The sequence below is a fragment of the Rubrivivax gelatinosus genome (assembly GCF_004340905.1).
Classification (GTDB): domain Bacteria; phylum Pseudomonadota; class Gammaproteobacteria; order Burkholderiales; family Burkholderiaceae_C; genus Rubrivivax; species Rubrivivax gelatinosus.
In genome coordinates, this window is the sequence record NZ_SLXD01000013.1 from 112,388 (window position 1) to 167,486 (window position 55,099).

At 71.1% G+C, this 55,099-nt stretch carries 50 protein-coding genes (1 of these 50 only partly in view); 22 read left to right on the plus strand and 28 right to left on the minus strand.

The window, feature by feature from the left end; genetic code table 11:
- The first annotated feature begins 199 nt into the window (after positions 1–199).
- The 4 genes from EV684_RS19175 to EV684_RS24440 all read left to right on the plus strand — a co-directional run bounded on the left by EV684_RS19175 (position 200) and on the right by EV684_RS24440 (position 6,009).
- Positions 200–2,122, plus strand: a complete 1,923-nt coding sequence (locus EV684_RS19175; protein ID WP_132648895.1) for a PrkA family serine protein kinase — start codon at positions 200–202, stop codon at positions 2,120–2,122.
- Positions 2,123–2,250: 128 nt separating this feature from the next.
- A complete protein-coding gene (locus EV684_RS19180; RefSeq protein ID WP_132648896.1) occupies positions 2,251–3,537 on the plus strand; it encodes a YeaH/YhbH family protein in 1,287 nt (428 codons plus the stop codon).
- On the plus strand, positions 3,534–5,090 hold the full coding sequence (locus EV684_RS19185; protein WP_132648897.1) for a SpoVR family protein: 1,557 nt from the start codon (positions 3,534–3,536) through the stop codon (positions 5,088–5,090). Before EV684_RS19180 ends, EV684_RS19185 begins: the two co-directional genes overlap by 4 nt.
- A gap of 172 nt (positions 5,091–5,262) precedes the next feature.
- Positions 5,263–6,009, plus strand: coding sequence for a PEP-CTERM sorting domain-containing protein (locus tag EV684_RS24440; protein ID WP_165908538.1), 747 nt, complete (start codon positions 5,263–5,265; stop codon positions 6,007–6,009).
- Between the two features lie 60 nt (positions 6,010–6,069).
- On the opposite strand, the gene EV684_RS19195 is transcribed toward EV684_RS24440, so the two are convergent.
- The 6 genes from EV684_RS19195 to rsmI form a co-directional block, all read right to left on the minus strand.
- Complete coding sequence (locus EV684_RS19195; protein ID WP_132648901.1) at positions 6,070–7,488, minus strand: FAD-binding oxidoreductase; 1,419 nt, start codon at positions 7,486–7,488, stop codon at positions 6,070–6,072.
- Positions 7,489–7,568: 80 nt separating this feature from the next.
- Positions 7,569–7,853 carry an EF-hand domain-containing protein gene (locus EV684_RS19200; protein WP_243651223.1) on the minus strand — a complete coding sequence of 95 codons (285 nt, stop codon included), beginning with the start codon at positions 7,851–7,853 and terminating at the stop codon, positions 7,569–7,571.
- Positions 7,854–7,901: 48 nt separating this feature from the next.
- Positions 7,902–9,038: a 3-deoxy-7-phosphoheptulonate synthase gene (locus EV684_RS19205; RefSeq protein ID WP_132648905.1), complete on the minus strand. Its 1,137-nt coding sequence runs from the start codon at positions 9,036–9,038 to the stop codon at positions 7,902–7,904.
- 202 nt (positions 9,039–9,240) lie between these two features.
- A complete protein-coding gene (locus EV684_RS19210) occupies positions 9,241–10,443 on the minus strand; it encodes a threonine ammonia-lyase (protein ID WP_132648907.1) in 1,203 nt (400 codons plus the stop codon).
- Positions 10,443–11,906, minus strand: coding sequence for a metalloprotease TldD (gene tldD / locus EV684_RS19215; protein ID WP_132648909.1), 1,464 nt, complete (start codon positions 11,904–11,906; stop codon positions 10,443–10,445). The genes EV684_RS19210 and tldD overlap by 1 nt, the downstream gene beginning before the upstream one ends.
- 83 nt (positions 11,907–11,989) lie before the next feature.
- The gene (gene rsmI / locus EV684_RS19220; protein ID WP_132648911.1) at positions 11,990–12,889 is read right to left on the minus strand and encodes a 16S rRNA (cytidine(1402)-2'-O)-methyltransferase; all 900 of its coding nucleotides are present in this window, start codon (positions 12,887–12,889) and stop codon (positions 11,990–11,992) included.
- Between rsmI and EV684_RS19225 the strand changes: the two genes are divergently transcribed.
- Genes EV684_RS19225 through EV684_RS19235 form a run of 3 tightly spaced genes read left to right on the plus strand, consistent with a single transcriptional unit; the run spans position 12,882 to position 14,524 of the window.
- On the plus strand, positions 12,882–13,268 hold the full coding sequence (locus EV684_RS19225) for a YraN family protein (protein ID WP_132648913.1): 387 nt from the start codon (positions 12,882–12,884) through the stop codon (positions 13,266–13,268). The genes rsmI and EV684_RS19225 overlap by 8 nt on opposite strands.
- Before the next feature lie 51 nt (positions 13,269–13,319).
- Entirely contained in the window at positions 13,320–13,877 is a 558-nt protein-coding gene (locus EV684_RS19230) for an SIS domain-containing protein (protein WP_132648915.1), read from the plus strand.
- A 14-nt stretch (positions 13,878–13,891) separates the two neighbouring features.
- A complete protein-coding gene (locus tag EV684_RS19235) occupies positions 13,892–14,524 on the plus strand; it encodes a BON domain-containing protein (RefSeq protein ID WP_132649009.1) in 633 nt (210 codons plus the stop codon).
- A 27-nt stretch (positions 14,525–14,551) separates the two neighbouring features.
- Here the strand turns inward: EV684_RS19235 and EV684_RS19240 are convergent, their stop codons facing one another.
- The 4 genes from EV684_RS19240 to EV684_RS19255 all read right to left on the minus strand — a co-directional run bounded on the left by EV684_RS19240 (position 14,552) and on the right by EV684_RS19255 (position 18,363).
- Positions 14,552–15,442, minus strand: coding sequence for an NAD(P)-dependent oxidoreductase (locus EV684_RS19240; RefSeq protein ID WP_132648917.1), 891 nt, complete (start codon positions 15,440–15,442; stop codon positions 14,552–14,554).
- 56 nt (positions 15,443–15,498) lie between these two features.
- The gene (locus tag EV684_RS19245) at positions 15,499–16,635 is read right to left on the minus strand and encodes a PilT/PilU family type 4a pilus ATPase (RefSeq protein ID WP_132648919.1); all 1,137 of its coding nucleotides are present in this window, start codon (positions 16,633–16,635) and stop codon (positions 15,499–15,501) included.
- A gap of 20 nt (positions 16,636–16,655) precedes the next feature.
- Entirely contained in the window at positions 16,656–17,177 is a 522-nt protein-coding gene (locus tag EV684_RS19250) for a cyclic nucleotide-binding domain-containing protein (protein WP_132648921.1), read from the minus strand.
- A 142-nt stretch (positions 17,178–17,319) separates the two neighbouring features.
- Positions 17,320–18,363 carry a type IV pilus twitching motility protein PilT gene (locus EV684_RS19255; protein ID WP_132648923.1) on the minus strand — a complete coding sequence of 348 codons (1,044 nt, stop codon included), beginning with the start codon at positions 18,361–18,363 and terminating at the stop codon, positions 17,320–17,322.
- A 42-nt stretch (positions 18,364–18,405) separates the two neighbouring features.
- Between EV684_RS19255 and EV684_RS19260 the strand changes: the two genes are divergently transcribed.
- Positions 18,406–19,098 carry a YggS family pyridoxal phosphate-dependent enzyme gene (locus EV684_RS19260; protein WP_132648925.1) on the plus strand — a complete coding sequence of 231 codons (693 nt, stop codon included), beginning with the start codon at positions 18,406–18,408 and terminating at the stop codon, positions 19,096–19,098.
- An 11-nt stretch (positions 19,099–19,109) separates the two neighbouring features.
- On the opposite strand, the gene EV684_RS19265 is transcribed toward EV684_RS19260, so the two are convergent.
- Both EV684_RS19265 and EV684_RS19270 read right to left on the minus strand, forming a co-directional pair.
- Positions 19,110–19,319, minus strand: a complete 210-nt coding sequence (locus EV684_RS19265) for a hypothetical protein (RefSeq protein ID WP_132648927.1) — start codon at positions 19,317–19,319, stop codon at positions 19,110–19,112.
- Positions 19,320–19,486: 167 nt separating this feature from the next.
- Complete coding sequence (locus EV684_RS19270) at positions 19,487–19,987, minus strand: Lrp/AsnC ligand binding domain-containing protein (RefSeq protein ID WP_132648929.1); 501 nt, start codon at positions 19,985–19,987, stop codon at positions 19,487–19,489.
- Between the two features lie 93 nt (positions 19,988–20,080).
- Here EV684_RS19270 and EV684_RS19275 point away from each other — a divergent pair, with 93 nt between their 5' ends.
- Positions 20,081–23,110: an L-glutamate gamma-semialdehyde dehydrogenase gene (locus EV684_RS19275; RefSeq protein WP_132648930.1), complete on the plus strand. Its 3,030-nt coding sequence runs from the start codon at positions 20,081–20,083 to the stop codon at positions 23,108–23,110.
- Between the two features lie 31 nt (positions 23,111–23,141).
- Here the strand turns inward: EV684_RS19275 and EV684_RS19280 are convergent, their stop codons facing one another.
- Positions 23,142–23,918, minus strand: coding sequence for a tetratricopeptide repeat protein (locus EV684_RS19280; RefSeq protein WP_132648932.1), 777 nt, complete (start codon positions 23,916–23,918; stop codon positions 23,142–23,144).
- Positions 23,919–23,939: 21 nt separating this feature from the next.
- Positions 23,940–24,908: a tripartite tricarboxylate transporter substrate binding protein gene (locus tag EV684_RS19285; RefSeq protein ID WP_132648934.1), complete on the minus strand. Its 969-nt coding sequence runs from the start codon at positions 24,906–24,908 to the stop codon at positions 23,940–23,942.
- A 121-nt stretch (positions 24,909–25,029) separates the two neighbouring features.
- Here EV684_RS19285 and EV684_RS19290 point away from each other — a divergent pair, with 121 nt between their 5' ends.
- On the plus strand, positions 25,030–25,686 hold the full coding sequence (locus EV684_RS19290; RefSeq protein ID WP_132648936.1) for an OmpA family protein: 657 nt from the start codon (positions 25,030–25,032) through the stop codon (positions 25,684–25,686).
- A 106-nt stretch (positions 25,687–25,792) separates the two neighbouring features.
- Here EV684_RS19290 and EV684_RS19295 read toward each other — a convergent pair whose 3' ends face one another.
- Positions 25,793–27,067, minus strand: coding sequence for a Glu/Leu/Phe/Val family dehydrogenase (locus EV684_RS19295; RefSeq protein ID WP_132648937.1), 1,275 nt, complete (start codon positions 27,065–27,067; stop codon positions 25,793–25,795).
- A 170-nt stretch (positions 27,068–27,237) separates the two neighbouring features.
- On the opposite strand from EV684_RS19295, the gene EV684_RS19300 reads away from it, so the two are divergent.
- The 4 genes from EV684_RS19300 (at position 27,238) to EV684_RS19315 (ending at position 32,652) form a co-directional block, all read left to right on the plus strand.
- Positions 27,238–28,161: a LysR substrate-binding domain-containing protein gene (locus EV684_RS19300; protein WP_132648939.1), complete on the plus strand. Its 924-nt coding sequence runs from the start codon at positions 27,238–27,240 to the stop codon at positions 28,159–28,161.
- A 182-nt stretch (positions 28,162–28,343) separates the two neighbouring features.
- Positions 28,344–29,885, plus strand: a complete 1,542-nt coding sequence (locus EV684_RS19305; protein WP_132648940.1) for a methyl-accepting chemotaxis protein — start codon at positions 28,344–28,346, stop codon at positions 29,883–29,885.
- 294 nt (positions 29,886–30,179) lie between these two features.
- Positions 30,180–30,683 (plus strand): Dps family protein, encoded by a 504-nt coding sequence (locus tag EV684_RS19310; RefSeq protein WP_132648942.1) that lies wholly within the window; start codon positions 30,180–30,182, stop codon positions 30,681–30,683.
- 328 nt (positions 30,684–31,011) lie between these two features.
- The gene (locus EV684_RS19315; RefSeq protein ID WP_043817343.1) at positions 31,012–32,652 is read left to right on the plus strand and encodes a peptide chain release factor 3; all 1,641 of its coding nucleotides are present in this window, start codon (positions 31,012–31,014) and stop codon (positions 32,650–32,652) included.
- 10 nt (positions 32,653–32,662) lie between these two features.
- Here EV684_RS19315 and EV684_RS19320 read toward each other — a convergent pair whose 3' ends face one another.
- Together EV684_RS19320 and EV684_RS19325 are read right to left on the minus strand one after the other, a co-directional pair.
- Positions 32,663–33,499 (minus strand): TIGR03915 family putative DNA repair protein, encoded by an 837-nt coding sequence (locus tag EV684_RS19320; RefSeq protein ID WP_242478489.1) that lies wholly within the window; start codon positions 33,497–33,499, stop codon positions 32,663–32,665.
- On the minus strand, positions 33,496–34,758 hold the full coding sequence (locus EV684_RS19325) for a putative DNA modification/repair radical SAM protein (protein WP_132648943.1): 1,263 nt from the start codon (positions 34,756–34,758) through the stop codon (positions 33,496–33,498). The genes EV684_RS19320 and EV684_RS19325 overlap by 4 nt, the downstream gene beginning before the upstream one ends.
- Before the next feature lie 209 nt (positions 34,759–34,967).
- Between EV684_RS19325 and ubiA the strand changes: the two genes are divergently transcribed.
- Entirely contained in the window at positions 34,968–35,852 is an 885-nt protein-coding gene (gene ubiA / locus EV684_RS19330) for a 4-hydroxybenzoate octaprenyltransferase (RefSeq protein ID WP_132648945.1), read from the plus strand.
- Between the two features lie 12 nt (positions 35,853–35,864).
- On the opposite strand, the gene EV684_RS19335 is transcribed toward ubiA, so the two are convergent.
- The 6 genes from EV684_RS19335 to recG form a co-directional block, all read right to left on the minus strand.
- Positions 35,865–36,461 (minus strand): hypothetical protein, encoded by a 597-nt coding sequence (locus EV684_RS19335; protein WP_132648946.1) that lies wholly within the window; start codon positions 36,459–36,461, stop codon positions 35,865–35,867.
- Positions 36,458–37,603: a M48 family metalloprotease gene (locus tag EV684_RS19340; protein ID WP_132648947.1), complete on the minus strand. Its 1,146-nt coding sequence runs from the start codon at positions 37,601–37,603 to the stop codon at positions 36,458–36,460. The genes EV684_RS19335 and EV684_RS19340 overlap by 4 nt, the downstream gene beginning before the upstream one ends.
- Positions 37,600–38,367 (minus strand): hypothetical protein, encoded by a 768-nt coding sequence (locus EV684_RS19345; protein WP_132648949.1) that lies wholly within the window; start codon positions 38,365–38,367, stop codon positions 37,600–37,602. The genes EV684_RS19340 and EV684_RS19345 overlap by 4 nt, the downstream gene beginning before the upstream one ends.
- Before the next feature lie 153 nt (positions 38,368–38,520).
- Positions 38,521–39,336, minus strand: a complete 816-nt coding sequence (gene proC, locus EV684_RS19350; RefSeq protein WP_132648950.1) for a pyrroline-5-carboxylate reductase — start codon at positions 39,334–39,336, stop codon at positions 38,521–38,523.
- A gap of 49 nt (positions 39,337–39,385) precedes the next feature.
- Positions 39,386–41,314: a hypothetical protein gene (locus EV684_RS19355; protein ID WP_132648952.1), complete on the minus strand. Its 1,929-nt coding sequence runs from the start codon at positions 41,312–41,314 to the stop codon at positions 39,386–39,388.
- Between the two features lie 77 nt (positions 41,315–41,391).
- Positions 41,392–43,431 (minus strand): ATP-dependent DNA helicase RecG, encoded by a 2,040-nt coding sequence (gene recG, locus EV684_RS19360; protein ID WP_132648954.1) that lies wholly within the window; start codon positions 43,429–43,431, stop codon positions 41,392–41,394.
- Positions 43,432–43,505: 74 nt separating this feature from the next.
- Here recG and queA point away from each other — a divergent pair, with 74 nt between their 5' ends.
- Positions 43,506–44,540 carry a tRNA preQ1(34) S-adenosylmethionine ribosyltransferase-isomerase QueA gene (gene queA, locus EV684_RS19365; RefSeq protein ID WP_132648955.1) on the plus strand — a complete coding sequence of 345 codons (1,035 nt, stop codon included), beginning with the start codon at positions 43,506–43,508 and terminating at the stop codon, positions 44,538–44,540.
- 15 nt (positions 44,541–44,555) lie between these two features.
- Positions 44,556–45,686 (plus strand): tRNA guanosine(34) transglycosylase Tgt, encoded by a 1,131-nt coding sequence (tgt, locus tag EV684_RS19370; RefSeq protein ID WP_132648957.1) that lies wholly within the window; start codon positions 44,556–44,558, stop codon positions 45,684–45,686.
- A gap of 80 nt (positions 45,687–45,766) precedes the next feature.
- On the opposite strand, the gene EV684_RS19375 is transcribed toward tgt, so the two are convergent.
- On the minus strand, positions 45,767–47,197 hold the full coding sequence (locus EV684_RS19375; RefSeq protein WP_132648958.1) for a hypothetical protein: 1,431 nt from the start codon (positions 47,195–47,197) through the stop codon (positions 45,767–45,769).
- A gap of 7 nt (positions 47,198–47,204) precedes the next feature.
- Positions 47,205–48,059, minus strand: coding sequence for a 23S rRNA (adenine(2030)-N(6))-methyltransferase RlmJ (locus tag EV684_RS19380; RefSeq protein WP_132648960.1), 855 nt, complete (start codon positions 48,057–48,059; stop codon positions 47,205–47,207).
- 61 nt (positions 48,060–48,120) lie between these two features.
- Here EV684_RS19380 and EV684_RS19385 point away from each other — a divergent pair, with 61 nt between their 5' ends.
- Both EV684_RS19385 and EV684_RS19390 read left to right on the plus strand, forming a co-directional pair.
- The gene (locus EV684_RS19385) at positions 48,121–49,221 is read left to right on the plus strand and encodes an alkene reductase (protein ID WP_132648961.1); all 1,101 of its coding nucleotides are present in this window, start codon (positions 48,121–48,123) and stop codon (positions 49,219–49,221) included.
- Entirely contained in the window at positions 49,205–50,275 is a 1,071-nt protein-coding gene (locus EV684_RS19390; RefSeq protein WP_132648962.1) for an AbrB family transcriptional regulator, read from the plus strand. Before EV684_RS19385 ends, EV684_RS19390 begins: the two co-directional genes overlap by 17 nt.
- Here the strand turns inward: EV684_RS19390 and EV684_RS19395 are convergent.
- Positions 50,265–50,831 (minus strand): MOSC domain-containing protein, encoded by a 567-nt coding sequence (locus tag EV684_RS19395; protein WP_132648964.1) that lies wholly within the window; start codon positions 50,829–50,831, stop codon positions 50,265–50,267. The genes EV684_RS19390 and EV684_RS19395 overlap by 11 nt on opposite strands.
- A gap of 217 nt (positions 50,832–51,048) precedes the next feature.
- Between EV684_RS19395 and EV684_RS19400 the strand changes: the two genes are divergently transcribed.
- From EV684_RS19400 to EV684_RS19410, 3 genes are all read left to right on the plus strand, one after another.
- The gene (locus EV684_RS19400) at positions 51,049–52,914 is read left to right on the plus strand and encodes a phosphoenolpyruvate carboxykinase (GTP) (protein WP_132648965.1); all 1,866 of its coding nucleotides are present in this window, start codon (positions 51,049–51,051) and stop codon (positions 52,912–52,914) included.
- An 89-nt stretch (positions 52,915–53,003) separates the two neighbouring features.
- On the plus strand, positions 53,004–53,780 hold the full coding sequence (locus tag EV684_RS19405; RefSeq protein ID WP_132648966.1) for a metallophosphoesterase: 777 nt from the start codon (positions 53,004–53,006) through the stop codon (positions 53,778–53,780).
- A 78-nt stretch (positions 53,781–53,858) separates the two neighbouring features.
- Positions 53,859–54,281 carry a universal stress protein gene (locus EV684_RS19410; protein ID WP_132648967.1) on the plus strand — a complete coding sequence of 141 codons (423 nt, stop codon included), beginning with the start codon at positions 53,859–53,861 and terminating at the stop codon, positions 54,279–54,281.
- 1 nt (position 54,282) lies between these two features.
- Here EV684_RS19410 and EV684_RS19415 read toward each other — a convergent pair whose 3' ends face one another.
- Both EV684_RS19415 and EV684_RS19420 read right to left on the minus strand, forming a co-directional pair.
- A complete protein-coding gene (locus EV684_RS19415; protein WP_132648969.1) occupies positions 54,283–54,891 on the minus strand; it encodes a TetR/AcrR family transcriptional regulator in 609 nt (202 codons plus the stop codon).
- Between the two features lie 39 nt (positions 54,892–54,930).
- On the minus strand, positions 54,931–55,099 hold the 3' portion of the coding sequence (locus EV684_RS19420) for a hypothetical protein (RefSeq protein ID WP_132648971.1). The gene runs 35 nt beyond the window's last position; only the last 169 of its 204 coding nucleotides appear in the window; its start codon lies beyond the right edge, outside the window; the stop codon is at positions 54,931–54,933.

Sequence of the window (55,099 nt, forward strand, 5' to 3'; positions counted from 1 at the left end):
GCCAAACCCGGTGGAAAACGCGGCCCGCCACGGGCAGGATTGACTGCCTGCCGAGGCAAGCGGCCATGCCGCTGGCGTGACGGAAAGCTCTGATGGAGCCTGGGCCCGTACAGCCGGGACTCCATCAGAACTTCCCCAGGCGAGGGAGTCGGGGCCGTGCGGCCCCGGCGGTCCTCGCCGTCATCGACCAGGAGCTCGCATGGACGTGATCGGCAACCTGAAGGCGCGCTATGAACGCCTCAGTGCAGAGGAGATCTCGCTCGAGGACTATCTCGCCGAGTGCAAGCGCAACCCGCTGGCCTACGCCACCGCGGCCGAGCGCATGCTGAGGGCCATCGGTGAGCCGACGAGCATCGACACGCGCAACGACCCGCGGCTGTCGCGGATCTTCGCCAACAAGATCATCAAGGTCTACCCGGCCTTCGCCGAGTTCTACGGCATGGAAGACGCGATCGAGCAGGTCGTGTCCTACTTCCGGCACGCGGCGCAGGGGCTGGAGGAGAAGAAGCAGATCCTGTATCTGCTCGGCCCCGTCGGCGGCGGCAAGAGCTCGATCGCCGAGCGCCTGAAGCAGCTGATGCAGGAGGTGCCGTTCTACGCGATCAAGGGTTCGCCGGTGAACGAGTCGCCGCTGGGCCTGTTCGACCCCGACGAGGACGGCCCGATCCTGGAGAGCGAGTACGGCATCCCGCGGCGCTACCTCAACCGCATCATGAGCCCCTGGGCGGTGAAGCGGCTGGAGGAGTACGGCGGCGACATCCGGCGCTTCAAGGTCGTCAAGCGCTACCCGTCGATCCTGCGCCAGGTCGGCATCAGCAAGACCGAGCCGGGCGACGAGAACAACCAGGACATCAGCTCGCTGGTCGGCAAGGTCGACATCCGCCGCCTGGAGAGCTACGCCCAGGACGACCCCGACGCCTACAGCTATTCCGGCGGCCTGTGCCTGGCCAACCAGGGCCTGCTCGAGTTCGTCGAGATGTTCAAGGCGCCGATCAAGGTGCTGCACCCGCTGCTGACGGCCACCCAGGAAGGCAACTTCAAGGGAACCGAAGGTTTCGGCGCGATCCCCTTCGACGGCGTCGTGCTCGCGCACAGCAACGAGAGCGAGTGGAAGGCCTTCCGCAACAACAAGAACAACGAGGCCTTCCTCGACCGCATCTACATCGTCAAGGTGCCGTACTGCCTGCGTGTCAGCGAGGAGGTGAAGATCTACGAGAAGCTGCTGCGCAACTCCTCGCTGGCCCAGGCCACCTGCGCGCCGGGCACGCTGAAGATGATGAGCCAGTTCGCCGTCCTCACGCGCTTGAAGGAGCCGGAGAACAGCTCGCTGTTCAGCAAGATGCTGGTCTACGACGGCGAGAACCTGAAGGACACCGACCCGCGCGCCAAGAGCTACCAGGAGTACCGCGACTACGCCGGCGTCGACGAAGGCATGACCGGCATCTCGACGCGCTTCGCGTACAAGATCCTGTCCAAGGTGTTCAACTTCGACAGCACCGAAGTCGCCGCCAACCCGGTGCATTTGATGTACGTGCTGGAGCAGCAGATCGAGCGCGAGCAGTTCCCCGCCGAGCTGGAGCAGAAGTACATCGGCTTCATCAAGGAGATGCTGGCGCCGCGTTATGCCGAGTTCATCGGCAAGGAGATCCAGACCGCGTACCTGGAGAGTTATTCCGAGTACGGCCAGAACATCTTCGACCGCTACGTCACCTACGCCGACTACTGGATCCAGGACCACGAGTACCGCGACACCGACACCGGCGAGGTCTTCGACCGCGCGGCGCTCAATGGCGAACTCGAGAAGATCGAGAAGCCGGCCGGCATCGCCAACCCGAAGGACTTCCGCAACGAGATCGTCAACTTCGTGCTGCGCGCGCGTGCCAACAACCAGGGCAAGAACCCGGTGTGGACGAGCTACGAGAAGCTGCGCACGGTGATCGAGAAGAAGATGTTCTCCAACACCGAGGAACTGCTGCCGGTCATCAGCTTCAACGCCAAGGCCAGCGCCGACGAGGCCAAGAAGCACGAGGACTTCGTCACCCGCATGGTCGACAAGGGCTACACGCCCAAGCAGGTGCGGCTGCTGTGCGAGTGGTACCTGCGCGTACGCAAGAGCTCCTGAGATGACGCCGAGCGCCGCACGCAGCTTCCCCCTCTCCCGCGCGCGGGAGAGGGCAGGGGTGAGGGTGCAGGCGCATCACCAGCCCTCACCCCAACCCTCTCCCGCCCCGCGGGAGAGGGAGTAATGCCATGCAGCAGATCATCGACAGGCGGCTCGCCGGCAAAAACAAGTCGATCGGCAACCGCGAGCGGTTCCTTCGCCGCCACAAGGACCAGATCCGCGAGGCGGTCAAACGTGCGATCGACGGCCGCGGCATCCGCGACATCGAGCGCGGCGAAGAGATCCACATCCCGAAGAAGGATCTCTCCGAGCCGGTCTTCGGCCACGGCCAGGGCGGGGTGCGCGAGATCGTGCATCCGGGCAACCAGGAGTACATCCGCGGCGACCGCATCGAGCGCCCCAAGGGCGGTGGAGGCGGCGGCAGCGGCAGCGGCCAGGCCAGCGACCAGGGCGAAGGCGAGGACGACTTCGCCTTCGCGCTGAGCAAGGAAGAGTTCATGCAGGTCTTCTTCGAGGACCTGGCCCTGCCGCACCTGGTGCGCACCCAGCTCGCCGAGGTGCCCGAGTGGAAGACCCACCGCGCCGGCTTCAGCAACGACGGCACGCCGAACAACCTGCACGTGGTGCGCTCGATGCGCGGCGCGATCGGCCGCCGGATCGCCATCGGCGCCGGCTCGCGGCGCGAGCTGCGCGAGATGGAGGACCGCCTGGCGGTGCTGAAGGCCGCGCTCCAGCCCGGCGACGCCGTTGCCGAGCGCGAGATCGAGACGCTGGAAGAAGAGATCGCCCGGCTGCGCGCGCGTGTCGAGCGCATCCCCTACCTGGACCCGATCGACCTGCGTTTTCGCAACCGGGTGCGCGTGCCGGTGCCGACCAGCAAGGCGGTGATGTTCTGCCTGATGGACGTCTCGGGTTCGATGGACGAGGCGCGCAAGGAGCTGTCCAAGCGTTTCTTCATCCTGCTGTACCTGTTCCTGACGCGGCACTACGAACGCATCGAGCTGGTCTTCATCCGCCACCACACGCAGGCGCAGGAAGTCGGCGAGCACGACTTCTTCCACGCCCGCGAGACCGGCGGCACCGTCGTGTCCAGCGCGCTGGTGCTGATGGAGGAGATCATCCGCGCGCGCTACAGCCCCAGCGAATGGAACATCTACGGTGCCCAGGCCAGCGACGGCGACAACTGGCACCACGACAGCGGCCGCTGCCGCGAGCTGCTGGGCGACAAGCTGCTGCCGCTGGTGCGCTACTACGCCTACGTGCAGGTCGCCGAGGAAGAGCAGAACCTCTGGGAGGAGTACACCCAGCTGCAGGCCGCGCACCGCCACTTCGCGATGCGCAAGGCCACCAGCGCCGACCAGATCTACCCGGTCTTCCGTGACCTCTTCAAGAAGGAAGGGAAGCAGGCGGCATGAAATACGGCACCGCGCGCACGCTGCTCACCGAGCCGATCCCGCCCGGCGAACGGCCTGGTGAACCTCTCCCCGGCCCGAGCGACTGGTCCTTCGAGCTGATCGACAAGTACCACGCGATCATCCGCGCGACCGCGGCGCGTTTCGGCCTGGACACCTACCCGAACCAGCTCGAGATCATCACCGCCGAGCAGATGATGGACGCCTACGCGTCCGTCGGCATGCCGGTGAACTACCGCCACTGGAGCTACGGCAAGGAGTTCATCGCCACCGAGAAGAACTACAAGCGCGGCCACATGGGCCTGGCCTACGAGATCGTCATCAACTCCAACCCCTGCATCAGCTATCTGATGGAGGAGAACACGATGGCGATGCAGGCGCTCGTCATCGCCCACGCCGCCTACGGCCACAACAGCTTCTTCAAGGGCAACTACCTGTTCCGGATGTGGACCGACGCGTCGTCGATCATCGACTACCTCGTCTACGCCAAGGACTACGTCGCCAAGTGCGAGGAAAAGCACGGCCTGGACGCCGTCGAGGCCTTCCTCGACAGCTGCCACGCGCTGTCCAACCACGGCGTCGACCGCTACCGCCGGCCGAGCCGAAAGTCGCTGGCGCAGGAGCTTGCCGAACGCCTGGACCGCGAGGCCTACGCGCAGCAGCAGGTCAACGACCTGTGGCGCACGCTGCCGCGGCGCGCCGAGAAGGACTCGCCGGCCGCCGAGAGCAAACGTTTCCCCGAGGAGCCGCAGGAGAACCTGCTGTACTTCATCGAGAAGAACGCGCCGCTGCTCGAGCCCTGGCAGCGCGAGATCGTGCGCATCGTGCGCAAGATCGCCCAGTACTTCTACCCGCAGCGCCAGACCCAGGTGATGAACGAAGGCTGGGCCACGTTCTGGCACTACAAGCTGCTGAACACGATGTACGACGACGGCTACCTGACCGACGGCGTGATGATCGAGTGGCTGAAGTCGCACACCAACGTCGTCTACCAGCCGCCGGTGGGGCACCGCGCCTACAGCGGCATCAATCCGTATGCGCTCGGCTTCGCGATGTACAACGACATCCAGCGCATCTGCGAGAAGCCCACCGACGAGGACCGCCAGTGGTTCCCGGAGATCGCCGGCACGCCCTGGCTGCCGGCGCTGGACCAGGCGATGCGCAACTTCAAGGACGAGAGCTTCGTCGGCCAGTACCTGAGCCCGAAGCTGATGCGCGACCTGCGCCTGTTCACCATCCTCGACGACGAGAAGCAGACCGAGCTGGAGATCAGCGCGATCCACGACGAAGCCGGTTACCGGCGCGTGCGCGAGTCGCTGTCGCACCAGTACGACCTGGGCACGCGCGAGCCCAACATCCAGGTCTGGAACGTCAACCTGCGCGGGGACCGTTCGCTGGCGCTGCGCCACTTCCAGCACAACGACCGGCCGCTGCACGACAGCGCCGCCGAGGTGCTGAAACACATCGCGCGGCTCTGGGGCTTTGCGGTTCACCTGGAGAGCGTGGACGGCCGTGGCGAGGTCAAGAAACGCTGGAGCGTGCCGGCCCCCGCGTGAACCCGGTGTCGGAGAGCTTGACAGCGTTGTGGCCTGCCTCCGCCGGCCAGCCCGGCACGATGCGCTAAACGCTTGTCAGATCTGAGTATTTGAGACTTCCTCGACTGCGGCGCGGTTTCTGCTAAAGGCGCGCCGGTGCCACATGGAGGCCCGCCACAGCAAGGGAGTCGATATGAACCTGATCACGCGTGTCGCCGCCGGGGCGATCCTCGCCCTGTCCGCCGCAGCCTCGCAGGCCGCGGTCGTCTTGTCCACGCCGAGTCTGACCGGCGAGCTCAGCGTCAGCGGTTTTGCCGACGGCACGCCGACGACCTTCAGTGCCGACCTGCGCGACCTCTCCGGTGCGCTGACCCTGAACCGCGTGCCCGACGGCGAGTACACCGTCAGCGTCCAGGGCGGCGCGGCCTTCACCGGCTTCCCGGGCGGCGGCATCGGGGCCTCGGTCTCGAGCCCGATGCCGATCTTCTCCGGACTGCTGACGGCTTCCGGCCTGACGTTGCCGAGCTACTCCTTCAACTTCAGCGCCGGCAACGCGGGCGTGCACGACACCGCGCTGGGCACTTTCGGTTTCTCCATCAGCTATGACGGCGAAACCAGCCAGGACCTCATGCTGCTGCTGGCCAGCCTGTTCGGACTGCCGTTTGTCGATCCCCAAGGCGCCGGCACGCTGGACGTCAGCGGCACGCTGTTCAGCGACGGTGCGATCGTCAACTTCAGCGAGTCCGACCTCGACTGGACCGGTTTCGGTGCTCTGCTGGCCGCCGGGGACGCCCTGTATGGCGGCGGCAACGGTGTCATCGACGGCGGCTTCGAGCTGCGTGACGTGACCGTCTCGGCGGTGCCCGAGCCGGCGACGCTGGCGCTCGCCGGCCTGGCACTGCTCGGTGCCGGTGCCGCACGCCGTCGGCGTCTCTCCTGAGCGGCGACCCTGGTCGCGAAAGGGCCCCGCGGGGGCCCTTCGTCGCTTCCGGCTCCCGCTTCAGCGCCGGAAGATCTTGCCCGGGTTGAGGATGTCCAGCGGATCGAGTGCCTGTTTCAGCGCGCGCATCAGCGCGATGCCGCCGGCGCCGGCTTCCTCTTCCAGGAAACCCATCTTGTGCAGCCCGACGCCGTGCTCGCCGCTGCAGGTGCCTTCCATCGCGATCGCGCGGCGCACCATGCGTTCGCTCATCGCCTCGGCCGTCGCACGCTGGGCGGCGTCGCCTTCGCGCACCAGGTAGGCCAGGTGGAAGTTGCCGTCCCCGACGTGGCCGACGATGTAGTAGGGCAGGCCGCTGGCCTCGGCGTCGGCCACCGAGGCTTCGACGATCTCGGCCAGGCGAGAGATCGGCACGCAGGTGTCGGTGGTCACCGAGCGTGTGCCGGGGTGCTGCTGCAGGCCGGCAAAGTAGGCCCGGTGGCGTGCGGCCCAGAGCCGGCTGCGTTCCTCGGGCGTGTCGGCCCACTCGAAGCCCTCGCCCCCCAGCTCGTCGGCGATGGCCTGTACCGTCTCGGCCTGCTCCTTCACGCCGGCAGGGCTGCCGTGGAACTCCATCAGCAGCATCGGCGCCTCGCGCAGCGCGAGCCCCGACTGGCGGTTGACCGCGCGCACGGCGTTGACGTCCAGCAGCTCGCAGCGTGCGATCGGCACGCCGAGCTGGATGGTCTGGATCGTCGTGCGTACCGCCGACGCGACGTCGGGGAAGTGGCAGACCGCGGCGCTCACCGCCTCCGGCAGTGGCACCAGTTTCACCGTCAGCTCGGTCATCACGCCCAGCGTGCCTTCGCTGCCGACAAAGAGCCGCGTCAGGTCGTAGCCGGCGGCCGACTTGCGCGCGCGTGTGCCGGTGCGCACGAGCTCGCCGCGGCCGGTGACGACGGTCAGCGCCAGCACGTTCTCGCGCATCGTGCCGTAGCGCACGGCGTTCGTGCCGCTGGCGCGGGTTGCGGCCATGCCGCCGATCGACGCGTTGGCGCCCGGATCGACCGGGAAGAACAGGCCCAGCGAACGAAGCTCGGCGTTGAGCTGCTCGCGCGTGACGCCCGCCTCGACGGTGGCCGTCAGGTCGTCGGCGTCGATGCGCAGCACGCGTGCCAGACGCGACAGGTCGATGCTGACGCCGCCCTGCACCGCGAGCAGATGCCCTTCGAGCGAGGAGCCGGCGCCGTACGGAATGATGGGCACACGATGTTCGCCGGCCAGGCGCACGACCGCGGCGACCTCGTCGGTGCTTTCGCAGAACACGACCGCGTCGGGCGGCGTGACGGGGAAGGGCGACTCGTCGCGGCCGTGCTGCAGGCGCACCGCCTCGGCGGTGCTGCAGCGCTCGCCGAAGGACGAGCGCAGCGCGGCCAGCAGGGCCTCGGGCAGCGGGCGGCGCGGCGCCTCGGTCGCGGCATCGTGGGGAACAGCGCTCACGGCCAACTCCTCGCACGCGGCCTGGGCCGCAGCGTCAATACCCTGGGACGGGCATTCTAGGAGCCGTCTTGGGCGCGGGTTCAGGCGCCCGCGGTCGTGCCCAGCGGCGCCACCGGGAAGCCGGTGCGGTACTCCTCGAAGCTCAGGTAGCCGTCGCGGTTCTCGTCGTACTGCTCGAACTTCGGCCCGACGGTGGGCAAGCGGGCGGCCTCGGCACGCGAGAGGCGGCCGTCGCGGTCGGTGTCGGCACGGTCGAAGGCGGCGCGCACCGGGTCGACCGGGGCGTCGGGCGTCACCTGCGCCACCAGCGCAGGTGAGGCCAGCAACGCGGCAAGCGCAGATACGAGGCGGATCGGGCGGTTCACGGCGTCTCCTGGGCGGGAGGGCGCGCCCGGCAAACCGGACGCCCGCCGTCAGGCCGCCTGCCGGCGCAGCGCGCGCCGCGAGCGCACGGCGGCCGCCAGGCCGTCGAGCACGCCGACCGAGTCGTCCCAGCCGATGCAGGCGTCGGTGATGCTGACGCCGTACTCCAGCGCCGCAGCGCGGTCCTTGCCGGCGCTGAACTTCTGCGCGCCGGGCTTCAGGTGGCTTTCGACCATCACGCCGAAGATGCAGCGGTTGCCGGCGGCGATCTGGCCGCCGACGTCACGCATGACGTCGATCTGGCGCTGGTGCTGCTTGCTGCTGTTGGCGTGGCTGGCGTCGATCATCAGCCGGCACGGCAGCTTGGTGGCCTCGATCTCGGCGCAGGCCGCGGCGACGCTGGCGGCGTCGTAGTTCGGCGTCTTGCCGCCGCGCAGGATGACGTGGCAGTCCTTGTTGCCGCGCGTCTCGACGATCGCCACCTGGCCGTTCTTGTGCACCGACAGGAAGTGGTGCGGGCGCGCGGCGGCCTGGATCGCGTCGGTCGCGATCTTGATGTTGCCGTCGGTGCCGTTCTTGAAGCCCACCGGCGCCGACAGTCCCGAGGCCAGCTCGCGGTGCACCTGGCTCTCCGTCGTGCGTGCGCCGATCGCGCCCCAGGCGATCAGGTCGCCGATGTACTGCGGCGAAATGACGTCGAGGAACTCGCTGGCCGCCGGCACGCCTTCACGGTTGATGTCGACGAGCAGCTGGCGCGCGATGCGCAGGCCTTCGTCGATGCGGTAGCTCTGGTCGAGGTAGGGGTCGTTGATCAGGCCCTTCCAGCCGACCGTGGTGCGCGGCTTCTCGAAATACACGCGCATCACGATCTCGAGGTCGGCGGCGTGGCGCTCGCGTTCGGCGTGCAGGCGGCGGGCGTACTCCACGGCCGCGGCCGGGTCGTGGATCGAGCAGGGGCCGATGATGACCAGCAAGCGGTCGTCCTCGCCGTGCATGATCTGGCGGATCTTCTGCCGCGTGCCCGACACCAGCGTCTCGACCGGCGTGCCGGCGATGGGGAAGAAGCGGATCAGGTGGTCCGGCGGCGGCAGCGGCGTGACGTCGCGGATGCGCTGGTCGTCGGTCTGGCTGGTCTTCTCGCTCAGCGCGTAGCGGCTCTCGGTCGCTGCGGCGGATTTCGGGCTCATGACGGGGCTTCCTGTGGTCGGGGACGGGCGAAAAAAAACCGCCGGAGGTTCCGGCGGTTTTTCTGGGTTCGGGTGCGTTCGTCTACGCGTTTGCCTCTCCAGCCGCCGGACGGGGCGAGAACCAAAAGAAGGCAAAGAAATAGGCGGCGGGACGCATCGGGGTCGAATGTAGCACGCTGGAACCGACGCCGAGCTGACGGGTTCAGTACACCTGGGCGCCGAAACCGGCCGCCTGCAGCGCCTGCACGACGTCGGCGACGTGGCGCGGGTTGCGCGTCTGCAGCACCAGCTCGACCTCGACGTTCTGCGCCGACAGCGTCGAGAACGCACGCTGGTGGTGGACCTCGTCGATGTTCGCCCCGGCCTGCGCCACCACCGTGGTGATGCGCGCCAGCACGCCGGGCGTGTCGCGCGCGCCGACGCGGATGCGCGCCAGCCGGCCGGCACGCACCATGCCGCGGCCGATGATCGCCGACAGCAGCATCGGGTCGATGTTGCCGCCGCACAGCACCAGGCCGACCTTGCGCCCGGCGTAGCGTTCGGGCTCCTTCAGCAGCGCCGCCAGGCCGGCGGCGCCGGCGCCTTCGACCAGCGTCTTCTCGATCTCGAGCAGCATCACGATCGCCTGCTCGATGTCGCCTTCGTCGACCAGCACCAGGTCGTCGACGCGTTCGGCGATCAGCGCACGCGTGATCTCGCCCGGCTGGCCGACGGCGATGCCCTCGGCGATCGTCGTCAGCCCCTGCGGGTGCTGCGTGCCCTTGACGGCGTTGACCATCGCCGGGAACCGCGCGGTCTGCACGCCGATGATGCGGATGTCCGGCCGCACGGCGCGCACCGCGGTGGCGATGCCGCTGATCAGCCCGCCGCCGCCGACGGCGACGACCAGCGTGTCCAGCTCGGGCTGGGCGCGCAGCATCTCCAGGCCGATCGTGCCCTGGCCGGCGATGACCAGCGGGTCGTCGAAGGGGTGCACGAACTCGAGCTTCTGCTCGGCGGCGATGGCCAGCGCGTGCTCGCGCGCCTCGTCGAAGGTCTCGCCGTGCAGCACGACCTCGGCGCCGAAGCCGCGCGTGCGCTCGACCTTCACCGTCGGCGTGTGCACCGGCATCACGATGACGGCGCGCAGGCCCAGGCGCTGGGCGTGGTGGGCGACGCCCTGGGCGTGGTTGCCCGCCGAGGCGGCGACGACGCCGGCCACGCCCTGCTGCACCAGCGCGCAGAGCTTGTTGAGCGCGCCGCGTTCCTTGAACGACGCGGTGAACTGCAGGTTCTCGAACTTCAGGAAGACCTGCGCGCCGACGATCTGGCCGATCGTGCGGCTCTCGACGCAGGGCGTGTCCAGCACGTGGCCGGCCAGGCGGCCGGCGGCGGCCTCGATGTCGGCGTACTCGACGGCGGCCATCAGGCGGTGCCTCCGACGGTCAGGCGCTCGATGCGCAGCGTCGGCTGGCCGACGCCCACCGGCACGCTCTGGCCTTCCTTGCCGCAGGTGCCGACGCCGGTGTCGAGCTCCAGGTCGTTGCCGATCATGCTGACGCGCTTGAGCGCATCCGGGCCGCTGCCGATGATGGTCGCGCCCTTGACCGGGTACTGGATCCTGCCCTTCTCGACCCAGAAGGCCTCGCTCGCCGAGAACACGAACTTGCCGCTCGTGATGTCGACCTGGCCGCCGCCGAAGTTGGTGGCGTACAGCCCGCGTTTCATCGACGCGACGATCTCCTCGCGTGTCTTGTCGCCGGCGAGCATGTAGGTGTTGGTCATGCGCGGCATCGGCAGGTGGGCGTAGCTTTCGCGGCGGCCGTTGCCGGTGGGCTTCACGCCCATCAGGCGCGCGTTCAGGCTGTCCTGGATGTAGCCGACGAGGATGCCGTCCTCGATCAGCACGTTGCGCCTGGACGCCACGCCCTCGTCGTCGACGTTGAGCGAACCGCGGCGGTCGGGCAGCGTGCCGTCGTCGAGCACGGTGACACCCGGGGCGGCGACCCGCTGGCCCAGGCGGCCGGAGAAGGCGCTCGAGCCCTTGCGGTTGAAGTCGCCTTCGAGCCCGTGGCCGACGGCCTCGTGCAGCAGCACACCCGGCCAGCCGGGGCCGAGCACGACCGTCATCTCGCCGGCCGGCGCCGGGCGGCTTTCGAGGTTGGTCAGCGCGGCGTCGACCGCCTGGCGCACGTAGCCCTCGATGACCGCGTCCTGGAAGTAGCCGAGGCCGAACCGGCCGCCGCCGCCGCCCGTGCCGACCTCGCGCCGGCCGTCCTGCTCGGCGATCACGGTGACCGACAGCCGCACCAGCGGCCGCACGTCGGCGGCCCGCGTGCCGTCGGCGCGCGCGACGAAGACGACGTCGTACTCGGCCGCCAGCCCGGCCATCACCTGGACGATGCGCGGGTCCTTGGCGCGGGCGAGCTTCTCGACGCGTTCGAGCAGCGCCACCTTCTGCGTGCTGTCCAGCGTCGCGATCGGGTCCATCGGCGCGTACAGCGCGCGGCTGGCGGCGATGCGCGGTGCACGCGCCAGCTTGACGCGTTTGTTCTGGCCTGCGGCGGCGATCGTGCGCACGGTGCGCGCGGCATCCAGCAGCGCGGCTTCGCACAGGTCGTCGCTGTAGGCGAAAGCCGTCTTCTCGCCGGCGACGGCGCGCACGCCGACGCCCTGGTCGATGCTGAAGCTGCCGCCCTTGACGATGCCTTCCTCCAGGCTCCAGCCCTCGTGGCGCGTGCTCTGGAAGTACAGGTCGGCGTCGTCGACACGGTGTTCGGCGATCGTCGCCAGCGCCCGCGCGAGCTGTGCCTCGCCGATGCCGGCGGGTTCGAGCAGCGACGACTGCGCGATCGCCAGGCGTTCGAGGGTGGGTTCGCGGGTGATCATCGGCGCCTCCGGGTGGGGCGCAGATTGTAGGAGTCGGCTCGTGCCCGTGCCGGCGAGGTGGCGCCGGGCGCCGGGCGCCGCGCTCAGCCGCGCCGCGCCAGGGCCTCCTGGTACAGCGCGTTGCGTGCTGCGCCGCTGATCTCGGCGGCCAGCGCGACGGCCTGCTTCAGCGGCAGCTCGCGCAGCAGCACCTCCAGGGTCTGCAATGCCAGCGGCGACAGCCCTTCGGCCGCCACCGCGGGCAGCGCGTGCAGCACCAGCACGAACTCCCCGCGCACCCGGTTCGCATCGGCGGCCAGCCAGCCTGGAAGCTCGGCGGCAGCCATCGTCGCCACGGTCTCGAACTGCTTGGTCAGTTCGCGGCACAGCGTCACGCGGCGCTCGGGCGCGGCCTCGGCCAGCGCCGCGCCCAGCGCCTCGATGCGGTGCGGGGCCTCGAACAGCACCTGGGTCGAACGCTCGCCCAGGCAGGCGGCGAGCGCGTCGCGGCGTTCGCCGCCGCGCGAGGGCAGGAAACCGACGAAACGGAAGCCCGCGCCGACGGTGTCGCCGGCGACGCTGAGCGCGGCCACGGCGCTGCTCGCGCCCGGGATCGGGATCACCCGGTGGCCGGCCGCGGCGGCCTGCGCCACCAGCACCGCACCGGGGTCGCTGACCGCCGGCGTGCCGGCGTCGCTGACGTAGGCCACCGACTCGCCCGCGGCCAGCCGCGTGAGCACCGCGGCGCTGGCGCCCTGTTCGTTGTGGGCGTGCAGCGCGATGAGCGGCTTGTCCAGCCCCAGGTGGCGCAGCAGCTGTGCGCCGACGCGTGTGTCCTCGCAGGCCACGGCGTCGGCGCGGTCGAGCACGTGCACCGCGCGCAGCGTGAGGTCGGCGAGATTGCCGATCGGCGTGGCGACGACGTAGAGTGCGCCGGGCGGGAACTGCTGGCTGCCGGCGGCGGCGGTGGCCGCGGCGAGCAGCGCGGAGGGCGTGATGTTCAAGGGCGCGGCGGGGCAGGGGACGAAGGCGCTCGGCGATGCCGCCGAGTCTCGGGCGCTGGCCTGGCTGCAAGCACGCGGCCTGACGCTGCTGGAGCGCAATTATCGGGTCGCGCGCGGCCCGCACGCGCGCGGCGGCGAAGTCGACCTGATCCTGCGCGACGCCGACGGCACGTTGGTCTTCGTCGAGGTGCGCTCGCGCCGCGGCGGCGGCTTCGGCGGCGCCGCGGCCAGCGTCGGCGCGACCAAGCGCTCGCGCATCGTCTACGCCGCCCGGCACTACCTGCAGCGCTGGCGCGTGCTGCCGCCGTGCCGCTTCGATGTCGTCTGCATCGACGACGGGCGCGTTGAGTGGCTTCAGGCGGCCTTCGACGCCGCTTGAGCCCGCCGATGGCGGGGTCGTGAAAACCCCGGGCCTTATCATCCGCCGCCTATGCTCGAGCCGCGAATCCAGCAGCAGTTCTTCGACAGCGCCGACCTGAAGTACCAGACCGCCGAGGCGCTCTCGCGCCCGATCGCCGAGGCCTGCGGCGCCCTGATCGGGGCCATCACCTCCGGCGGCAAGCTGATGATCGGCGGTGGCGGCACCGCCTCGGCGCTGGCGCTGCACTTCGCGCAGCGCCTGGTCGGCGGCTACGAGCGCGAGCGCCCGCCGCTGCCGGCGATGGTGCTGGGCGCCGACGCCGAGCAGCTGATCCTGGCGCTGGGCCACCCGGGTGACGTGCTGTTCTGGATCGAGCCCGCCGATGGCGACGGCCGCCTGGCGCGCGCGGCGATCGCCGCGGCGCACGACAAGGACATGACGGTGGCCGGCATGAGCGCCGGCACCGGAGCGGCGGCTGCGGCCGTCGCCGCACAACTCGCCGAAACCGACGTCAAGGTCGCGATCCCGCACGCCCGCGGCGGCCGCGCGCTGGAGCTCCAGCTGCTCGTGCTGCACTGCCTGTGCGACGCGATCGACCTCCAACTGATGGGAGAACAGGAACCGTGAACACCCGACTCGTGATGCGCCCGCTGGCGCTGGCCCTGGCCGCTGCGGCAGCCGCAGCGGCGCTTTCGGCCTGCGCGCCGCTGATCGTCGGCGGTGCGATGGTCGGCGGCAGCATGATGGTCATCGACCGCCGCACCTCGGGTGCGCAGGTCGAGGACCAGGGCATCGAACTCAAGGCCGCCGCCGCCGTGCGAGACCTGGCGACGCTGGGCCACGTCAACATCACCAGCTACAACCGCATGGTGCTGCTGACCGGCGAGGTGCCGTCCGAGGACGACCGCCAGCGTGTCGAGCGCGCCGTCCAGCGGGTGGAGAACGTGCGCAGCGTCGCCAACGAACTGGCCGTCGCCGGCAGCAGCTCGCTGGGCTCGCGTTCGACCGACTCGATCATCACCAGCAAGGTGAAGGCGACCTTCGTCGACGCCAAGGACCTGCAGGCGCCGTCGATCAAGGTCGTCACCGAGCGTGCGATCGTCTACCTGATGGGCCGTGTGACCGAGCGCGAGGCCACGCGTGCCGCCGACCTGGCACGTTCGGTCTCCGGCGTGCACAAGGTCGTGCGCGTGTTCGAGGTGATCAGCGAGAGCGAACTGGCCAACCTGCAGCGTGCGACGCAGCCCGCCCAGCCGGCGTCCGGCGCGCGCTGAGCGCGCGGGCGGCGGCGCCGCCCGTTTTCAGCGCAGGCGCTTGATCAGGCTGGACGTGTCCCAGCGTTGCCCGCCCAGCGCCTGCAGCTCGGCGTAGAACTGGTCGACCAGCGCCGTCACCGGCAGGCGCGCGCCGTTGCGGCGCCCCTCGTCGAGCACCAGGCCGAGGTCCTTGCGCATCCAGTCGACGGCGAAGCCGAAGTCGAACTTCCCTTCGACCATCGTCTTGCCGCGGTTGTCCATCTGCCAGCTCTGTGCCGCGCCCTTGCCGATGACGTCGAGCACCCGCGGCATGTCCAGCCCGGCGTGCTGACCGAAGGCGATCGCTTCGGCCAGGCCCTGCACCAGGCCGGCGATGGCGATCTGGTTGACCATCTTCGCGAGCTGGCCGGCGCCGCTGTCGCCGATGCGCGTGACGGCGCGCGCGAAGGCCATCGCCACCGGCTTCATCGCCTCGAACGGCGCCTCGTCGCCGCCGCACATCACGGTCAGCACGCCGTTGACGGCGCCGGCCTGGCCGCCGGAGACCGGGGCGTCGACGAAGGGCAGGCCGCGCGCGGCCGCCGTGGCGTGCAGCTCGCGCGCGACTTCGGCCGAGGCCGTGGTGTGGTCCACGAAGATCGCACCCGGCGCCATGCCGGCGAAAGCGCCGGCCTCGCCCAGCGTCACCGCGCGCAGGTCGTCGTCGTTGCCGACGCAGCAGAAGACGAGCTCGGCGCCGGCGGCCGCGGCCGCCGGCGTCGGCGCGCTGGCCCCGCCGTGTTCGGCGACCCAGGCCTGGGCCTTGGCCGCGCTGCGGTTGTAGACGCTGACGCGGTGCCCGGCGCGGGCCAGGTGCCCGGCCATCGGGTAGCCCATGACGCCCAGGCCGATGAAGGCGACGGCGCGGGGCGGGATGGTGTCGTAGGTCTTGCTCATCGGCGGGCGGCTTTCGGCGGTGGGGGACGCCGATTCTGCCGCCCGGGCGCGCCGCGTCAGATGACGCGCATGTTCTCCGTGCCGGCGGCGAGGTCGCGGCTGCGTGCGCGCTGGCTGTTGAGCTTGATCTGCAGGCGCAGGTCGTTGACCGAATCGGCGTTGCGCAGCGCGTCCTCGTAGCCCACGGCGCCGGCTTCGTAGAGGTCGAACAGCGACTGGTCGAAGGTCTGCATGCCGAGCTCGCGCGAGCGTTTCATCAGCTCCTTGATCTCGCCGATCTCGCCCTTGAAGATCATGTCCGAGACCAGCGGCGTGTTGAGCATGATCTCCACCGCCGCGATGCGGCCGCGCCCCTGCTCGCGTGGCAGCAGGCGCTGGCTGACCAGCGCCTTCAGGTTCAGCGACAGGTCCATCAGCAGCTGGCCGCGGCGCTCCTCGGGGAAGAAGTTGATGATCCGGTCCAGCGCCTGGTTGGCGCTGTTGGCGTGCAGCGTGGCCATGCACAGGTGGCCGGTCTCGGAGAACGCCACCGCGTGCTCCATCGTCTCGCGGTCGCGGATCTCGCCCATCAGGATCACGTCGGGCGCCTGGCGCAGCGTGTTCTTCAGCGCCTGCTCCCAGCCGTCGGTGTCCACGCCCACCTCGCGCTGCGTGACGATGCAGTTCTTGTGCGGATGCACGAACTCGATCGGGTCCTCGACGGTGATGATGTGGCCGTAGGAGTGTTCGTTGCGCCAGTCGACCATCGCCGCCAGCGAGGTGCTCTTGCCCGAGCCGGTGGCGCCGACGAAGATGACCAGCCCGCGCTTGGTCATCGCGATCTCCTTGAGCACGCCGGGCAGACCCAGCGAGTCGATCGTCGGCAGCGTCTGCGGGATCGTGCGCAGCACCAGCCCGACCTGGCCCTGCTGCATGAAGGCGTTGACGCGAAAGCGCCCCACGCCCAGCGGGCTGATCGCGAAGTTGCACTCCTTGGTGCGCTCGAACTCGGCGGCCTGCTTGTCGTTCATCACCGCGCGCGCCAGCTGCAGCGTGTGCTGGCCGGTCAGCGGCTGCGGCGAGACCTTGGTCACCTTGCCGTCGACCTTGATCGCCGGCGGGAAGTCGGCGGTGAGAAAGAGGTCCGAGCCGCTGCGCGTGACCATCAGCCGCAGCAGGTCGTTGACGAATTTCGAGGCCTGGTCGCGTTCCATCTGGTGTTCTCCCTGTGCGTTCAGGCGTCGCCGAGCAGTGCCGACAGCCGCGTGCTGGTCTGGCGCAGCCGCAGCGACAGCCGCCTGGCCAGCGCTGCCAGCAGCATCAGTGCCAGCGGCGCGTCGGTGTTCATCAGCGCCAGCAGCTGCGTGGTCTCGAGCACCGCGAGCACGCAGGGCTCGGTGCTGCGGCAGTCCGACAGCCGCGGGCCGGCGTCCAGCAGCGACATCTCGCCGAGCACGTCGCCCGGGCGGATCTCGGCCAGCCGCGTCGCGGCGCTGCCGCCCTGGCGCTCGACGACGACCACGCCCTCGAGCACCACGATCATGAACTCGCCCGGCTCGTCCTGGACGATCAGCCGCTGGCCGGCGCCGACACGCACGAACACGAGATACGGCGCCAGCCGCGCCATCGACGCCTCGTCGAACGGCCGCCGCCCGCCCGCCCACAGCGCCGCCAGCCGCCGCAGCCCTTCGTCCGCGTCGAACGGCAGCGCCCCGACCTGCGCCGCACGCTGCGCCCACGAAGCGGCGTCGCTCATGCGCGTTCCCGGCCCAGCGCAGGCGTGCAGAGGGTGGCGAACCGACGGCCTATCAAGCAGACGCCGCGGACTGGCTTTGCCCGGCCGCTGGCGTCGCCCCCCCGGGGGGGCGCGCCGAAGGCGCTACGGGGGGGGGCCATCGTCACCCGGGGAAGTTCTCGGGAATCTTCGCCTTGCCCCGCGCCTCGGCCGGCGTGATGACGTTGCGGCGCACCAGGTCGGCGAGGTTCTGGTCCAGCGTCTGCATGCCCAGGCTCTGGCCGGTCTGGATCGACGAGTACATCTGGGCGATCTTGTTCTCGCGGATCAGGTTCTTGATCGCCGAGGTGGCGATCATGATCTCGTGCGCGGCCACGCGCCCCGAGCCGTCCTTGAGCTTGCACAGCGTCTGCGAGATCACCGCGACCAGCGACTCCGACAGCATCGCGCGCACCATCTCCTTCTCGGCCGCCGGGAAGACGTCGACGACGCGGTCGATGGTCTTGGCGGCGCTCGAGGTGTGCAGCGTGCCGAACACGAGGTGGCCGGTCTCGGCGGCGGTCAGCGCCAGGCGGATCGTCTCCAGGTCGCGCATTTCGCCGACCAGCACCGCGTCCGGGTCCTCGCGCAGCGCCGAACGCAGCGCGTTGGCAAAGGACAGCGTGTGCGGGCCGACCTCGCGCTGGTTGACCAGGCACTTCTTGCTCTCGTGCACGAACTCGATCGGGTCCTCGACGGTGAGCACGTGGCCGTACTCGTTCTCGTTGAGGTGGTTGACCATCGCCGCCAGCGTCGTGCTCTTGCCCGAGCCGGTGGGGCCGGTGACCAGCACCAGGCCACGCGGCTTCAAGGCCAGGTCGGCAAAGACCTTGGGCGTGCCCAGCTGCTCCAGCGTCAGGATCTTGCTCGGGATCGTGCGGAACACCGCGCCGGCGCCGCGGTTCTGGTTGAACGCGTTGACGCGGAAACGCGCCAGGCCCTGGATCTCGAAGCTGAAGTCGCACTCCAGCGTGTCCTCGTAGTGCTTGCGCTGGGCGTCGTTCATGATGTCGTAGACCATCGCGTGGACCATCTTGTGGTCCAGCGGTTCGACATTGATTCGACGCACATCGCCGTGCACGCGGATCATCGGCGGCAGCCCAGCCGACAGGTGCAGGTCCGAGGCCTTGTTCTTGACCGAGAATGCGAGCAGCTGGGTGATGTCCATGACGGGAGTGCAAGGGCACCTTCGCCCAGTGATCGAAAGATTATGGGCAGCATCGGAAGCAACCTGCAAGAAGTGAAGCGGCGTATCGCCGCAGCCGCGAATGCGGCCGGCCGTGACGCGCAAAGCGTCACGCTGCTGGCGGTGTCCAAGACCTTTCCCGCCGCCGACGTGCGCGCCGCGCACGCCGCCGGACAGCGTGCCTTCGGCGAGAACTACGTGCAGGAGGCGCTGGCCAAGATCGCCGAACTCGCCGACCTGCGCCCGCAGCTCGAATGGCACCTGATCGGCCCGCTGCAGAGCAACAAGACGCGCCCGGTGGCCGAGGCCTTCGACTGGGTGCACTCGGTCGACCGGCTGAAGATCGCCCAGCGCCTGGCCGAGCAGCGCCCGGCCTGGCTGCCGCCGCTGCAGCTGTGCCTGCAGGTCAACGTCAGCGGCGAGGCCTCCAAGAGCGGCTGCGCGCCCGAGGAGCTGCCGTCGCTGGCGCACGCCGTCGCCGCGCTGCCGGCCGACCGGGTGCGGCTGCGTGGTCTGATGGCCATCCCCGAGCCCGCCGAGGACCCGGCGGCGCAGCGCCTGCCGCTGGCGCGGCTGCGCACGATGCTCGACACGCTGAATGCCGACGGCCTGGCGCTGGACACCTTGTCGATGGGCATGAGCGCCGACCTCGAGGCCGCCGTCGCCGAGGGCGCGACGCTGGTGCGCATCGGCACGGCGATCTTCGGCCGCCGCTGAAGGCGCCCGATCTAGTACAGCCCCAGCGCGACGCCGAGCTCGAGCGCCAGCGCGGTCACGAGCGCGGTGATCGCCGCGCCTTCGACCAGCGCCAGGCGCCGCCGCTCGGCCGCATCGGCGGGGCTGGGCAGCGGCGCATCAAGAGGCAGCTCGCCCAGGCCGGAAGGCGCGAAGCTGGTCGTCGGGCCGGCGCGGCCCGAGTGGTCGGTGTTCGAGAACATTCGTACTCCCTGTCGTTCCCGATGTCGTCGTGCCGCACGAGCGGCCGGCGCCGATCTAACCATCGTTTTTGGTGAATCGGCATGGGAGTCACCCGGCTGCAGGGTGCAGGCCGTGGTGTCGTTCTCGATTTCAGCGATTCGGCCGGGGTGCAGGCCGCCGGCCGTGTTCAGACCGGGATGCGGGCGCTGTTCTTGACCTCTTCCATCACCGCGTAGGTGCGGGTCTCGCGCACGCCGGGCAGCGTCCAGATCACCGTGCCGATGAACTCGCGGTAGGCCGCCATGTCGGCGACGCGGGTCTTCAGCAGGTAGTCGAAGCCGCCGGCGACGAGGTGCGCTTCCAGGATCTCGGGGCGCACCTGCACCGCCGCCTTGAAGGTGTCCATCACGTCGTGCACCGTGCGGTCGAGCAGGATCTCGACGAAGACCAGCAGCCCGGCGCCGAGTTTGGTCGGGTCCAGCCGCGCCTCGTAGCCGACGATGTAGCCGTCGCGCGTGAGGCGCTTGACGCGTTCGAGCACCGCGGTCGGCGACAAATGCACCTCCTCGGCGAGCTTGAGGTTGCTGATGCGCCCGTCGGCCTGCAATACGCGCAGGATGCGGCGGTCGATCTTGTCCAGTTCACGGGGGCCGGATCGAAGGCCCTGCTCGGCGGTGGCGTCGTCCATCCGTGGGATTCTCGGTCAAACCGGCCTCATTCCGAATCGGATGCGGTGGGGCGCGCCCCACACTGCGCCCGTTTGTCGCCCAGGAGTGTGCCCATGCCCGTCCCGCCGCCGCGTGAACGCCTGCCGTTCCCGTACCGCCCCGAGTCCGAGGCGATTGCCGCCGCCATGGCGTCGCTGCAGGGCGCGCTCGACTGGCCGCGTGTGATCGAGACCGCCACGCCCTGGGTCGAGCAGGTGCGCGCCCACCCGGCGCCGTTCTGGGCGATGGAGTCGCTGCTGCGCGAGTACCCGATCTCCAGCGCCGAAGGCCTGGCGCTGATGCGTCTGGCCGAAGCGCTGCTGCGCGTGCCCGACGCCGAGACCGCCGTCGCGCTGACCGCCGACCAGCTCGGCCGCGCCGACTTCGACGGCACGGGCGACGACGGCCCGCACAAGATGCTGGCCAGCCTGTCGGCCAGCGCCATCGCGCTGTCCAAGAAGTTCCTGCCCGGCGCCGAACAGCCCGCCGGCCTGCTGCAGCGCCTGGGGGCGCGCACCGTCGTCGCCGCCACCGTGCGTGCGATCCAGCTGCTGGGCCGCCAGTTCGTGCTCGGCCGCAGCATCGACGAGGCGATGAAGGAAGCCGCGGCGCAGCGCAAGGCGCAGCCTGTGCTGCGTTTCAGCTACGACATGCTGGGCGAGGGCGCACGCACCGAAGCCGACGCCGAGCGCTACCTCGCCAGCTACGAGAACGCGATCGCCGCCATCGCCTCCGGTCGTGCCGAACGCGGGCCGCTGCCGCCGATGGAAGGCGACGGCATCTCGATCAAGCTGTCGGCGCTGTTCTCGCGCTACGAGGACGCGCAGCGCGACCGCGTCTTCGAGACCCTGCTGCCGCGCGTCTGGACGCTGGTCGAACGCGCCGCCGCCGCCAACCTGAACCTGACGATCGACGCCGAGGAGGTCGATCGCCTGGAGCTGTCGCTGGACGTCTTCGACGCCATCGCCGAGCGCATCGCCGCCGCCTTCCCGCAGTGGCAGGGCTTCGGCCTGGCGATGCAGGCCTACCAGACGCGCGCGCTGGCGGTCATCGACGAGGTCGCCGCGATCGCCCGCCGCCACGGCCTGCGCTTCATGGTCCGCCTGGTCAAGGGCGCCTACTGGGACGGCGAGGCCAAACGCGCCCAGGAACTGGGCCTGCCGGCCTACCCGGTGTTCACGCACAAGCACCACACCGACGTCTCCTACCTGGCCTGCGCGCGCGCGATGCTGGGCCACGCCGACGTGCTGTTCCCGCAGTTCGCCTCGCACAACGCCGGCACCATCGCCGCGATCCTGCAGATGGCGCGGGCCGCCGGCGTGCCCTTCGAGATGCAGCGCCTGCACGGCATGGGCGAGGGCGTGTACCGCGAGGTGCTGAAGGACGGCAGCATCGCCTGCCGCGTCTACGCCCCGGTCGGCGAACACCGCGACCTGCTGGCCTACCTGGTGCGCCGGCTGCTGGAGAACGGCGCCAACTCGTCCTTCGTGCACCAGCTCGCCGACCCGGCGGTGGCGCCCGCGGAGCTGCTGGCCTCGCCGCTGGCGCCCACGGAGCTGCTGGCCTCGCCGCTGGCGCCCACGGCGGAGTCCGGCCTGCCGCTGCCGGCGGCGCTGTACGGCCCGACGCGGCCCAACTCCGCCGGCGCCGACCTGGCCTGCGAGGCGATGCGTGCGCCGCTGCTGGCCGCCGTCGCCGCGACGCGCGTGCCCGCCGTCACCGAAGCGCGCCCCGAAGACAGCGCCGCCGCGATGGCGCGCCTGGCCGCCGGCTTCGGCGCCTGGAGCGCGCGCCCGCTGGCCGAGCGTGCCGGCGCGCTGCGCCGTGCCGCCGACCTGCTCGAAGCGCGCCTGCCCGAGTACTGCGGCCTGCTCGTCAAGGAAGCGCACAAGACGCTGGGCGACGCCGTTTCCGAGGTGCGCGAGGCCGCCGACTTCTGCCGCTACTACGCCGAGCAGGCCGAGGCGCGCCTGGGCGAGCAGCGGCTGCCCGGCCCGACCGGCGAGCGCAACACGCTGCGCCTGCACGGCCGCGGCGTCTTCGTCTGCATCAGCCCGTGGAACTTCCCGCTGGCGATCTTCGCCGGCCAGGTGGTGGCCGCGCTGGTCGCCGGCAACACCGTCGCCGCCAAGCCGGCCGAGCAGACGCCGGCGGTGGCCGAGCGTTTCGTCGCGCTGCTGCACGAGGCCGGCGTGCCGGAAGACGCGCTGGTGCTGCTGCACGGCCCCGGCGAGACCGTCGGCGCCGCGCTGGTGGCCGACGCGCGCACCGCCGGCGTCTGCTTCACCGGCAGCACCCAGGTCGCGCGGCTGATCAACCGCACGCTGGCGGCCAAGGACGGCGCGATCGTGCCGCTGATCGCCGAGACCGGCGGCCTGAACGCGATGATCGTCGACAGCACCGCGCTGCCCGAGCAGGTGGTCGACGCGGTCGTGCAGAGCGCCTTCCGCTCGGCCGGCCAGCGCTGCTCGGCGCTGCGCCTGCTGGCGGTGCACGAGAGCGTCGCCGACGGCGTGTTCACGATGCTCGCCGGCGCGATGCGCGAGCTGTCGCTGGGTGACCCGGCGCTGCTGTCCACCGACGTCGGCCCGGTCATCGACGACGAGGCGTTCGCGAATCTGGAGCGCCACGTCGCCCGTCTGCGGGCCGAAGCGCGCCTCGTCGGCGAGACGCCGGCGCCGGCGGCGCCGGCAGTGCCGCGCCTGGTGGCGCCGGTGGCTTTCGAGATCGGCGCCGTCGAGGACCTGCGCGAGGAGATCTTCGGCCCGGTGCTGCATCTGCTGCGCTGGAGCGGCGACGTCGAGCAGCTCGTCGCGCGCATCAATGCGCTGGGCTACGGGCTGACGCTGGGCGTGCAGACACGCATCGACAGCCGAGCCGAGCGCATCGCGCAGCTGGCGCGCATCGGCAACGTCTACGTCAACCGCAACATCATCGGCGCGGTCGTCGGCGCGCAGCCTTTCGGTGGCGAAGGGATGTCGGGCACCGGCCCCAAGGCCGGCGGCCCGCACTACCTGTACCGCTTCTGCGCCGAGCAGACGCTGACGGTGAACACCGCCGCCGCCGGCGGCAACGCCGAGCTGCTGGCCGGCCTGGGCCACTGAGCGCGGGAGGCCTCGCGGCCTCCCGGGCAACTCAGTTCAGGTACATGCCGAGGTAGCGCCGGCCGTGGCTGACGACCCCGGGATCGGGGCAGACCTCGAACCACTCGACCATCTGCACACGCGCCTTCTCGCGCCACTCGGCCTTGTCGCGCAGCACGATGTCCAGCAACTGCTCGAAGGCCGCGGCGAAGTCGCCGCGGTGGGCGTGCAGCGCGGCGAGCGCGAAACGCGCGTCGAAGTCCTTCGGGTTGGCGGCGATGCGCGCCGCCAGCGCCGCCGGGTCGCCTTCGGGCGCCTGCGAGGCCAGCGCCAGGCGCTTGACCAGCTTCGCGTGGCGCTCGTCGCGTTCGGCTTCGGGGATCGCCTCCAGCAGCGCCTGGGCTTCGGCCAGCGCGCCTTCGCCGAGCAGGGCCTCGGCTTCGTCCAGCGGGCCCCATTGCGGCTCTTGCTCGGGCTGCTCGTCGGCCGGGCCGAGGTGGCGGTCGAGGAAGGCGCGGATCTGGCCTTCGGGCAGCGCGCCCATGAACTGGTCGACCGGCCGGCCGCCGGCGAACAGCGTCACCTGCGGGATGCTGCGGATGCCCATCGCCTGCGCGACCTGCGGCGACTCGTCGGTGTTCAGCTTGGCCAGCACGAAGCGGCCGCCGTAGGCCTGCACCAGCTTCTCGAGGATGGGGCCGAGCGAGCGGCAGGGGCCGCACCACGGCGCCCAGCAGTCCAGCAGCACCGGCACGTCGAGCGAGCGGTCGAGGACGGCGGTTTCGAAGTCGGCGTCGGTGACGTCGTAGGACAGCGTCGGGGTCGTCATGGGTCGGGTTGAGCGGGGGGTTCAGTCGAGCCGGACGCCCAGGCGCGTGATCACCGGGCCCCAGCGCTTGATGTCGGCGTCGATCGTACGTCGGAAGTCGGCGGCGCTGCCGCCCACCGGCGCGAGGCCCTGCGCGTCGAGCGCCTGGCGCACCCCGGGCTCGTGCAGCACGGCGTTGACGTCGGCGTTGATGCGGGCGATCACCGCCTCGGGCGTACCCGCCGGCGCCAGCAATCCGTTCCAGGCCAGCGACTGCACCGCCGGGTAGCCGGCCTCGGCCATCGTCGGCAGTTCGGGCAGCGAATGCAGGCGTTCGGTGCTGGTGACGGCCAGCAGGTGCACGCGCCTGGCGCGCACATGCGGCAGCAGCGCCGGCGCGACCATGAAGGTCGCGTCGGCCTCGCCCTGGGCCACGGCCATCGCCGCCGGCGGCGAGCCGTTGTAGGGCACGTGCACGCCGGCGATGCCCGCCTCGTGCAGGAACAGTTCCATCGTCAGGTGCGCCGAGCTGCCGTTGCCCAGCGACGAGTAGGCGATGCCGTCGCGCCGCGTGCGCGCCCAGGCGACGAACTCGGCCACCGTGCGTGCCGGCACACGTGCGGTGTTGACGGCCAGCACGTTGGGCTGCGAGGTCGTCATCACGATCGGCAGCAGGTCGCGGGCCGGGTCGTAAGGCATGCGCCGGTACAGGAAGGGCGCGAACGCCACCGGGCCGTTGAAGCCGAGCACGAAGCTGTGGCCGTCGCGCGCCTTGGCGGCCGCATCGACGCCCAGCAGGCCGCCGGCGCCGGGTTTGTTGTCGACGACGACCGGCTGGCCCCAGCGTGCCGCCAGGCGTTCGCCGAGCAGGCGGGCGATCAGGTCCAGCGAACTGCCCGGCCCGGTCGGCACGACCAGGTGCACGGGCCGCGTCGGCCAGGCGTCGCCCGCGTGCGCGTGGAGGGCGGCGGCCAGGGCGCTCAGGCCGAGCAGGGCGGTGCGGCGTTTCATCGGTATACGCTTGTTTACCGGGGTCTCGAATCGGAACCTAAGATCCTAAGGACCCAAGACCCTCAACGGTGCATCCCGCACGCGCGGGTCCTGTCGTGACGCAAGAACGAGGAGAAGACGTATGGACTCACGAGGTGTTCGCATCGCGGCACTTGTCGCCGCCGTCGCCGTGCTGGCCGGCTGCGAGACCATGGACGAACGCACCAAGGGCACGGCGGCCGGCGCCGCGATCGGCGCGCTGGGCGGGGCCGTCATCAGCAAGGCCACCGGCGGCAAGGCCGGCACCGGGGCGGTGGTGGGCGGCGTCGTCGGCGCGGTCGGCGGCAACCTGTGGTCCAAGCGCATGGAAGACAAGCGCCGCGCGATGGAGCAGGCCACCGCGGGCACCGGCATCGACGTGGCGCGCACGCCCGACAACCAGCTGAAGGTCAACGTGCCCAGCGACCTGTCCTTCGCCATCGGCCGCGCCGACCTGCAGCCTTCGCTGCGCCCGGTGCTCGACCAGTTCGCCAAGGGGCTGGACCAGACGATGCACGTGCGCATCGTCGGCCACACCGACAGCACCGGCAACGACGCGATCAACGACCCGCTGTCGCTGGCCCGCGCCCGCACCGTGCGCGACTACCTCGAAGACCGCGGCGTGCCCGCCGCCCGCCTCGAGATCGCCGGCCGCGGCTCGCGCGAGCCGGTGGCCGACAACAGCAGCGACGCCGGCCGCGCCAAGAACCGCCGTGTCGAGATCTTCCTCAGAGAACCTGAGGGCCCCCAAGCTCGCTGACGCTCGCTACCCCCCAGGGGGGCCGTCCGCCGACGGCCCGGCAGAGCCGGGCCGTGGCGGGAAGCTTGATCGCCAGCGGTCGGGTGCTTTACCGCGCTCGCTGACCTCAGGGATACAGGCCACGTTCCTCACGGGCCATCAGGATGCGCTCGCATGCCACCGCGAAGGTGGCGGTGCGCAGCGTGATGCCGTGGCGGTCGGCGGTGTCCCAGATGCGCTTCAAGGCGCCGATCATGATCTTGTCCAGGCGCACGTTGATCTCGTCTTCGGTCCAGAAGAACGAGCTGAAGTCCTGCACCCACTCGAAGTAGCTGACGGTCACGCCGCCGGCGTTGCAGATGACGTCGGGCACGACCAGCACGCCGCGTTCGGCGAGCGTGTCGTCGGCGTCGGGCAGGGTCGGGCCGTTGGCGCCTTCCAGCACGATGCGCGCCTTCAGGCGCAGCGCGCGTGCCACCGTGATCTGGCCTTCCAGCGCCGCCGGCACGAGGATGTCGCAATCGACGTCCCAGAAGTCCTCGGCCGCCATCACCTCGGCGCCGCTGAAGCCGGCGACGCCGCCGCTCTGGCGCACGTGCTGGGTCAGCGCGGCGATGTCCAGGCCGTCGCCGTTGAAGATCGTGCCCGAGTGGTCCTGCACCGCCACCAGCTTGCTGCCGGCCTGGCCGAAGAGTTCGGCCGCCGACGAGCCGACGTTGCCGAAGCCCTGCACCGCGACGCGCGCGCCGTCGAGGTCCAGCCCGAGGCGGCGTGCCGCTTCGCGTCCGGTGACGAAGACGCCGCGGCCGGTGGCCTTCACGCGGCCCAGCGAGCCGCCGAGGTGGATCGGCTTGCCGGTGACGACGCCGGTGGCGGTGGCGCCGACGTTCATCGAGTAGGTGTCCATCATCCACGCCATGATCTGCGGGTTGGTGTTCACGTCCGGCGCCGGGATGTCCTGCTGCGGGCCGATGATCAGCCCGATCTCGCTGGTGTAGCGCCGCGTCATGCGCTCCAGCTCCTTGTGCGTGAGCTGCTTCGGGTCGACGCGGATGCCGCCCTTGGCGCCGCCGTAGGGCAGGTTGACGGCGGCGTTCTTGATGCTCATCCACGCCGACAGCGCCATCACCTCCTCGAGCGTGACGTCGGGGTGGTAGCGCACGCCGCCCTTGCCCGGGCCGCGCGACATGTTGTGCTGCACGCGGTAGCCCTCGAAGTGCTCGATGCGGCCGTCGTCCATCTCGATCGGGATGTCGACGATCAGCGCGCGCTTGGGGCGCTTGAGCGTCTCGACCCAGCGCGCGAGGTGGCCCAGGTAGGGCACGACGCGGTCGACCTGGGCGAGGTAGGTGCCCCAGGGGCTGTGCGGTGTCGGGTGGACGAAGGAAAGCGGTTGCGGCATCGGTTCTTCCTGGTGGGAGAGGGCGGGCGGGCGGCGGTCTCGTGGACCGGAGCGCGCGGTGTGCGGGACTGTAGGCCGCGCGCCGCGGCGCGGGATCCGCTCCGACCCTGGTTTTGCATGCATATTTCGCATGACGTCAGGCCTGGGCGGGCTCGCGCGACAATCGCGCCATGACCCTCACCGAGCTCAAGTACATCGTCGCGGTGGCGCGTGAACGCCACTTCGGCCGCGCCGCCGAGGCCTGCTTCGTGTCGCAGCCGACGCTCAGCGTCGCGATCAAGAAGCTCGAGGAGGAGCTCGACGTCAAGCTCTTCGAGCGTGGTGCCAGCGAGGTCAGCGTCACGCCGCTGGGCGAGGAGATCGTGCGCCAGGCGCAGCAGGTCATCGAGCAGGCGCAATCGATCCGCGAGATCGCCAAACGCGGCAAGGACCCGGTCTCGGGCCCGCTGCGCATGGGCGTCATCTACACGATCGGGCCGTACCTGCTGCCCGACCTGGTGCGCAGCGCGATCGAGCACGTGCCGCAGATGCCGCTGATGATCCAGGAGAACTTCACCGCCAAGCTGCTGGAGTCGCTGCGCACCGGCGAACTCGACTGCGCGATCATGGCCGAGCCCTTCCCGGACACCGGCATGGCGGTGGCGCCGCTGTACGACGAGCCGTTTCTTGCCGCGGTGCCGCGCAGCCACCCGCTGGCCGCACGCGAGAGCGTCAGCGCCGAGGAGCTGAAGACCGAGACCATGCTGCTGCTGGGCACGGGCCACTGCTTTCGCGACCACGTGCTCGAGGTCTGCCCGGAGTACGCACGGTTCTCGAGCGACGCCGAAGGCATCCGCAAGAGCTTCGAGGGCTCGTCGCTGGAGACGATCAAGTACATGGTCGCCGCCGGCATGGGCGTCACCGTCGTGCCGCAGCTGTCGCTGCCGGCCGAGCCCGACCGGCACGTGGCCTACATCCCGTTCACCGAGCCGGTGCCCACGCGTCGTGTGGTGCTGGTCTGGCGCCGCACCTTCACGCGCTACGAGGCCATCGCCGCGCTGCGCAACGCGATCTATGCCTGCGCCTTGCCCGGAGTCAAGCGGCTGACCGCCTGAGCGTCCGGGTGCGCTGCACGGTGGCGCACTTTGCGTGAATTCCGCCGATTTGCCGCGTCGTCGCGTCCCTTTTGACACGACGGCGGTGCAGCCGCGCTCCTACAGTCCTCGAGAGAACCAGACGCCTCGCGGCGGCGCCATGAGCCGCGTTCGTCCCAAAACATCAGAGAGGACCGTCCGCCATGCGCGTCAACCTGCCCGTCACGCAGAAGGAATACGACTACCCGGCCGATGCGTTGATCGTTTCGACGACCGACCCCCAGGGCCGCATCACGCACTGCAACAGCACGTTCGTCGAAGTCAGCGGCTACGCCTACGACGAGCTGATGGGCCAGCCGCACAACCTGATCCGCCACCCCGACGTGCCGCCCGAGGCTTTCAAGGACCTCTGGCAGACGATAGGCCGCGGCCGGCCCTGGACCGGCATCGTCAAGAACCGGCGCCGCAACGGCGACCATTACTGGGTGCGCGCCAACGTCACGCCGGTGATGCACGACGGCAAGCCGGTGGCCTATCTCTCGGTGCGGCTGAAGCCCACGCGCGAGGAGGTCCTGGCCGCCGAGGCTCTGTACGCGAAGATCGCCGCAGAACGCGAGTCCGGCCGGCCCACCTTCCGTCTGCACGCCGGGCGCGTGCGCCACGTCGGCTGGCGCGACCTGCCCGGGCGTGTGCACCGCATGCCGCTGGCCACGCGCCTGGCGACGGTGATGACGGCCCAGCTCGCGCTGACGCTGGGCGTGGCCGCGGTCGCGCCGCTGCCGGCGGCGGTGGCCGTCGGCCTGGCGGCCGTCGCCGTTGCAGCCTATGGCTTTCGCCGCCACATCCAGCACCCTCTCGACCAGGCCGAGCGCTTCGCCCAGGAACTGGCCGGCTGCGACCTGACGACCTCGATCGAGCACGCGCACCCGCACCCGCTGAGCGGGCTGACACGCGCGCTGATGCAGATCCAGCTCAACCTGCGCGCAGCGATCAGCGACGCGCGCCAGGAGGTCGCCGGCACCGCCGGCGCCACCGCGGGCATCGCGCGGGGCAGCGAGGACCTATCCCGGCGCACCGAGTCCCAGCACGACGCGCTGCAGAAGACGGCGGCGTCGATGGCGCAGATCGCCGGCACCGTGCGCCAGGCGGCGGCCACCGCCGGCGAGGTGCTGCGCCAGAGCGAGCAGACGGCCACCGTCGCGACTGACGGCGGCCAGGCCATGGAGCGTGTCGGCGCCACGATGCAGGCGGTCGAGCAGTCGTCGCGCAAGGTGTCCGAGATCGTCCAGATCATCGAGGGCATCGCCTTCCAGACCAACCTGCTGGCGCTCAACGCCGCGGTCGAGGCCGCGCGTGCCGGCGAACAGGGCCGCGGCTTTGCCGTCGTCGCCGCCGAAGTGCGGGCGCTGGCCCAGCGCAGCGCCAAGGCGGCGCAGGACGTGCGCGGGCTCATCATGGCGTCCGTCGAGCAGGTGGCCGACGGCGCACGCCAGATGGGCGAGGCCAACGACACCATCGGCCGCACCGTCGGCGAGGTGCAGCGCGTGGGCGAGATGATCCAGCAGATCACGCGCGCCGCCGAGGAGCAGTCGCTGGGCATCGAGCAGGTCAACGGCGCGGTCAGCGAACTCGGCCGCATGACCGAGGAGAACGCCGAACTCGTGCAGCAGACGGCCAGCGCGGTGCAGGCGCTGTACCAGCGCACCGAGACGCTGAAGCGCTCGGTGCAGTTGTTCCGGCTGTAGCCGAGGCGGCGCTATCGCCGCCTTCGAGACGATCAACTGGCCCGCGGCCGCCGCGGCCCGTACGCTGAAGCCATCTCCGGAGTTCCGGACCCGGCAAGGAGTACGAGATGAACACGATGAAGCGGCTGCGCAAGGGCCTGGGCGGTGCGATCGTCGCCTTCGGATTGGCCGTGCTGGCCAGCGGGCGCTGGCCGATCGCCTGAGAGTTCCCGAGTGTTGACCGGGCCGAATCCGCGCCGTCACGCGGCTTCGGTAGAGTCCGCAGGGACACCGTACCCCTTCAGGAGAGAGCGAATGGCGAAGAAGAAAGCCTCCGGCGGCGCGCCGGCAATCAACATCGGCATCAACGACAAGGACCGCGGCGCGATCGCCGGCGGCCTGAGCAAGCTGCTGGCCGACACGTACACGCTGTACCTGACCACGCACAACTTCCACTGGAACGTCACGGGGCCGATGTTCAACACGCTCCACACGATGTTCATGACCCAGTACACGGAGCTGTGGAACGCGGTCGACCCGATCGCCGAGCGCATCCGCTCGCTGGGCCATCCCGCGCCGGGCTCGTACGCCCAGTTCGGCGCCCTGGCCACGGTGCCCGACGCGCCGACCACGCCGCCCAAGGCGCTGGAGATGGTCAAGATCCTCGTCGAAGGCCACGAAGCCGTGGCGCGCACCGCGCGCAGCATCTTCCCGCTGGCCGACGCCGCCGGCGACGAGCCGACCGCCGACCTGCTGACGCAGCGCCTGACGGTGCACGAGCAGACCGCCTGGATGCTGCGCTCGCTGCTCGAGGAGTAAGCCGCCGGCCCTGCGCTTGGCGTGCAAGGCCCCTGCGGGCCGCGGCCGCCGGGCAGCCGGCTCGCTCCATGTCCCCCGGCCGGGCTGCGCCCGGCCTCCTCCTTTACTTGCGCTTGCGCGATCCGGCCGCCCGACGTCCGCGGCTGCCACCCGTGGTGGTGCGCGTGCAGCGAGCGGTGCCGGAGACGGTCGGCAGGGCGTGTCCTGGAGCGAAGTAAAGGAGGAGGGCCGGCATGGCCGGCCCGGGGGACATGAGCGCAAGGGCACGCCCTGGCGGCCGTCTCCACCTCGCCGACGATAATTCGCGGTTCGCCCGAAAGCCCTGCCCATGTCCGCCGAGACCCAGACCCGCATCGAACACGAAGTGCGCCGCCGCCGCACGTTCGCGATCATCAGCCACCCCGACGCGGGCAAGACCACGCTGACCGAGAAGCTGCTGCTGTTCTCCGGCGCGATCCAGATCGCCGGCTCGGTGAAGGCGCGCAAGGCCAGCCGCCACGCCACGTCGGACTGGATGGAGATCGAGAAGCAGCGCGGCATCTCGGTGGCCTCGTCGGTGATGCAGATGGAATACCGCGACTGCGTCATCAACCTGCTCGACACCCCGGGCCACCAGGACTTCTCCGAAGACACCTACCGCGTGCTGACCGCGGTCGACGCGGCGCTGATGGTCATCGACGCGGCCAACGGCGTCGAGCCGCAGACGCGCCGCCTGCTGCAGGTCTGCCGCGCGCGCAACACGCCGATCCTCACCTTCGTCAACAAGATGGACCGCGAGGTCCGGCAGCCGCTGGACCTGATGGACGAGATCGAGCGCGAGCTCGGCATGAGCGTCGTGCCCTTCACCTGGCCGGTGGGCATGGGCAAGTTCTTCGGCGGCGTGCTCGACCTGGGCAAGGACCAGATGCGCGTCTTCTCGCCCGGCGAGGAGCGTGCGACGAACGACGACGAGATCATCGAGGGCCTGGCCAACCCGGTGCTCGAGGAGCGTTTCGGCAGCCCCTACATGGAGGCCGCGAGCGAGGTCGAGCTGGTGCGCGAGGCGGCGCCGGGCTTCGACGAGGCCGAGTTCCTGGCCGGCCGCCAGACGCCGATGTTCTTCGGCTCGGCGATCAACAACTTCGGCGTGCGCGAGGTGCTGGACGCGCTCGTCGACATGGCGCCGGCCCCGGGTTCGCGCCCGGCGCTGCAGCGCCAGGTGCAGCCGGGCGAGCCCAAGTTCACCGGCGTCGTCTTCAAGATCCAGGCCAACATGGACCCGGCGCACCGCGACCGCATCGCCTTCCTGCGCGTGGCCAGCGGCCACTTCGAACGCGGCATGCGGCTGAAGGTCGTGCGCTCGGGCAAGGAGCTGCGGCCGAACACGGTGGTCAGCTTCCTGTCGCAGCGCCGCGAACTGCTCGAAGAGGCTTTCGGCGGCGACATCATCGGCATCCCCAACCACGGCGTGCTGCAGCTCGGCGACACGCTGACCGAAGGCGAGAGCCTGCAGTTCACCGGCCTGCCGTTCTTCGCGCCGGAAATGTTCCGCGCCGTCGAAGTGGCCGACCCGCTGCGCACCAAGCAGCTGCGCGCAGGCCTCACCCAGCTCGGCGAGGAAGGCGCGATCCAGGTCTTCCGCCCGGTCGCCGGCAGCGTGCTGCTGCTGGGCGCCGTCGGCCAGCTGCAGTTCGAAGTCGTCGCCCACCGCCTGGAGCACGAGTACGGCGTGAAGGCGCGCATCATGCCGGCGCGCTACAACGTCGCGCGCTGGGTCACCTGCGACGAGGCCGACGGCGGCGAGCGAGAGCTCAAGCGTTTCATCGACGGCAACTCGCACCGCGTCGCGCTCGACGCCGTCGACGCGCCCTGCGTGCTGCTGGAATACGCCGGTGAACTGCGGGCGATGCAGGAGAACTGGCCCAAGATCAAGTTCCACGCGCTGCGCGAGCACGCGGGGCTGGTGTTCCAGAAGCAGCTCGAGGGTTGAACGCCGGGCGCTAGCTTCGGCCGCAATCGCCGGCCTCCGGCGGCAGGCCGTCATCGTCGCCCCGCCGGCCGGCCAGCATCGCCCGGGTGCGTGCGCCGGCCTCGGCCGTCAGCGCCGGGATCAGCGCCGCTTCGGGCAGGTGCTCGCGATAGCGGCGCGGCAGGTGCTGGTCGAGCGCACGCGTATTCAGCCGCGCCGGGTTGAAGGTGCTGGCGTAGTAGGTGAGCCAGAGTGACTCGCCGTCGTCGGCGCCGGGCGCGTCGTCACGGCGCGCGCCGGGGCCGAAGGCGAGATGCTCGCCGTCCCAGCGCGCGCTGCGCCGCGGTGTCAGCAGGCACCAGCGCAGGTTGGCGAAGCGGCGCACGAAGAACGGCGCGACGGCGTCGACGACGTGGTGCGCGGGCTCGTACCAGGCCGTCTGCCAGGGCCGGCCGTCGGCATCGGCGGCGCTGCGAAAGCGCACGAAGGCTTGCATGTGGTGCTGCTCGCGGCGCACGGCCTGGGCCATCGCGGCGGCGTGGTGGCGGTCGGCGTCCAGCGGGTCGCGGCGCAGCGCCGGCTCGCGCTGCAGCCGCCACAGCAGCCGGTACAGCAGCGTGAAACGCGCCGGATCGGCGTGCTGCACGACAAGTTCGGCCAGCGCGACGAAGGCCGCCGGCACGGCCAAGGACGGTGCGACGGCCGGCGCGAACCCGGGCGCCGGCTCGGCGGCGAAGAGATCGGCGTCGGCGCCGCCGGCGACCTGCCAGCTCACCGCGTCGGGCGGCGTGCCGGCGGCCAGCAGCCGGCGGGCGGCAGCGCGAAAGCCGTCGAAGTCGGCGTCGTGTGCGAGCTCGATGCGCGTCATGCCGGCGTGGTGTCGAACAGCCCGAGCTGCTGGGCCGGCCGCAGCGCCGTCGCGGCGTCCAGCGCCTTGCCGGGCCGGTGGTCGGCGAGCACGACGAAGGGCAGGGCCTTGGCCAGCGGCACGCGCAGCGCCTTCAGGTCGGCGTGGCGCAGGCGGCGGCCCTGGCGCGCCACCAGAAGGCGCTCGACGGTGCGCACGCCCAGCCCGGGCACGCGCAGCAGCAGTTCACGCGGCGCGGTGTTCAGGTCGACCGGGAAACGCTCGCGGTGCGCCAGCGCCCAGGCCAGCTTGGGGTCGTGCTCCAGCACCAGCATACCGTCGGCGCCGGTGACGATCTCGTCGTGGCCGAAGCCGTAGAAACGCATCAGCCAATCGGCCTGGTAGAGCCGGTGCTCGCGCACCAGCGGCGGCGCCACCGGCGGCAGGGAGCGCGCGGCGTCGGGGATCGGGCTGAAGGCCGAGTAGTAGACGCGGCGCAGGCGGACCTCGCGGTACAGCGCGGCAGCGGTGCCGATGATCGTGCGGTCGTCGCTGGCGTCGGCGCCGACGATCATCTGCGTGCTCTGGCCGCCGGGAGCGAAGCGTGGCGGCGCCGCCCGCCGCGCCGGGGCGCCGGGCAACGAGACCGGGGCGCGTTCGCGTGCGGCCTCCCGGGCCGCCTCGATGCGCTGGTGCAGCCGGCCCATCGCGCCGCGGATCGCCAGCGCGTCCTTCTGCGGCGCCAGCGTCGCCAGGCCCTGCGCCGTCGGCAGCTCGACGTTCAGGCTCAGCCGGTCGGCGTGGCGGCCGGCGGCGGCCAGCAGCTCGGGGCTGGCGTCGGGGATGGCCTTGAGGTGGATGTAGCCGCGGAAGTCGTGGTCCTCGCGCAGCCGGCGCGCCACCTCGACGAGCTGCTCCATCGTGTGGTCGGGGCTGCGCACGATGCCCGAGCTGAGGAACAGGCCCTCGATGCAGTTGCGGCGGTAGAAGTCCAGCGTCAGCGCGACGATCTCGTCGATGCGAAAACGCGCGCGAGGCACGTTGCTGCTGACGCGGTTGACGCAATAGAGGCAGTCGTAGACGCAGTAGTTGGTCAGCAGCAGCTTCAGCAGCGACACGCAGCGGCCGTCGGGCGTGTAGCTGTGGCAGATGCCCATAGTCGCGGTCGAGCCGATGCCGCGCCCGCCGCGCGAGTCGCGCGGGGCGCTGCCGCTGCTGGCGCAGGACGCGTCGTACTTGGCGGCGTCGGCCAGGATCGCGAGCTTCTTGGACAACTCCATGACTGTATGAATATACAGTACCCCCGGCCGCCTGGCGGCCGCCCCGCGAGGGGGCTACCGACGCCGACCGGGAGACCCGGATCGGCGTCGGCGCGCATGCCATCGCCGCTCCCCTGACCGCCTTCGGCGGTCTGTCCCCAGGGTTGCGCTGGCGAGCCGTCCCCATCGCCGTCGCGGGCAGGCACGCGGCTCGCCGGATAATCGCCGCCGTGATCGCCGCGCGCCGCTTCAATCTCTACCTGGACCTGATCCGCTGGGACCGCCCGGCCGGCTGGCTGCTGCTGCTGTGGCCGACGCTGGCCGCGCTGTGGATCGCCGCCGACGGCTTCCCCGGTCTGCACCTGATCGCCGTCTTCACGCTGGGCACGGTGCTGATGCGCAGCGCCGGCTGCTGCATCAACGACGTCGCCGACCGCGAGTTCGACCGCCACGTCAAGCGCACCGCGCAGCGCCCGATCACCAGCGGCGCGCTCGGCGTGCCCGACGCGCTGGGCGTCGGCGCGGCGCTGGCCTTCGTCTCGTTCCTGCTGGTGCTGACGACCAACCCGCCGACGATCCTGCTGTCCTTCTTCGGCCTGGCGGTGACGCTGGTCTACCCCTACGCCAAACGTTTCGTCTCGATGCCGCAGGCGGTGCTGGGCGTGGCCTTCAGCTTCGGCATCCCGATGGCCTTCGCCGCCGCGCAGGGCGGCCAGGAGTGGACCTTCGGCGCCGTGCCGCCGCAGGCCTGGTGGCTGCTGGTCGGCAACCTGTTCTGGGTGCTGGCCTACGACACCGAGTACGCGATGGTCGACCGCGACGACGACCTGAGGATCGGCATCAAGACCTCGGCGATCACGCTCGGCCGCTTCGACGTCGCCGGCATCATGGCCTTCTATGGCCTGTTCCTCGCGATCTGGGCCGTCGTCGGCGTGTCGCTCGGCCTGGGCGGGTGGTTCCTGCTCGGCATCGCCGCGGCCGCGGCCCAGGCGCTATGGCACTGGTCGCTGATCCGCGAGCGCGGCCGCGAAGGCTGCTTCCGCGCTTTCCGCGTCAACCACTGGGTGGGCTTGGCGGTGTTCGCCGGGGTCGTCGTCGACCTGGCGATGCGCTGAAGCGCGCCGGCTTCAGACCAGGCGCGCCGAGCGCACGATCGCTTCGACCTCGGGCAGACCGCGCGGGAAGAAGCCCAGGCGCGGCGCCGCGAAGGCCAGCGCGAACAGCTCGCCGTTCTTCACCGCGAACCAGGCGACCCCGCGCACGACCACCTCGTCGCCCTTGCGCACGCTGGTGTACTCAAAGCGCACGCCGGGCTGTCCGGCGAAGCTCGCCGGCTCCATCTTGTCCAGCGTGAAGCTCGAGCCGTCGCGCGAGACCATCGACTCGAACAGCCCGACGATGTCCTGGGGTGCCATGCCGGCGGTGTAGGCCAGCGGCTTGGCGCCGTCCTTGTCACGCGGCGTCGGTGCCAGCAGGTCGCCGCCCTTGAGGCCGACGTAGAAGCGCAGCGTGTCCAGCGCGAAACCGTCGCGGGTCCAGAGCGGGTGCTGGTTGCCCTCGGCGGAGCTGTCGAAGCGGTTCCAGGCTCTGCCCGCCGTCACGGCGAGGCGGTTCCTGATCACGGTCTCGCCGGGCGCCACCTCGACGAATGACGGGCCCGCGCAGCCGGCCAGCAGCGCGCCGAGCGCGAGGATCGCGCCTCGGCGCGTGGCGATGGGGGTCATGACGGGAGTTCCTCCAGTGTCTGTCGGATGAAGGCGGCGTCGGGCGCCTCGGGTGCACGTTCCAGGTAACGCTGCAGCGCCTGGCGCGCGGCGTCGTGGCGTTCCTGCGCACGATGCAGCGTGCCGAGCGACCGATGCGCGATGGCCGGCTCGCGACCGCTGCGCACCGACTGCTCGAGATCCGCCAGCGCCAGGTCGAGGTCGCCGTCGCGGTTGCGCAGGCGGCGCGCTTCGCCGCGGAAGTACAGCAGTTCGGGGTCTCCCGGCTCGCTCGCCAGGCGGCGGTCGAGCAGCACGATCGACTCCTCGAAGCGCCGGCGCCGCAGTTCGTCCTCGAGCAACGAGAAGCGCCAGGGTGCGATCAGCGCGCGGAACTCGGCCTCCCGCGTTTCGCCGCGGGCGTCCTGCAGCGTCAGCGCCTGCAGATCGGCCCGGCGCTCGTCGTTGGCCGGGTGGGTGGCGAACAGCGCGTTCTGGGCCGGATCCTCGACGCCGGCGGCCTTCAATTCGGCCAGCAGGTTGCCCCAGATCTTCGACGCCTCGCCGGTCTCGTAACCGGCGCGGCGCATCAGCTCGACGCCGATGCGGTCGGCCTCGCGCTCGTGTTCGCGCGAGAACGCGAAAGCCCCGCCGACGGCAGCCAGCGCCCCGACGGCGCCGACGAGGCCGAAGACCGACAGAAAGGTGCCGAGCGCGCTGCGCGACTTGGCATCACGCAGCCGGGCCACGGAGTGGCGTTCGAGGTAGTGGCCGATCTCGTGTCCCAGCACGGCGGCCAGCTGGGCCTCGTTGTCCACGCGCAGCAGCAGACCGCTCCAGATCTGCATCATCCCGTTGGGCGCCATGCTGGCGTTGAACATCGGCACGCGCAGCGCGTAGACGCGCATGTCCGCCGCGTGCTCGCCCGCGAGCCGGCCGACGACGCCCTCCAGGTAGGTCTGCAGTCCGGCGTCGCGCAAGCGCAGCGGACTGCGGCGCACGCGCGTCTCCTCGCGGTCCAGCAGCGCCCACAGGCCGCCTTCGTCGGACGCCGGGTCGGGGCGTCCCAGCCGGGTGGGCAGCATCCAGTCGGCCGCCGACGCGGCGCCGGACAGCAGCAAGCAGTGGGCGCAACCCCACTTCAGCCAGGCGCGGCGCTTCATGGCGCGACGGGCAGGTTCCCCAGCAGCTCCGCGACCGTCTCGGTGGCCGAATCGATCTCGCGCAGATCGCCGGTCATGCGCACCAAGGGGTTGAACCAGACCACCTGTCCGCTCTCCAGATCGACCAGCGAGGCGTAACCGACCTGCGACCCGGTCATCAGCGCGCCGACGCCGAACAGCGCCAGGCCGATCATCGCGGCCTTGCGCTCCGCACTGGCATAGCTGTCGCGCATGAAGACGAAGAGCCCGTAGCGGTGGCCGGTCTGCTGGGCGATCGGCCGCGCCGAGTCACCGAGCGACCAGTCGAGCTGCTCGTGTTTGGTCGGCAGCGGCAGCGTGCGCTGTCCGGCGTGGTGCACCCAGATCGCCGACGCCACCGCGTTCTGCAGCCCGATCGGCTCGGCGAACTCGTCGGCCTGGCGTTCGTCGAAGAAGTCGGCGGCCAGGCCCAGCGTGCGGGTGCGCTGCGCCAGGGCGGTCTTCACATGCTCCCGGGCCGCAGCCGTCCAGTCGGCGCGCGGCTCGGACACGCCGCCGACGCTCAGCGAGAACAGCTCGATGTCGGGGGGCATCACGGCGACGCGGTCCTGGGCCTTCAGGCCGGCGAAGCCCGGCGCGACGCGGCGGGTGTCGAAGGCGCTGGCCGGCGGAGTTGCCGGGGGTTGCGCCTTCGTCGTGGCCTTCTTCCATGTCGTCTTCGGCGCCGGCGGCGCCGAAGACGACGGCTCGGCTGCCGATGCCGCCGCGGCCAAGAGACATGCCATCACGCAGGCGATCGCCCTGCGTCCGCTGGCTGCTGGAATCATGAACCCCCCCGTCGGGCCTGTCGTGCGGCCCGTAACCGCGAGTTATATCCCGCTGGAGTGTCCGTCTATTGCGCAAGAGCAGCCCCGGTCCGGGGGGCGTACGGGCGCCGTTCAGCCGCCGAACTCGTCGCCCAGTTCGCGCGCCCGTTCGCGCGCCCGGCCCATCGCGCGCACCAGTGCCGCGCCGACGCCGTCGGCTTCCATCGACGTGATCGCCGCGTAGGTCGTGCCGCCCTTGGACGTGACCTGGGCGCGCAGCTCGGCCGGTGCCAGCGGCGAGGCTTCGGCCAGCGCCGTCGCGCCGTCGAAGGTGGCCAGCGCCAGTGCGCGCGCCTGAGCCTCGGGCAGGCCCATCTCGACGCCGGCTTTCATCATCGCCTCGAGCACGTAGAAGACGTAGGCCGGGCCCGAGCCCGACAGCGCCGTCACCGCGTCGAGGTCGGCTTCGCGTTCGACCCAGACCGTGCGCCCGGTCGGCGCCAGCAGCGCCTCGACGGCGCCGCGTTCGGCCGGCGTCACCGCGTCGCGTGCGTAGAGCCCGGCGACGCCGCGGCCGATCAGCGCCGGCGTGTTCGGCATCGCACGCACGACGCGCTCGCTGCCGCTGGCGCGGGCGATCGCGTCGCTGCGCACGCCGGCCATGACGCTGAGCTGCAGCGCGCCGCCGACGTGCGCCGCGCAGGGCGCCGCCGCGTCGCGGAACAGCTGCGGCTTGACCGCCCAGACGACGATGCCGGCCGAGGCCAGCGCCGGGCCGGCTTCGGCCAGCGGCGCCAGGCCGAACTCGCGCTGCAGCCGCTCGCGTTGCGCCGCGAACGGCTCGACGATGAGGATGGATGCCGGCGCACGGCCGCTCTTCAGCAGCCCGCCGATCAAGGCGCCGGCCATGTTGCCGCCGCCGATGAAGGCGATGTTCGAGGGATTCATGCGGGGCAGTGTAGCCAGCGGCCCGGCACGCCTCCCGGTCGCTGTGGCCTCAGGGACGGCGCCAGACGGACTGTGACGCCAGGCCACCGGAATCCCAGTGGATCAGCAGCACCGCATGGTCCAGACCGACCGCGGCCGCCGGATTGCGCTCGATGCCTCGGGCCAGCAGGCGCGTCGTTCCGGTCGTCGCCAGAGGCCCGTTGCCCGGCGTCAGCTCGGTGACGGTGTACAGCGAGTTCTCGCTGTCGCCCGGCCACAGCACTTCGCCGGGCCGCATCGCGACGATGTCGACGGTGGCGCCGCTGGACAGCACGAAGCCTTCGTTGACGTAGGACCACCAGTCGACGGGGAGCACTTCGTCCAGCATCGATGCCCCCGGCGTGGCGACGACGCTGCCGTCCTGCCCCAGCGCAAGACCGCTGAGCGCATTGCCGCTGCTGGGGGATGCCCACAGCAGGACCGACCCTGCCGGCGTCGATGCCGGATGCAGCACAGCGGAGAACGACATCGGGCCGATGACGTGCAGGTCCGGCGCCGAACTGCCGTTGAGTACGGCATAGCCCAGAAACTCCTCGCCGTCCCGCAGTTCGGTCCAGCTGATCACGGCGGCGGCGGATGTGTTGCCTTCGGCGCTCAGGTGGCTGATGTCGCCCGCGGTGCTCAAACCTTCGGTCAGTGTCGAGGCGTCTGCCTGAGCCTGGCCAGCGGTGTCGAAGGGCTGTGCCCGCAGGCGGTAGGTCCCGGAGCCGTCGCCGGGCTGCTCTTCCCACACCACCCACAGCGTGTCGTTCGATGCCGCGGCGCGGATCCAACCGCCTTCGGCCAGGCGCGTCAGCGTTCCGGATAGCAGCCGCACCATGCCGCTGCCAACTGGCGTGCCGTCGGCGTCGAAGGACTGCATCACGATGCCGGCGTCGTCGCGAGCCACGGCCAGCGCGCGATCGCCCACCCGCACCAGCTGGGCGTCGAAGTTCGGGAAGCTGGCGGCGTCGTGGCTGGAAACCCATTGGCCGCGCACGTCGAGCTTGTGCACCGTCACGCCAGCGCCCTGCCCCGGCCTGAGCATCGTCATCAGCAGCGCGTGATCGCCGAAACCGACGGCGGCGCGGAACTCCTGCACGCGTTGCCCGCCCGCTGCGCTCAGTGAGGTCATCGCCATCGGGCCGAGGCCCTTGGCCACGCCGTCGAACACGACCAGTTCCTCGGTCGTCACGTCGCGCCCGGTTTCGGCCACCGAGGCCGGGTAATCGTCGACGCGCTTGACGATGCCGACGCCCTCGGCGTACCAGAGGTCGGTCGTCCCCGAGACCACGTCGGTCTGCTGACCGCTGTAGGTGAGCGTGTAGCGCACGGCCTGCGTCGTGCGCACGCGCACGGTCTTCAAGCCCGGCGCGTGCAACAGGTCCACGGTTTCGGCGCCGATCACCCGCGTGTAGATCGCGTAGTCGATCGCGTCGTTGCGGCCGTCGCCGTCGAGGTCGTAGCCGCTGTCCTGGCGATGCAGGTCCAGCGTCGTGTACTGGTCGTCCACCCGCACCGGCGAGCGCAGTTCCAGGTGGCGCAGCGCGGTGGCGGGTTCATCGGCAAGCGCGAACCCGGCGGTTGTTGCCACCTCTCCGCCCGTGGCGGAGACCGCCTGCTCGCCGGTCCCGGCGTGGCTGATGTCGGTGGCGCTCTCGACCATCGTGCCGTCGCTCGCCCGGGCCTGGCTGACGACGTTCTCGTAGATCGTGGCCGCCTGAGCCGCAATCTCGGCTGTGCCGCGATAGGTCCAGCGGGCGCCGTCGGCGATCGGCCGCAGGGCCGTGGCGTCTGCGTACAGCGTGGCCCCCGGCGTGGGGGCCGCGGGCACCAGTCCGGAGGACTGCACCGGCTCTTCGTCGTCGCCGCCACCGCCGCCTCCGCCGCCGCAGGCGCTCAGAACACAAGCCAAGGCCATGCCGACGGCCCGGAGCCGCCAGCTCGTCGTGCAACCCATCGCTTCCTCCCTGGAGCGTCTTATCCCGCCAGCATAAGAGGCTTGGGGACCGGCGTCGTCCCGGGGTTGCGGGGCGCTCAGGCCTTGAGGAACTCCGCCTTGCCGCCAAGCCAGCGCTGCACGTGCGCACGCGCCGCCGCCGGCTGCTCGCGCAGCAGCTTCGGCGCCAGCTCTCGGGCGCGTTCCAGCAGCGCGTCGTCCTCGGCCAGGTCGGCGAAACGCAGCAGCGCGTCGCCGCTCTGGCGCGAGCCCATGAACTCGCCGGGGCCGCGGATGTCGAGGTCGCGGCGCGCGATCTCGAAGCCGTCGGTGGTCTCGGCCATCGCGCGCAGCCGCGCCTTGCCGGTGGGCGACAGCGGCGCGGTGTAGAGCAGCACGCAGACGCTGGCCACGGCGCCGCGGCCGACGCGCCCGCGCAGCTGGTGCAGCTGCGCCAGGCCGAAACGTTCGGCGTGCTCGATGACCATCAGGCTGGCGTTGGGCACGTCGACGCCGACCTCGATGACCGTCGTCGCCACCAGCAGCTGCATGCGCCCGGACGAGAACTCGGCCATGGTCGCAGCCTTGTCGGTGGCGGCCATGCGGCCGTGCAGCAGGCCGACCGACACGCCGGGCAGCGCCTCGCTCAGCTGGGCATGCGTCGCCGTCGCGTTCTGCAGGTCGATGTGCTCGCTCTCCTCGACCAGCGGGCAGACCCAGTAGACCTGGCGCCCGCGCGCCACCTCGTCGCGGATCTTCTCGACCACCTGCTCGCGCTTGTCGTCGGCGAAGACCTTGGTCACGACCGGCGTGCGCCCCGGCGGCAGCTCGTCGATGGTGCTGACCGCCAGGTCGGCGAAGTAGGTCATCGCCAGCGTGCGCGGGATCGGCGTCGCGCTCATCATCAGCAGGTGCGGCTCCAGCGCCTGCAGCTCCAGCTTGCGCCGCAGCGCCAGGCGCTGGGCGACGCCGAAGCGGTGCTGCTCGTCGACGACGGCCAGCCCCAGGCGCGCGAAGACCACGTCCTCCTGGATCACCGCATGCGTGCCGACGACCAGCGCCGCCTGGCCCGAGGCGATCTTCGCCAGCATCGCCTGGCGCTGTTTGCCCTTGCGGCTGCCGGTCAGCCAGGCGACCTCCAGCCCCAGCGGCAGCAGCCAGTCGACGAGCTTCTTGAAATGCTGCTCGGCGAGGATCTCGGTCGGCGCCATCAGCGCGCACTGCCAGCCCGAGCCGATCGCGGTGGCCGCGGCCAGCGCCGCGACCACGGTCTTGCCGGAGCCGACGTCGCCCTGCAGCAGCCGGTGCATCGGCTGCGCCAGCGCCAGGTCGGCGTCGATCTCGGCGACGACGCGCTCCTGCGCCGCGGTCAGCGTGAACGGCAGCACGGTGCGCAGCCGTGCCGGCAGCGTGCTGTCGCGCAGGGCCGGCGCGGCCAGGCGCGAGCGCTCCAGGCGGGCCTGCAGCTGCGACAGCTGCTGCGCCAGCAGCTCGTCGAACTTCAGCCGCTGCCAGGCCGGGTGGCTGTGGTCTTCCAGCGCACCCATCGCGATGCCCGGCGGCGGGTGGTGCAGCAGGCGCAGCGCCTCGCGCAGCGGCGGCAGCCCGCTCGGCACGACGCCGGGCGGCAGCACTTCGTCCAGCGGCGCGCGCGACAGGCCGGCGGCCACGGCCTTGCGCAGATAGGCCTGCGGCAGCTGCGCGCTCGCCGGGTAGACCGGCGTCAGCGAGGCCGCCAGCGGCGTGTGCTCGTCGACGCGTTTGACCGTCGGGTGCACCATCTCGCGGCCGAGGAAGCCGACGCGGACCTCGCCACGCACGCGCACCCGGCTGCCGACCGCCAGCTGCTTCTGCGTCGACGGGTAGAAGTGCAGGAAACGCAGCGTCAGCTCGCCGCTGTCGTCGGCCAGGCGCACGACGAGCTGGCGGCGCGAGCGGATCTCGACCTGGCAATGGCGCACCACGCCCTCGACCTGCGCCGTGTCGCCGTCGTGCAGCGCGGCGACGGGCGCTATGCGCGTCTCGTCCTCGTAGCGCATCGGCAGGTGCAGCGCGAGGTCGATGTCGCGCAGCAGGCCCAGGCGCTCCATCGCCCGCTGCGGGGCCGATTTCGTGCTCTGGCGTGCGGTTTCCGACATGGCCCGGGATTGTCGCCGCCGAGGGCATGGAACAATCGCCCCCGTCGCGACTCCAGGCCGGTACAGCCTGCACGATGACTGCCTACTCCCTCTCCGATTTCGACTTCCCGCTCCCGCCCGAGCTGATCGCCCAGCACCCGGCCCCTGAACGCAGCGCCTCGCGCCTGCTCGACGGCCGCGGCGCGCTGCCGGTGGACCGCGTGTTCCGCGAGCTGCCGCAGCTGCTGGCCCCGGGCGACCTGCTGGTCTTCAACGACACCCGCGTCATCAAGGCCCGCCTTCACGGCGAAAAGCCCACCGGCGGCAGCGTCGAGGCGCTGGTCGAGCGCGTGCTCGGCGGCCACGAGGTGCTGGCCCACCTGCGCGCCAGCAAGTCGCCGCGCCCGGGCACGACGGTGCGCTTCGCCGACGCCTTCGACGCCGAGGTGCTGGGGCGCGACGGCGTCGACGGCTCGCTGTTCCACCTGCGTTTCCCCGACGACCCCTTCGTGCTGCTCGAGCGCCACGGCCACGTGCCGCTGCCGCCGTACATCACGCACGAGGACGCGGCCGAGGACGTCGAGCGCTACCAGACGGTGTTCGCCGCGCGCCCCGGCGCGGTGGCCGCGCCGACCGCGTCGCTGCACTTCGACGCCGGCGTGCTGGCGGCGCTGGACGCGCGCGGCGTGAAGCGCGCCGCGGTGACGCTGCACGTCGGCGCCGGCACCTTCCAGCCGGTGCGCGCCGAGAACCTCGACGAGCACCGCATGCACCACGAGCGCTGGGAGGTCGACGCCGCCACCGTCGAGGCGATCCGCGAGACGCGCGCACGCGGCGGGCGCATCGTCGCCGCCGGCACGACGACGCTGCGCGCGCTGGAGTCGGCGGCGATCGGCGGCGCGCTCGAAGCCGGCGCCGGCGACACCGACCTCTTCATCCGCCCGGGCTTCGAGTTCCGCGTCGTCGACCTGCTGGTCACCAACTTCCACCTGCCCAAGAGCACGCTGCTGATGCTGGTCAGCGCGTTCACGGGCTTCGAGCACATGCACGCGCTGTACCGCCATGCCGTCGAAGCGCGCTACCGCTTCTTCAGCTACGGCGACGCGATGCTGCTCGAGCGCCGCGCCTGACCTTTCCCCCATCCCATGCTGCGATACGAACTGCTGAAGACCGAGGGCCACGCGCGCCGCGGCCGCTTGACGCTGAACCACGGCGTCGTCGAGACGCCGATCTTCATGCCGGTGGGCACCTACGGCACCGTCAAGGGCGTGCTGCCGCGCTCGCTGGAGGAAGCCGGCGCCCAGATCATCCTCGGCAACACCTTCCACCCGTGGATGCGCCCGGGGCTGGACGTGCTGCAGAGCTTCGGCGGCCTGCACCGCTTCGAAGGCTGGAACAAGCCCATCCTCACCGACAGCGGCGGCTTCCAGGTCTGGAGCCTGGGCGAGATGCGCAAGATCAGCGAGGAGGGCGTCAAGTTCGCCTCGCCGGTCAACGGCGACAAGCTGTTCCTGACGCCCGAAGTCAGCATGCAGATCCAGACGGTGCTGAACTCGGACATCGTCATGCAGTTCGACGAGTGCACGCCGTACGAAACCAAGGGCGTGCTGACGACCGAGGCCCAGGCGCGTGCGTCGATGGAGCTGAGCCGGCGCTGGGCGAAACGCTGCGTCGCCGAGTTCAACCGGCTGGAGAACCCGAATGCGCTCTTCGGCATCGTCCAGGGCGGCATGTTCGAGCACCTGCGCCAGGAGTCGCTGGACGCGCTGGTCGAGATGGACCTGCCGGGCTACGCGATCGGCGGCGTCAGCGTCGGCGAGCCCAAGGACGAGATGCTGCGCATCATGGCGCACACGCCGCACCGGCTGCCGGCACACAAGCCGCGTTACCTGATGGGCGTCGGCACGCCCGAGGACCTGGTCGAGGGCGTGGCCTGCGGCGTCGACATGTTCGACTGCGTGATGCCGACGCGCAACGCACGCAACGGCCACCTGTTCACACGTTTCGGCGACTTGAAGATCCGCAACGCCAAACACCGCGCGTCGGAACGGCCGGTCGACGAGACCTGCAGCTGCTACTGCTGCCGCAACTTCAGCCGTGCCTACCTGCACCACCTCGACCGCTGCGGCGAGATGCTGGGCCCGATGCTCGCCAGTATCCACAACATCCACTACTACCTGAACCTGATGCGCGAGGTGCGCGAGGCGCTGGACGAAGGCCGTTTCGAGGCCTTCCGCCAGCAGTTCAAAGCCGACCGGGCGCGCGGGATCGGTTGAAGCCATCTGGCTCCCTCTCCCGCTCGCGGGAGAGGGCTGGGGTGAGGGCCCGGCCTCTCCCTCAGCCCGCGAGGAGCGGCTCAGGGCCGCCCGAGCGCCACGCCCCAGCTCAGTTCGACCAGCGGCGCCGACAGCTCGCCGTGCAGCGAGCGGATGTAACCCGCGCCCAGCTGCAGCCGGCCGTGGCGGCCGACGTCGGTGCCGACCCAGACCTTGGGCTGCACGATGGCGCCGCCCTGGCTCTCCACTCCGCCGCCGCCGGCGGCACCGGCCAGCGCCTCGGCGCCGACACGCCAGCCGGGCGACACCGGCCAGCGCGCACCCAGCCCGACCAGGCCGACCGAGTACGCGCCGGCCCCGCCGGTCACCGCGCCGTAGGCCTGGCCGGCGACGTACCAGCGTTCGTCGATCGCGCGGCTGATCTTCAGGCCGATGGTCTCCAGCCGGCGGCGGCTGCCGTCGCGGCGCTGCGCGTCGTAGCTCTGCGCGGCCAGCGCGAACTCGGTCTCGACCGCCGGCGCGCCGGTCTCGGGCGCGCCGAAGCCGCGGCCCAGCGACAGCATCGCGTAGTGGCTGCCCAGGTCGCCGCCGCTGAAGGCGTGCACACGGCCGCCTTCGAGTTCCAGGCTCCAGGGCCCGGCGACCTGCCAGCGCGCCAGCAGCGCGGCCTTGCCGATGATGCCGCCGCCGGTCGGCACGGCACCGCCGCCGCCCAGGCCCAGCATCGCGCGGCCGCCGACACGCAGGCCGGGCAGCGGCGTCGGCCACAGTGCGGCGAGGCCGGCGCCGAACTCGGCGTACCCGTCGCCGTCGCCCTGCACCGCGGCACCGGCTTCGGCCGTCGCGATCCAGACCGGGCCCAGGTCGTGTTCGGCGCGCAGGCTGACGATGCCCAGCGAATCGGCGCCCGGCGCCTGTTCGGCATAACGTCCGCCGCCGAGCACCAGACGGTCGACACGCAGCCAGGAGGCGTCGCCCCCCCGCCAGGCAACGCCGGGCGTGCCGTGTTCGAAACGGTCGTCGACGCTCAGCACCAGGCCCAGCTGCGAGCTGCGGATGTCGCCGTTGGGGAAGCGGACCTGCGAGGCCGAGACGCCCAGCGCCCAGCCGTCGAAGCCGTAGAGCAGGTCGGCGTGCGGGCGCAGCATCAGGCCGCCGCCCACCGGCGCGCTGGCGCCGCCGCCACCGCCGACGTACAGCCCGCCGACGGCCTGCCAGCGACCGCCGAAGCGCCACAGCTTCTGCGCCTCGGCGCCCCAGGTGAAGAGGCCGCCGCGGTGGCCGGTGGCGGCGCCGTACAGCGCCGGGCCGGCGCGCCAGCCGGGCGCGAACTCGATGAGGTAGGCGACCTGCGCCAGCCCCATGTGTTCCCCGCCGGGCAGCTCGGTGCGTTCGAAGCCGGCGATCAGCGCCGCGGGCGTCGTCTGCGCGGTCTGTGCATTCGCCATCGACGCCGCAAGCGCCAGCGCGCCGGCGACGGCGCCCAGGCGCGTCCTCCCTGTGTGCTTCATGTCGGTTCTAGGCGTGGGTCGATTTTTCGAGCGCGTGCTGGCCCTGGCCTTCGCCCAGCGTGCGTGCCAGCAGCGGCAGGCACGGCGCCAGCGCCTCGTGCAGCGTGTGCGGCGGGTTGGCGACGAAGACGCTGGAACCCAGCATGCCGAAGCCGCGTGCGTCGGCGCTGGCCACCGTCAGGCGGGCGTTCAGCCAGCCCTTCTTCGCATGCTTGTCGGCGGTGGCCTTCAGCCGCTGCGGCAGCTGGCGCGACTCGAGCAGCTGCAGCTGCGGCAGCCAGATCACGACGACGGCGTCGGCAAAACGCTCCAGCGCCTCGCGCAGCGCGGCCAGCGTGCGCGTGTAGTCGGTCTTGATCTCGTAAGACGGGTCGATCAGCACGACGCCGCGGCGGGTGGTCGGCGGCAGCTGCGACTTCAGCGCCTCGAAGCCGTCCTTCATCGCCACCTGCACGTTCGGCGCGTCGGCCATGAACGAGGCCAGGATGCGGTGGTCGGTCGGGTGCAGCTCGAACAGCCGCAGCTGGTCCTGCGCGCGCAGCAGTTGCAGGGCGATGGCCGGCGAGCCCGGGTACTGCTTCAGCGCGCCGTTGCCGTTGAACGCGCGCACCTGGGCGACGTAGTCGGCGAGTGCCGGCGGCAGGTCAGCGGCGTCGTACAGCCGTTCGATGCCGGCGGCGTATTCGGCCTTCTGGCGCGCGTAGCGGCTTTCGAGCGAATATCCCCCGGCGCCGGCGTGCGTGTCGACGACGCGGAAGCCCTTCTCCTTCTGCGCCATGTGGCGCAGCACGGAGACGAGCACGAGGTGCTTGAGCACGTCGGCATGGTTGCCGGCGTGGAACGCGTGTCGGTAGGCGAGCATGGGGCCGGACTGTGCCATGCCCGGCCTGCAAGGAATGCTGCGCCGCAGTAATCTCGCCGCCATGAGCACCCTCTTCGACCCCATCCGCTACGGCGACATCGCCGCCGGCTCGCGCATCGTCATGGCCCCGCTGACCCGCAACCGCGCCAGCGCCGGTCAGGTTCCCAACGACCTGATGGTCGAGTACTACCGCCAGCGCGCCAACCCGGCCACCGGCGCCGGCCTGATCGTCACCGAGGCGGCGCAGATCTGCCCCGAAGGCCAGGGCTACCTGGACACGCCGGGGATCTACTCGCCCGAGCAGGTCGCCGGCTGGCGCCGCATCGCCGAGGCGATCCACGCCGAAGGCGGCCGCGCCGTGATCCAGCTCTGGCACGTCGGCCGCATCTCGCACGTCTCGCTGCAGCCCGGGGGTGCGGCGCCGGTGTCGTCCACCGCACGCGCGGCCCAGTCCAAGACCTTCACCGCCGACGGCTTCGTCGACTGCTCGGCGCCGCGGGCGCTGCGCAGCGACGAGATCCCCGGCATCGTCGCCGCCTATGTGCATGCCGCGCGCTGCGCCGTCGAGGCCGGCTTCGACGGCGTCGAGGTTCACGCCGCCAATGGCTATCTGATCGAGCAGTTCCTGCGCGACAGCATCAATGACCGCAGCGACGCCTACGGCGGCTCGCCGGAGAACCGCGTGCGCCTGTTCGTCGAAGTGCTGACGGCGGTGGCCGGCGCGATCGGCGGCGGCCGCACCGGCGTGCGCATCTCGCCAGTGACGCCGGTCAACGACGCGGCCCAGGACAGCGACGCGCAATCGCTGTACACGCTGGCGCTGGACCGCGTGGCCGGGCTCGGCCTGGCCTTCGTGCACGTCATCGAAGGCCAGACCGGCGGCGCGCGCGACGTCGCGCCCTTCGACTACGCGGCGCTGCGCCGGCACTTCGCCGGCCCGTGGATCGTCAACAACGGCTACTCGCGCGAACTGGCGCTCGAGGCGGTCTCGTCGGGCGCCGCCGACGCGGTGGCTTTCGGCCGGCCCTTCATCGCCAACCCCGACCTGGGGCTGCGCCTGCGCCGCGGCGCGGCGCTCAATGCGCTGAACGTGCCCAAGCTCTACGGCGGTGGCGCCGAGGGCTACACCGACTACCCGACGCTGGATGCCGCCAGCGCCTGAGGGCGCTGATTCCGCGGCACGGGCGCGGCGCATCGCCGCCACGCTCGTGCTCGCGGTGCTGGCCGCGCTCGGCGCCCAGGCCGTTGCCCTGCCGCTTCCCTGGATGCTGGGGCCGCTGCTGGCCACCGCGGCCTTCGGCGTCGCCGGCCGGCCGGTGGCGGCGTCGCTGCGGCTGCGCAATCTGGGGCTGGCGCTGCTGGGCGTCGCGCTCGGGCTGTACTTCACGCCGCCGGTCGTCGCCCTGATCGGCCGCCTGGCGCCGGCGATCGCCTCCGGCGTCGTCTGGGCGCTGGTGCTGGGCTACGTCTTCTACCGCGTGCTGCTGGCGCGCCACGGCGGCGAGCGGGCGACCTGCTTCTACGCCGCGGCGATCGGCGGCGCCTCGGAGATGGCCTTGCTGGCCGAACGTGCCGGCGGCCGTGTCGACCAGGTCGCGGCGGCGCATTCGCTGCGCGTGCTGCTCGTCGTCACGATCGTGCCGCTGACGCTGCAGGCCGTGGGCGTGCATGGCCTGGACGCGGCGACGACGGCCTCGGCGACGGTGCGGCCGCGGGGCCTGCTGCTGCTGGCCGCCGGCGCCGCGGCGGCGGTCTGGGCGCTGCAGCGGCTGAGGGCACCGAACCCCTGGGTGCTGGGGCCGCTGCTCGCCACCGCGTTGCCGACGGCGCTGGGCGCCGAGCTGTCGGCGCTGCCGCCGGGCGCCAGCGGCTTCGCCCAACTGGTCATCGGCGTCGCGCTGGGCATCCGCTTCACGCCCGAGTTCGCGCACGCTGCGCCGCGCTGGCTGGCCAGCGTCGCCGCCGGCACGCTGGTGATGCTCGTGGTTTCAGCCGGTTTCGCCGCGCTGCTGGCGCGCGCCACCGGCCTGCACCCGGCGACGGCGCTGCTCGCGACGACACCCGGCGGCATCGCCGAGATGGCGATCACGGCCAAGGTGCTGCAGCTCGGCGTGCCGGTCGTGACGGCGTTCCAGGTCGTGCGCTACGTCGCGGTGCTGACGCTGATGCCGGTTCTGTACCGCGCCGAATGCCGGCGCGTCGGCCTCAGGCCCTGACCCGGGCGCGGAAAAGTTCGCGGATGCTCACTTCGCGCGGCCCCGGCACCAGCTTGAAGCTCTGCCCGGCCGCGATCGTGCCGGGCTCGATGACCGCCAGGTAGCTGCCGCAGAAGCCCGACTGCGCCATCAGCTTGGAGGCCTGCGGAAAGCCCATCACCGCGTTGAACTTGAAGCACGGGAAACGCGGCTCGCTGACGGCGAGCACGCAGCCCGGGAAGACGAGGCGGTCGCCGATATACAGGCCGTCCTCGAGCACGCCTTCGAGCGTCAGGTTCTCGCCCATCGCCCCCGGCGGCAGCGAGTCGTCCCATCCCGAGACCTGGGCCTGCGCGCGCACCGTGCGCCAGAACGCGTAGTGCTCGTTCGGATAGGCGTAGACCGCCTTGCCGAGCCCGCCGTGCACCGACAGGTCGGCCTGCTCGTCGCCGGCCAGGCCCAGTGGCTGCACGGCCACCTCGCCGTCGACCGGGCGTTTGTCGATCGCGCTCAGCACCTTGCGCTGGCCGATCAGGCGTTCGTGTGCCGTTCCGACGTTGACGCTGAGCAGCCTCATCGTGAATACCCGCCCCGCGAGACGGTGCCCGGCATCGAACTATTCGGGATTTGCATAGGGATGTCAGTCGACGTGGGTACGAGGCGATTACATTGTTCGCGCACATTCTCATGCCCGGGAGGGCCCCTGGGCGGGCGGCATCCGGTGAACTTCTCCACAAGGGGGAGCTGACCTGATTCCGCCTTTTTTTGACTGTCCGAACAGAACTGGAGTGTCCATGAACCGTCCCGCAACGGAACGCCTGCCGAACGTGCCCGACTACGTGAAGCATGCGCGTCTGGTCGCCTGGGTGGCCGAGATCGCCGCGCTGACCGAGCCCGCCGACATCCACTGGTGCGATGGCTCCGAAGCCGAGTACGACGCGCTGTGCGCGCGCATGGTGGCCTCCGGCACGATGCAGCGCCTGAACCCCGCGAAGCGCCCGAACAGCTACCTCGCCAAGAGCGATCCGGGTGACGTCGCGCGCGTCGAGGACCGCACCTTCATCTGCAGCGAGAAGAAGGAAGACGCCGGCCCGACGAACAACTGGATGGCCCCGGCCGAGATGCGCGTGCTGCTGCAGACCGGCGAGAAGGCGCTCTTCAAGGGCGCGATGAAGGGCCGCACGCTGTACGTGATCCCGTTCTCGATGGGCCCGCTGGGCTCGCACATCGCGCACATCGGCGTCGAACTGAGCGACAGCCCGTACGTGGCCGCCAACATGCGCCTGATGACGCGCATGGGCAAGGCCGTCTACGACGTGCTCGGTGCCGACGGCGAGTTCGTGCCCTGCGTGCACACCGTCGGTGCGCCGCTGGAGGCGGGCCAGCAGGACGTCGCCTGGCCCTGCAACAAGACCAAGTACATCGTGCACTACCCCGAGACGCACGAGATCTGGAGCTATGGCTCGGGCTACGGCGGCAACGCGCTGCTGGGCAAGAAGTGCTTCGCGCTGCGCATCGCCTCGACGATGGGCCGCGCGCAGGGCTGGCTGGCCGAGCACATGACGGTGCTGGGCGTCACCAGCCCCGAAGGCCGCAAGTACCACATCGCCGCCGCCTTCCCGAGCGCCTGCGGCAAGACCAACTTCGCGATGCTGGTGCCGCCCGCCGGCTACGACGGCTGGAAGGTCACGACCATCGGTGACGACATTGCCTGGATCAAGCCGGGCGCCGACGGCCGCCTGTACGCGATCAACCCCGAGGCGGGTTACTTCGGCGTCGCCCCGGGCACGAACTACAAGACGAATCCGAACTGCATGGATTCGATCAAGGGCGACACCATCTTCACCAACGTCGCGCTGACCGACGACGGCGACGTCTGGTGGGAAGGCATGACCGACACCCCGCCGGCGCACCTGATCGACTGGCAAGGCAAGGACTGGACGCCGGCGATCGCCAAGGAGACCGGCGCCAAGGCCGCGCACCCGAACGCGCGCTTCACCGTGTCCTCGATCCACAACCCGGTGCTCGACGCCGACTACGACAACGCCGCCGGCGTGCCGATCGACGCCTTCGTCTTCGGCGGCCGCCGCTCGACCACCGTGCCGCTGGTGACCGAGGCGCGCAACTGGACCGAAGGCGTCTACATGGCCGCGACCATGGGCTCGGAGACGACCGCTGCCGCCGCCGGCGCGCAAGGTGTCGTGCGCCGCGACCCGTTCGCGATGCTGCCGTTCTGCGGCTACAACATGGCCGAGTACTTCCAGCACTGGCTGGACACCGGCGCCAGGCTGCAGGGCCAGGGCGCCAAGCTGCCGCGCATCTACTGCGTCAACTGGTTCCGCAAGGGCGCCGACGGCAAGTTCGTCTGGCCGGGCTACGGCGACAACATGCGTGTGCTGGAGTGGATGCTCAAGCGCGCCGAAGGCCAGGGCGGCGAGCCGGTCGAGAACGTCTTCGGCCTCAGCCCGCGCTACGAGGACCTGCGCTGGGAAGGCCTGGCCTTCACGAAGGAACAGTTCGACAGCGTCATCGGCGTCGACCCGGAAGCCTGGAAGCAGGAGCTCAAGCTGCATGCCGAGCTGTTCAAGCAGCTCGCCGCCGGCCTGCCGGCCGAACTGCCGGCGACGATGGCGCGCATCGAGGAACGCCTCTCGGCCTGATCCCCCGCCGCGGCCGTGCCCGTCACGGCCCGTGAGAGACTGCAACGCCCGGCACCCGCCGGGCGTTTTGTTTTGCTGCACGCGACACGATGAAGATCCAGCTGCTGTCGGACCTGCACCTCGAGAGCGAGGCCTTCGACCCCGAGCCCGCGCCCGGCGCCGAGCTGCTGGTGCTGGCCGGCGATGTTGACGCCGGCTGGACGGCCTACGAACGTTTCGCCGGCTGGCCGGTGCCGGTGCTCGTCGTCGCCGGCAACCACGAGTTCGACGGCCGCGAACTCGACGAGGCCTGGCCGGCGCTGGCCGAGACCTGCGCGCGCCACGGGCTGACACTGCTGGAGCGCGAGACCGCCGTCGTCTCCGCTGCCGACGGGCGCCGCATCCGTTTCGCCGGCACCGTGCGCTGGAACGACTTCGACCTCTTCGGCGCCGCCGAGCGCGAGCGTTCGCAGCGCGCCGCCGCCTATTTCATGCGGCTGATGGACGCCCGCCGTGGCGGCCAGCCTTTCGACGTGCAGGCGGTGCGCACCGAAGCGCTGGCCTGCCGCGCCTGGCTGGAAGCAACGCTGGCCGAGCCGGCGCGCGGGCGCTGGGACGCCTGCGTCGTCGTCACCCATTTCGCGCCCAGCCTGAAGAGTGCCGACCCGCGTTATGGCCGCCAGCCGGCGACGGCCAGCTTCTGCAATGCCGACGACGACCTGATCGCACGCGCCGACCTGTGGCTGCACGGACACCTGCACTGCCGCCACGACTACCTCGTCGAACGCGCCGGCGCCCGGCCGACACGCGTCGTCTGCCAGGCGCGCGGCCTGGCGCACAAAGGCGAGCACGAGGGCCTCGATCCCTTCAGGCTGATCGAGATCTGAGCGCGGCCCTGGGGTGAAGCGTGCCGGCCTGCCGGGGCGGTGCCACACTCGGTGCACCAGAACACGGAGACCCAGCGCATGAAGATCCTCGCCGCCGTCGACGGCAGCCCGTTCACCAAGCGCATGCTGGCCTACCTCGCCGCCCATGACGACTGGTTCGGTGGCCAGCACCAGTACACGATCGTCAACGCCGTCGCGGCGGTGCCGCCGCGCGCCGCCGCCGTGCTCGACAAGGCGGTGCTCAAGGCCCACTACGAGGAAGAGGCGGAAAAGGTCTTCAAGCCGATCCGCGCCTTCTTCGCCAAGCAGGGCCTCAAGGCCGACTTCGTCTACAAGGCCGGCCCGGCGGCCGATGTCGTCGTCGGGCTCACCGAGAAGAACGAATACGACCTCGTCGTGCTCGGCTCGCACGGCCACGGCAGCTTCGCCAACCTGGTGCTCGGCTCGGTCGCGACCAAGGTGCTGGCGCGCTGCAAGACGCCGGCGCTGCTGATCCGCTGACTCAGCTGGCGGCGCGCGGGCGCAGCCCGTTCATGCAGGTCGCGAGCACCCACTCGACGATCTGCTCGTCGCTGTAGCGGCCGCCGGCCTTCAGGTAGGCCGGCACCGGGTCGCAGGCGCGCGCGAAGATCGTGTACAGCGCCACCTCGGGCGGCAGCGCCGGGTCGATGTCGCCGTCGGCCTGGGCCTGCACGATCCACTCGCCCAGGCGGTCGCTGACTTCCATCAGCAGGTCCAGATAGGCGCGGTTGGCCAGCAGCTCGGCGCGCAGCGTTGAGTTCTGCGACGGCAGCGAGGGCATCTCGCCTCCGATCTGCACATGCAGCGCCCAGCGTGTCACCGAGGCCAGCCGGTCGAAGGCCCGGTCGGCATCCTGGCTCTCGACGATGCTGCGCGTCTGCTCGAGCAGACGCACCATCGCCGCGGCGGCCAGCGCCTCCTTGGACGGGAAGTGTTTGTACAGGCTCGCCTTGGCGATGCCGACGTCGGCCGCCACCTCGTCGACCGTCATCAGGTCGAAGCCTTTTTCGGCCAGCAGCCGGTTGACCGAGGCGACGATCGCGTCTTCGCGAACCCTCAGCACCTGTTCGCGAAACGACAGTCTTGCCATGCGGAAATTCTATCGGCGCGACGAGGCGCCTGCCGGGATTCAGGCTGCCGGGTACGGAGCCGGCGCTGCGGCGGGCAGTTGCGGGGCAGGGCAGGGCAGGGCTCGGGCCTCGGCCTCGGCCTGCAGCACGGCTTCTAGGCCGAAGCAGGTGCCGAGGTCGGCCGCGTCGGGGACATCGCGCGGCGCCGCGTCGGCACGCCGGGTCAGG

What these genes read in the sequence shown, in the direction of transcription:
- EV684_RS19295 (WP_132648937.1), bottom strand. Translation starts at nt 27,067, where the DNA reads ATGCCGCAACCGCTTTCCTTCGTCCACCCGACACCGCACAGCCCCTGG.
- EV684_RS19315 (WP_043817343.1), top strand. Translation starts at nt 31,012, where the DNA reads ATGTCCGCCGAGACCCAGACCCGCATCGAACACGAAGTGCGCCGCCGC.
- EV684_RS19395 (WP_132648964.1), bottom strand. Translation starts at nt 50,831, where the DNA reads ATGAGGCTGCTCAGCGTCAACGTCGGAACGGCACACGAACGCCTGATC.
- EV684_RS19385 (WP_132648961.1), top strand. Translation starts at nt 48,121, where the DNA reads ATGAGCACCCTCTTCGACCCCATCCGCTACGGCGACATCGCCGCCGGC.
- EV684_RS19305 (WP_132648940.1), top strand. Translation starts at nt 28,344, where the DNA reads ATGCGCGTCAACCTGCCCGTCACGCAGAAGGAATACGACTACCCGGCC.
- EV684_RS19380 (WP_132648960.1), bottom strand. Translation starts at nt 48,059, where the DNA reads ATGCTCGCCTACCGACACGCGTTCCACGCCGGCAACCATGCCGACGTG.
- EV684_RS19310 (WP_132648942.1), top strand. Translation starts at nt 30,180, where the DNA reads ATGGCGAAGAAGAAAGCCTCCGGCGGCGCGCCGGCAATCAACATCGGC.
- EV684_RS24440 (WP_165908538.1), top strand. Translation starts at nt 5,263, where the DNA reads ATGAACCTGATCACGCGTGTCGCCGCCGGGGCGATCCTCGCCCTGTCC.
- EV684_RS19210 (WP_132648907.1), bottom strand. Translation starts at nt 10,443, where the DNA reads ATGGCCGCCGTCGAGTACGCCGACATCGAGGCCGCCGCCGGCCGCCTG.
- tgt (WP_132648957.1), top strand. Translation starts at nt 44,556, where the DNA reads ATGCTGCGATACGAACTGCTGAAGACCGAGGGCCACGCGCGCCGCGGC.
- EV684_RS19205 (WP_132648905.1), bottom strand. Translation starts at nt 9,038, where the DNA reads ATGAGCCCGAAATCCGCCGCAGCGACCGAGAGCCGCTACGCGCTGAGC.
- EV684_RS19340 (WP_132648947.1), bottom strand. Translation starts at nt 37,603, where the DNA reads ATGAAGCGCCGCGCCTGGCTGAAGTGGGGTTGCGCCCACTGCTTGCTG.
- EV684_RS19410 (WP_132648967.1), top strand. Translation starts at nt 53,859, where the DNA reads ATGAAGATCCTCGCCGCCGTCGACGGCAGCCCGTTCACCAAGCGCATG.
- EV684_RS19225 (WP_132648913.1), top strand. Translation starts at nt 12,882, where the DNA reads ATGTTCAAGGGCGCGGCGGGGCAGGGGACGAAGGCGCTCGGCGATGCC.
- EV684_RS19325 (WP_132648943.1), bottom strand. Translation starts at nt 34,758, where the DNA reads ATGGAGTTGTCCAAGAAGCTCGCGATCCTGGCCGACGCCGCCAAGTAC.
- EV684_RS19270 (WP_132648929.1), bottom strand. Translation starts at nt 19,987, where the DNA reads ATGGACGACGCCACCGCCGAGCAGGGCCTTCGATCCGGCCCCCGTGAA.
- EV684_RS19335 (WP_132648946.1), bottom strand. Translation starts at nt 36,461, where the DNA reads ATGACCCCCATCGCCACGCGCCGAGGCGCGATCCTCGCGCTCGGCGCG.
- EV684_RS19260 (WP_132648925.1), top strand. Translation starts at nt 18,406, where the DNA reads ATGGGCAGCATCGGAAGCAACCTGCAAGAAGTGAAGCGGCGTATCGCC.
- EV684_RS19320 (WP_242478489.1), bottom strand. Translation starts at nt 33,499, where the DNA reads ATGACGCGCATCGAGCTCGCACACGACGCCGACTTCGACGGCTTTCGC.
- EV684_RS19290 (WP_132648936.1), top strand. Translation starts at nt 25,030, where the DNA reads ATGGACTCACGAGGTGTTCGCATCGCGGCACTTGTCGCCGCCGTCGCC.
- EV684_RS19300 (WP_132648939.1), top strand. Translation starts at nt 27,238, where the DNA reads ATGACCCTCACCGAGCTCAAGTACATCGTCGCGGTGGCGCGTGAACGC.
- proC (WP_132648950.1), bottom strand. Translation starts at nt 39,336, where the DNA reads ATGAATCCCTCGAACATCGCCTTCATCGGCGGCGGCAACATGGCCGGC.
- queA (WP_132648955.1), top strand. Translation starts at nt 43,506, where the DNA reads ATGACTGCCTACTCCCTCTCCGATTTCGACTTCCCGCTCCCGCCCGAG.
- EV684_RS19405 (WP_132648966.1), top strand. Translation starts at nt 53,004, where the DNA reads ATGAAGATCCAGCTGCTGTCGGACCTGCACCTCGAGAGCGAGGCCTTC.
- EV684_RS19390 (WP_132648962.1), top strand. Translation starts at nt 49,205, where the DNA reads ATGCCGCCAGCGCCTGAGGGCGCTGATTCCGCGGCACGGGCGCGGCGC.
- EV684_RS19235 (WP_132649009.1), top strand. Translation starts at nt 13,892, where the DNA reads ATGCGCCCGCTGGCGCTGGCCCTGGCCGCTGCGGCAGCCGCAGCGGCG.
- EV684_RS19240 (WP_132648917.1), bottom strand. Translation starts at nt 15,442, where the DNA reads ATGAGCAAGACCTACGACACCATCCCGCCCCGCGCCGTCGCCTTCATC.
- EV684_RS19285 (WP_132648934.1), bottom strand. Translation starts at nt 24,908, where the DNA reads ATGAAACGCCGCACCGCCCTGCTCGGCCTGAGCGCCCTGGCCGCCGCC.
- EV684_RS19280 (WP_132648932.1), bottom strand. Translation starts at nt 23,918, where the DNA reads ATGACGACCCCGACGCTGTCCTACGACGTCACCGACGCCGACTTCGAA.
- EV684_RS19375 (WP_132648958.1), bottom strand. Translation starts at nt 47,197, where the DNA reads ATGAAGCACACAGGGAGGACGCGCCTGGGCGCCGTCGCCGGCGCGCTG.
- EV684_RS19250 (WP_132648921.1), bottom strand. Translation starts at nt 17,177, where the DNA reads ATGAGCGACGCCGCTTCGTGGGCGCAGCGTGCGGCGCAGGTCGGGGCG.
- EV684_RS19255 (WP_132648923.1), bottom strand. Translation starts at nt 18,363, where the DNA reads ATGGACATCACCCAGCTGCTCGCATTCTCGGTCAAGAACAAGGCCTCG.
- EV684_RS19355 (WP_132648952.1), bottom strand. Translation starts at nt 41,314, where the DNA reads ATGGGTTGCACGACGAGCTGGCGGCTCCGGGCCGTCGGCATGGCCTTG.
- EV684_RS19245 (WP_132648919.1), bottom strand. Translation starts at nt 16,635, where the DNA reads ATGGAACGCGACCAGGCCTCGAAATTCGTCAACGACCTGCTGCGGCTG.
- EV684_RS19415 (WP_132648969.1), bottom strand. Translation starts at nt 54,891, where the DNA reads ATGGCAAGACTGTCGTTTCGCGAACAGGTGCTGAGGGTTCGCGAAGAC.
- EV684_RS19175 (WP_132648895.1), top strand. Translation starts at nt 200, where the DNA reads ATGGACGTGATCGGCAACCTGAAGGCGCGCTATGAACGCCTCAGTGCA.
- EV684_RS19265 (WP_132648927.1), bottom strand. Translation starts at nt 19,319, where the DNA reads ATGTTCTCGAACACCGACCACTCGGGCCGCGCCGGCCCGACGACCAGC.
- EV684_RS19275 (WP_132648930.1), top strand. Translation starts at nt 20,081, where the DNA reads ATGCCCGTCCCGCCGCCGCGTGAACGCCTGCCGTTCCCGTACCGCCCC.
- EV684_RS19230 (WP_132648915.1), top strand. Translation starts at nt 13,320, where the DNA reads ATGCTCGAGCCGCGAATCCAGCAGCAGTTCTTCGACAGCGCCGACCTG.
- EV684_RS19400 (WP_132648965.1), top strand. Translation starts at nt 51,049, where the DNA reads ATGAACCGTCCCGCAACGGAACGCCTGCCGAACGTGCCCGACTACGTG.
- EV684_RS19345 (WP_132648949.1), bottom strand. Translation starts at nt 38,367, where the DNA reads ATGGCATGTCTCTTGGCCGCGGCGGCATCGGCAGCCGAGCCGTCGTCT.
- EV684_RS19180 (WP_132648896.1), top strand. Translation starts at nt 2,251, where the DNA reads ATGCAGCAGATCATCGACAGGCGGCTCGCCGGCAAAAACAAGTCGATC.
- tldD (WP_132648909.1), bottom strand. Translation starts at nt 11,906, where the DNA reads ATGATCACCCGCGAACCCACCCTCGAACGCCTGGCGATCGCGCAGTCG.
- EV684_RS19185 (WP_132648897.1), top strand. Translation starts at nt 3,534, where the DNA reads ATGAAATACGGCACCGCGCGCACGCTGCTCACCGAGCCGATCCCGCCC.
- recG (WP_132648954.1), bottom strand. Translation starts at nt 43,431, where the DNA reads ATGTCGGAAACCGCACGCCAGAGCACGAAATCGGCCCCGCAGCGGGCG.